Genomic DNA, 53,483 nt, shown 5'->3' on the forward strand with positions numbered 1-53,483 from the left:
CGCGACCGGCTCCGCCGTGGGGCAGCGCCCCGGCCCCGCACCGCGAACTGCCGCCGCAGGCACGGCCGTCGGCGACCGGACGCCGAACGCCTCGGCCCGCCGCGCGCCCGCCGCGACCGGCTCCGCCGTGGGGCAGCGCCCCGGCCCCGCACCGCGAACTGCCGCCGCAGGCACGGCCGTCGGCGACCGGACGCCGAACGCCTCGGCCCACCGCACGCCCGCCACGGTCGACGACCGGACGCCGAACGCCGCGACCTGCCGCGCGTCCGCCACCCACCGGCCCACCGCCCCCACAACCGGCTCCGCCACTCCCCGGCCCCTCGGCCTCGCACCGCGAGCGGCCGCCGCAGGCACCGCCGTCGGCGACCGCCCAGGCCCGGCCCGGGCCGCCACTCGCCGCGCGCCCGCCACTGTCGCCGCCGTGTTCGCTCTGCTGGGCGCCCTCGGCGCCCTGCTCGGCCCGGGCGCCGGGTCCGCGCACGCGGCGGACTACCGGTACTGGTCGTTCTGGAAGGGCGGCGCGGACGGCTGGGCGTTCCAGCAGGTCGGGCCGACCGGGAACGTGCCCGCGGACGGCGCGGTGGACGGCTGGCGGTTCGTGCTCAGCCCGGACGGCGGTCAGGACGCGCCCCGGCCGTCGCCGCCCGCCGACTTCGCCGCGATCTGTGCGAACACCGCGCCCAGCGGCGGCCACAAGCGGGTCGCCGTGGTGCTCGACTTCGGCACCGCGAAGGACGCCCCGAACGGTGAACAGCCCGCCGAGGCACGTTCGGTGTGCGCCTCGGTGCCGAGCGCCGCGAACTCGGCGGAGGTGCTGGCCGCGGTGGCCGCGCCGCTGCGCTACGACTCCGCCGGGCTGCTGTGCGCGATCGCCGGCTACCCGCGCGCGGGCTGCGGCGAGCAGGTCGCGGCGGGCTCCGGCTCCGGTGCCGGTTCGGGCGGTTCGGCCTCGTCCGACAAGGGCGACGGCGGCCCGGCCGTGGGTGTGATCGCCGGGGTCGGCGCGGTGGTCCTGCTGGGCGCCGGCGCGGTCTGGCAGGCCCGTCGCCGCCGCACCCGCTGACCATGTCCGTCGACCGTCTGCGCCGCACCGCTCCGACCGCCCCCGGGTCCGCGAACCCGGGGGCGGTACACAGCCGTTCGCTGCCCCGGCAGCTGCACCCGGGCGCCTGGTGGCTGTGGGCGCTGGGCCTCGCGGCGGCGGCCAGCCGGACCACCAATCCGCTGCTCCTGCTGCTGATCCTGGCGGTGGCGGGCTTCGTCGTGGCGGCCCGGCGCGGCGACGCGCCGTGGGCCCGCTCGTACGCGGCGTTCCTGCGCCTCGGCCTGCTGGTGCTGGCCGCCCGGGTGGTGTTCGCGGTTCTGCTTGGCTCCCCCGTCGGCGGCACCCATGTCCTGTTCACGCTCCCCCAACTTCCGCTCCCCGCCTGGGCGCAGGGTGTCCGGCTGGGCGGTTCGGTGAGCCTGGAGGGCGTGCTGTTCGCGCTGTACGAGGGTCTGCGGCTGGCGGTGCTGCTGGCCTGTGTGGGCGCGGCGAACGCGCTGGCCTCCCCGTCGCGGCTGCTGCGTTCGCTGCCGGGCGCGCTGTACGAGGCGGGCGTGGCGGCCGTGGTGGCGATGACGTTCGCGCCGAACCTGGTGGCGGACGTCCGGCGGCTGCGGGCGGCGCGCCGGCTGCGCGGCCGGACCGACCGGGGCGTGCGGGCGGTGCTGTCGGTCGGACTGCCGGTGCTGGAGGGCGCGTTGGAGCGTTCGGTGGCGCTGGCGGCGGCGATGGACACCCGCGGCTTCGGCCGCACCGCCCGGGTGCCGCGCCAACTGGTGCGCACCGGTGGGGTGTTGACGCTTGCCGGGCTGCTCGGCGTGTGCAGCGCCACCTACGGGCTGCTCACCGCGGGCAGCCACGCCTGGGCGCTGCCCGTGCTGCTGGCCGGCGTCGCCGCGTCCGCCGCCGGGCTGGCCCTGGGCAGTCGGCGTTCCGTCAGAACCCGCTACCGGCCCGATCCGTGGGCGCTCCCGGAGTGGCTGACCGCTCTGTCGGGCGCGCTGGTCGCGACCGCCCTGATCTGGTACGCGGGCCGCTGGCCGGAGGCCCTGACGCCGTCGGTGGTCCCGCCGACCGCGCCGCGGCTGCCGCTGCTGCCCGCCGCGGCCGTGCTGATCGGCCTGCTGCCCGCCTTCGTCACCCCCGAGCCGCCCCGGAGCACCCGGTGATCACTTTCGAGCAGGTCGGCGTGCGGTATGCCGACGCCGCCGAACCCGCCCTTCGCGGCGTCGACCTGACCATTCCCGAGGGCGAACTGTGCCTGCTGGTCGGCCCGTCCGGCGCCGGCAAGTCCACCCTGCTGGGCACCGTCTCCGGGCTGGTGCCGCACTTCACCGGCGGCGTCCTGGAGGGCCGGGTCACCGTCGCCGGCCGCGACACCCGCACCCACCGGCCGCGCGACCTCGCCGACGTGGTCGGCACCGTCGGCCAGGACCCGGCCGGGCACTTCGTCACCGACACCGTCGAGGAGGAACTCGCTTACGGCATGGAGTCGTTGGGCCTTCCCCCGGCCGTGATGCGCCGCCGGGTCGAGGAGACGCTCGACCTGCTCGGCCTCGCCGACCTGCGCGGCCGCGCGCTCTCCGCGCTCTCCGGCGGCCAGCGCCAGCGGGTGGCGATCGGCTCGGTGCTGACCGTCCACCCCAAGGTGCTGGTCCTGGACGAGCCCACCTCGGCGCTCGACCCGGGCGCCGCCGAGGAGGTGCTGGCCGTCCTGCAGCGGCTGGTGCACGACCTCGGCACCACCGTCCTGCTCTCCGAACACCGCCTGGAACGCGTCGTCCAGTACGCCGACCAGGTCCTGCTGCTCCCCGGCCCCGGCGAGCCGCCCGCACTCGGCGACCCCGCCACCCTGATGGCCCGCTCCCCCGTCCGGCCCCCGGTGGTCGACCTCGGCCGGCTGGCCGGCTGGAGCCCGCTGCCGCTCACCGTCCGCGACGCCCGGCGGCGCGCGGCGACCCTGCGCGAACGCCTGCCCGCGCCCGCCGCTGCTCCTTCGGTGACTCCGTCGGCCCCCGCGATCGCCACGGTCTCCCGGCTGGTGGTCTCCCGCGGCCCCGTCCCCGCCCTCCGCGGCGTCGAACTCGCCCTGTTCCCGGGCCAGATCACCGCGCTGATGGGACGCAACGGCGCCGGCAAGTCCACCCTGCTGGGCAGCCTGGTCGGCCTGCACGCCCCCGATTCCGGCACCGTCCGGGTCAACGGCCGCACGCCGCACAAAACCCGCCCGAAGGACCTGATCCGCTCCGTCGGACTCGTCCCGCAGGACCCGCGCGACCTGCTGTACGCCGAGACCGTCGCGGCCGAGTGCGCCTCCGCCGACCAGGACGCCGGCGCCGAACCCGGCACCTGCCGGACCATTCTGGCCACCCTGCTCCCCGGCATCGACGACCACTGCCACCCCCGCGACCTCTCCGAGGGCCAGCGCCTCACCCTCGCCCTCGCCGTCGTGCTCGCCGCCCGCCCCCCGGTGCTCCTGCTCGACGAACCCACCCGCGGCCTCGACTACGCCGCCAAGGCCCGCCTCGTCGACATCCTGCGCACGCTCGCCACCGAGGGCCACACCGTCCTGCTCGCCACCCACGACGTCGAGCTCGCCGCCGAACTCGCCCACCGCACCGCGGTCCTCGCCGAGGGCGAGATCGTCGCCGACGGCCCCACCCCCGAAGTCGTCCTCGCCTCCCCGACCTTCGCCCCGCAGACCGCGAAGATCCTCCCCCCGTACCTCACCGTCCCCGAAGTCGCCGCCGCGCTCAGGGAGTTGCCGTGACCTCCCGGGAACTCGCCCGCCCCGTCCCGCTCGGGCGGCGCTCGATCGTCGCGCTCGCCCTGGTCTCCGCCGTCGGCGTCGCCGCGTTCGGCTGGCCGCTGCTCGCCGCCCGCGACTCCGACCTGGTCGGCCACTCCACCGACGCGCCGTGGCTGTTCGCCCTGCTGCTGCCGCTGCTGCTCGCCGTGCTGGTCGCCCAGCTCTCCGAGGGCCGCAACGCCACCGGCGCACCCGGCCTGGACGCCAAGGCCGTCGCCATGCTCGGCGTCCTCGCCGCCGCCGGCGCGGCCCTGCGCCCGCTCGGGGCCGGCACCGCCGGACTGGAGCCGATGTTCTTCCTGATGGTGCTCTCCGGACGCGCCCTCGGCCCCGGCTTCGGCTTCGTCCTCGGCGCGCTCTCCATGTTCGCCTCCGGCCTGCTCACCGGCGGCGTCGGACCCTGGCTGCCGTTCCAGATGCTCGCCATGGGCTGGGTCTGCCTCGGCGCCGGACTCCTCCCCGGCGCCGCCCGCCTGCGCGGCCGGCCCGAACTCCTGCTCCTCGCTCTCTACGGCGTCCTCTCCGCCATCGGCTACGGCGTGGTGATGAACCTCCAGGGCTGGCCCTACATCGGCGGCCTGGCCACCTCGATCTCCTTCGTCCCCGGCGACCCCCTCCCCGCCAACCTCACCCGCTTCGCCCTCTACTGCCTCACCACCTCCCTCGGCTGGGACCTCCCCCGCGCCGCCCTCACCGCCGTCCTCTGCCTCACCGTCGGCGGCCCCCTCCTGCGCACCCTCCGCCGCGCCACCCGCCGCGCGGCCTTTCACTGATTCGTGCAGGTCACGTCCTTGGCGGGCAGCCGGCCCGTGGTCAGGTAGCGGGTGAAGGCGCCGTCCGCGCAGGACGGGCCGGCCACCACCACGCCGTGGCCCTCGCCACCGGCGACCGTGACCATCCGGGAGCCGTGCAGGGCCCGCCGCATGCCCTGGGCCATGGCGAGCGTCGCCTGCGGGTCCCACTGGTTCTGCACGATCAGCGCGTCGACCTCGTTGTTGACCACGGTCGCCGGCTCGACGGCCGCCGACTTCCAGAACGCGCACGGCTGGACGTTCGCCCCGAAATCACCCGCCAGCGGGTACCTGGCCCGGTCGGCGATCGCGTCGCGGCGGTACTGCTCGGGGTCGCGCGGCCAACTCCGGGTGTCGCCGCAGAACACCGCCCAGGTGACGGCCGTCATGTTGTCGTCCACGACGACCGGCGGGACGCCCGGCACGGCCGGCCCGCCCGCGGCCGCGGCCTTCAGCGCGACGATCCACGGGGTGACGGCCTCGACCTGCACGAACGCGCGGTACCCCGAACGGATCGCGGCGCCGTCCAGCCCCTTCCCGTCGTCGGTCGGAACGGGCGTCCGGTCGGCACGCTCCACCAGCTCCCAGTACGTCTTCCGCACCTCCGCGGCCGAGGCCCCCAGCCCGTACGTGGCGTCACGCTCGGCGGCCCACTCCGTCCACCGGGTGAACGCGAGTTCGGCCGCCGCCGACCAGCCCCGGAACGAATCCCGCCAGGCGAGCTTCGGATCGAGCGCGCTGTCGAGCACGATCCGGTCCGACCGCTGCGGGAACATCTGCGTGTAGACGGCGCCCAGGTACGTCCCGTACGAGTACCCGAAGTAGGAGATCCGCCGCTCGCCCAGCACCGCCCGGACGATGTCCATGTCCCGCGCCGTGTTGCGGGTGGTGATGTGCGGCAGCACGTCCCCCGCCTTCGCCCAGCACTTGTCGGCCACCGACCGGGCCCGCTCCACATCCTTCCCGAACGTGGCCGCGCTGTACGGGTGTTGGATGTTCCGCTCGTCCTCCGTCAGATCGCAGCCGATCGGCGAACTCCGCCCGACCCCGCGCGGATCGAACCCGACCAGGTCGAACCGCGCCCGCACCTCCGCCGGCAGCATCGGCTCGAACTCCACCGGCATCGTCAGCCCCTGACTGCCCGGCCCCCCGGGGTTCATCAGCAGCACCCCGTGCCGCTCCTTCGCACTGGCCGCCTTGACCCGCGATATCGCGATCTCGATCGTCCGGCCCGCGGGCTTCCCGTAGTCCAGCGGCACCTTCACCTTCGCGCACTCGAACGACGGCAACCCGTCCACCTCGCAACGCTCCCAGCGGAGTTCCTGCTGCGCGTACCGCTGAAGCGGATCCCCCGCCGCGAACGCCGTCGCCGGAGTGAGCGCCGCCAGCACGGCCGTCAGCAGCAGAATCGTTCGCCCGTTTCGCAGAACCATGCCAGCCCTCTGTGCGGAATCAGTACCTCGAATTGCCTCCAGTCTCCGATCCGCCACCCCCGCCCCACGTACGGCCGCAGGATGGACTCGGCCTCCAACCTGCGGCGTACAACCCGGCACTGACGTCACGCCACACTCCCACCCGCGATCATCCGCTTGCCTCTCCCCCAGGGGCAGAGTGCACAGTGGCCCCGTGCAAGAGGAACTGATCACCATCGGGGAACTCGCGGCCAGAACCAGGCTCAGCCTCAAGGCCCTACGGCTCTACGGCGACCGCGGCCTCCTGCCACCCGCCGAGGTCGATCCGCGGACCGGCTTCCGCCGCTACGGCCTCGCCCAGGTCGAACGCGCCCGCCGCATCGCCCTGTTGCGCGCCACCGGCATGCCACTGGCCCTCATCGCGACCGTCCTCGACTCCCGCGGCCCGGAGCCCGCCGCACTGCTCGCCGCGTACTGGCGCGAACAGGAATCCGCCCACCTGGCCCGCCGGGACGCGGTGGGCTACGCCCGAGAAGTCCTCACCGGAAGGAACCCGACCATGGACGAGATCGCCGAACGCGAAGTCGCAGAGCAGAAAGTCCTGTTCACCCGGCGCCACGTCACCGCCGCAGACCTCCCCGACTTCCTCGCCTCATCGACCGAACTGCTCCTCACCCACCTCCGCGAGACCGGAGCATGCCTGTCCGGACCGATCTTCGCGGTCTACGACGGCCTGGTCAGCGAGGACTCCGACGGCCCCGTCGAACTCTGCGCCCCCACCCAGAACGCCGTCGAACCCACCCCGCAGATCGGCATCCGCATCGAACCCGCCCACCGCGAGGCCTACCTCACCCGCACCAAGAACCAGGCAGGCTTCGCAGCCATGGCCGCCGCCCACGACGCCCTCGGCACCTGGCTCACCGAACACGGCCACACCCGCAGCGCCGCCAACCGCGAGATCTACTACCCGAACTGGCCCACCGCCGCCCCGGACGACCACGTGGCGGACATCGCCATCCCGTTCACGTAGGCCGGCCTCCCCCGATGACCGGCCCCGCTTCCCTACCTACGCCTTCGGCCCGGCCGACTGCACCACCTCGAACGACCACACCGTGGACCCCGTCGCCGCCGGCTTCGGCCGGTCGCCGCCCCCGCCCTGGTGCGCAGCCTTCATCGGACCCTCCATCCACGCCTGGAACGACTCCTCGTCCCGCCACCGCGTGTACACCAGGTACTGGTCCGTCCCCTCCACCGGCCGCAGCAGCTCGAACCACTCGAACCCGTCCGCACCCTCCACGGCCCCGGCCCGCGACCCGAACCGCTGCTCCAACACCTCCCGCTGCTCAGCAGGAACAGTCAGCACATTGATCTTCACAACGCTGCCCACACGACACCCCTTGAGTTGCACGGTCAGCCGGAACGGCGACCTCACCTTGATCACGCGCGAGCAGCCCTCGTACGAACGACAGCGCAAGCAACGTGAGGACGACTCCAAGGCATCGCCCGAGACCCAGCGTACGAATACTGAGGCGCCTACGTACTCCCGGGGCCTGGTGGGCCGGTCACGGGCGGCTCTCGCGGTAGGTGGCCCACAACTCTCCGCTACCGTCGGACAGCCGGTCATGCCCGAAGCGCTCGGACTCACCCAGGACGCGAAGCACTTCAAGGTGCAAGTCACCATCCATGGGCACTACCCGGAACCTGAGCTCTACGCCGCCGGCCACCTGCGACACCCGCACCTGCTCGCCCGTCAGAGCTACGAACTGAGCAGCCGCGTCCCAGGCACGATCAAGAGCACCCGTCACCGCGCCAAGGCCGTACGCTCCGGCGGGGCCAGATCCTCAAGTGAGGTAACACCCTCCCGCCCGTCCCACAGGTGGCGGACGAACACCCCGCAGTCATGGACGGCCATCACCCGCACGTCTCCGCCCGAGCCCCGGTCGTGGGCCGATTGCCCTTCCCGGGGCTCCCACTGATCAGTGGTCACACGCTCCACTCCCCTGCGACGACGTACACCCCGTCGCTCGGCAGCGCCGGCCTCACCCCGTGGTCGGCAAGTACACGGGCCACGAATCGCTGGGATCGGCCGTCGATGAGTCGGCCCGTCAGCCTGGCGTACTCCGTCAGCACGTCGGCGAGCGCGCGAGCTGTGGCGGCGCTGCACCCCCCAAGGGAGACGTGAGCGCCGACGCTCAGGCCACGCCCACTCGTTACCGGCATCACGTTGGGCTCTGCCGGCAGTCCCGCGAGTCGCCACGCCGTCTCCACGGCGTCCGCTGCTTCCTCCGCCTCCGCGCGATAGGCACATCTCCGCGCCGTGTCGCTCTCCACCGCTGCCATCATTGCTCCAAGTCACGTAGTGCTCGACTTTCCGTGACCAGCGTCGGCATTGCTCGGTAACCTGGACAGAGTTGACGGCACAGCAACTGCGCTGCTGAAACAGGGATATGACGTATGGCCAGTCCGAAGGATCTCGACCCGTCCGCCTCCCCGAGCGCGTTCTACGGAGCGGAGGTTCGACGACTCCGCGAGGCAAAGGGGCTGTCCCAGAGCGGGCTGGGCGAACTGGTCTACTGCTCCGGTGCGTACATCGGCCAGATCGAAAGTGCGGTCAGAAGGCCGCAGGAAGATCTCTCGGAACGGCTCGATGCAGCCCTGGGCACCGGAGGCCACTTCGCGCGCCTCTTCCCCATGGTGACCCGCACACGGCATGCCGCCCACTTCACTCCGGTTGCCGAGCTTGAGTCGCAGGCCAAGACGATCTCCGAGTACGCCCCAACGCTGGTGCCAGGGCTGCTGCAGACAGCTGCCTATGCGCGCGCCGTTGTCCGAGCGGCCAAGCCGTTCGCGCCAGCCGTCGCAGTGGATGACGCAGTGGCGGCCAGGCTTGAGCGGGCCCGTGTCCTGGCCGATCCAACAGCACCTCTGTTGTGGGTGATCCTCCACGAATCAGTGATCCGGACGCCTGTCGGTGGTGGACATGTGATGGCCGAACAACTGCGCCACCTCTTGACGCTGGCCGGGGTGGGCAAACTCCTGGTTCAGGTGCTGCCGTTCAGCGCGGGAGCACACGCCATGGTGGCGGGCTCGGTCTTCCTCATGACGTTCACAGAGGCTCCGCCTGTGGCGTACGTCGAAGGCTTGCACTCAGGACAGTTGCTCGACGATCCGGCCGTGGTCGCTCGTTGCGAGAGGTCATACGATCTCGCCAGGGCCGTCGCGCTGTCGCCGGCGGCGTCCCTGGCCCTGATCGAGTCGGCGGTGGAGGAACATACACATGAGCAAAGCACCTGACCTCAGCGCCTCCAAGTGGCGCAAGTCGTCCTACAGCGATGGCGACGGCGGGAACTGCATCGAAGTGGACGATGCCAACCCGGGAATGGTCCGGGACTCCAAGGACCCTGACGGCCCCCGCCTGACATTCTCCGCTGAGGTGTGGCAAGCGTTCGTCGCCAAGGTCAAGGCCGGACAGTTCCCCACCCCCTGACAGCTGCACGGGCTCGACACAGCTCCGGACCGGGCAACCTCCGGAGCTGATTTCCTGTACGGGTGGCTTGACACGCCGAAACAACTGCGACGAGAACGCCCCGCCGGCAACAGGGAAACCAGCGAGGCGAACCGCAGACGCGCCGACCTACAGAACGCCCTCGCCCGGCTTGTCGAGCCAGCCGGCCGTGGTCACGGTGCCGGTCAGACGCTTCTCCCCGGCAGCCGCGAAAACGTCTCCACCGGCCGCCGACACACGATGCTCCTCGTGGCCGATCCACGCCTTCGCGGCGCCCGGGGCCCCGGCCTGGACGGCCTGGGACGGAACACCGTCGGACGACTTCACGCCCGCGTCGGCGAGCGCCGCACTGGCGCCGAGACTGAACAGCGCAGCTGCCGCCGCGACAACTACTGCACGCTTGATCACGATGGTTCTCCGGGACCTCGAAGGAGTCAGTGCTCCGAGCAGACCGGCCCAAGATGGACGTTTGATCGACGCCCGACCCGCGGCCGGGAAGGTCGTCCTTGATTGAGGTTCCCGGGTTCGTCACCCCCTGCGGATGCGCTCGATCAGCCGACGACCAGCTCCCACCTGACCTCCCCGTCCTCCCACTTGTCGGTGGGCACGAGTCCGGCCGCAATCGCGACGGCGGCCGACGCCGCGTGCTCGGGGTGGATGTGGGCCACGACCGTGCGCACCGGGAGCTCCCGGATCCGGGCGACGAGGCCCCGGGCCGCTTCGGCGGCAATGCCGCGCCGCTGCCAGGCCGTTCCCACCACCCAGGCGATCTCCGCCGCCGCGCCGCGCTCGTCGGTGGTGACCGTCGCCTGGACCGTCCCCACCAGACAATCCTCATCCCGGAGCCGGATCACCCAGTTGCACCAGGACTCCGCAGGGTCGGGCGAACCGGCCACCCACCGCTCGTAGCGCGCTCGCAGAGCCTCCGCGCTGTCCGGCGCACCACCGATGAACGCGTGCAGACCGGGATCGCCCAGCACGGCGGCCATCTCCTCGGCATGCTCGACCCGCAGCGGCAGCAGGTCCAGTCGGTCGGTGCGGATCTCTTCGGGCTCGAACTGGCTCACGCTGCCTCCGGGTTGGGATGTCCGACGAGTATCCGACTGACCGCCCGCCCCCGAACAATGGGGGCTCCAACAGCACGGCAACGTCATCGCCCTCCCCACGGACTCCGCACTCACCAGCCGCTGCACAGGTTCGGCCCGTTCCTGCTCGTCGAACGCCCAGTGCGGCAGGGCCTCGTTCCCGTAGTGGGTGGTGCAGCCCACGACCCCGGCCGTTTCGTGCTCCAGCGATCGACACGCCGGTGTGGCCCCGGCGCCTTGTCGCATGGCGCCGGGGCCTCCGTCAGGGGCGGGCCGGGTCAGGCCTGGTCGGACGGAACCTGCTTGATCTCGTTGACGACGGCGCGCTTCGTGACGGCGGCGGTGACGAGGACCGTGCCGGGCTTGAATTGGATCTGGTCCGGGCCCGGCTTGCCGACCTGGACGGTGCGCTCGCCGAGGAAGGCGAACGTCGACTTGTCGAAGATCCACTCGGAGCGCTGGCCGTTGGACTCCTTGGTCCGGGCCACCGCGACCCCGTGGCGACCGATGGCGTCGACCGCGTCGTCCACCACGACCACGCCGGGGATCTCGGCGGCGGCCTTGTAGAGCGCGGACATGACCGGGGCCGGGAGGTAGGTGTCGCGGAGGAGCGTGCCGATGGCGATGAACGCCTCCGCGTCCGGGCCACCCTGGCCTTCGTACGCGATCTCCTCGCGGATCTTCTTCAGCAGGGCGTCGGGGTCGGTGGGGAGGGAGGCCAGGTACTCGTAGGCCGGCCATTCGAGACGTCCGATTCGCAGCAGCTCCAGCTCGGCGTCCACGTGCTGCTGGGGCTCGGACAGCCAACCCCGGTGGTTGTCCGACGTCCACATCCGACGGGTGTGAAGGGGGGTGTCGAACGGGGTGGGCTTCCCGTCGACGTCCTTCACGTTGACGCCGGCGACCTGCGACTCGAGGTAGACGTACTGACCCGGACGCACCGTCGGGCTCGGGGCCTCCGCGGCGGCCAGCGAGATCCGGTTGAGCAGCTGGACGGCTCCCTTCTGGTCGCCGTTGCCGATGTCGCCGGTCAGGGCCGGGCCGGCGGCGGGCCGGTCCGCGTGGTCCTGCGGGATCAGGACCGCTCCGGCCGCCACGGCGCCCGCGAGGGCGAACCCCGCCGCGGGCAGCAGGATCGCGCGGCGCAGGAACGGGTTCCGTCGTACGGGGGCGAAAACGGCGTTGTTGAGGTCTTCGTGGATCTGGGCCATCAGTTGCTCCTTGTGGAACTGGTGGCGGCCCGCCGGCAGATTCCGCTCCGCGGTCGGCCGGAGGCCGTCGGTCTCCGGCCGGTCAGCCGGGTGCGGCTGGGAGGGGCTGGCGTTCATCGGTGTCCTTCCGGTACGGGCCGGACCGCGATTGCGCGGTCCCTCTCTGTCTGTCGGGTGCGGCGGGCGAGTTCCCGTCTTTCTGTCGCCAGTTCCGCGTGGGCGAGCTTGCGCAGTTTGGTGCGGGCGCGGGAGAGGCGGGAGCGGACGGTCCCGACGGGCACGCCGAGCGCCTCGGCGGCCTCGGCGTACTCCAGGCCTTCCCACAGGCACAGGATCAGCACCTCCCGCTCGGCCCGCCGCAACGCCCCGATCGCGGTGACGGTGGCGGCGATCCGCCGCCGGTCGTCCACCTGCCCGACCACTTCCTCGGCGTGGTCGGGCATCTCCACCACCGAGGGCCCGGTCGCGGCAAGCGCGGCGGCCGCAGCGCGGTAACGCCGGTTGCTGCGACAGTGGTTACGCGCGAGGTTCGTCGCGATGCCCAGCAGCCACGGCCGCAGCGACCCGCCCTCCTCGGCCACCCTGTCCCGTAACCGCCACGCCTCCATGAACGTCGCCGACATGACGTCCTCGGCGACCGACCAGTCCGCGGTCAGCCGGAACGCATGGTTGTAGACACTCCGGGCATACCGGTCGAACAGCTCCCCGAAGACGTCCGGGTCCCCGGCCCGCACCCGGGTTCGCATATCTGTGATCACTCCCATGGTCTGTCCGGCACCCGCCCACGGGTTCCCGTGACGCCCGTCTCGCCCGCCCCTCCGGACGAATATTCGCGAATCAGCGTCCTGGCCCGCCGGATGCCCGGGCATTCTGAGGCCGACCATCCACGGGAGAGGAGCAGACACATGACCCGTCGACTGCGCTACATCGGCAGCAACTCCAGAAGCGACGGCTGCCCGACACTGTACGAGGACGAGGAGACCGGGCAGGTGATCGTGCAGGGCGACCTCGTCACGGATCCTGCGGAGGTGGCCCAGCTGCGGAACATCAAGCCCGGCGAGGGATTTGTGACCGTACCCCGCGTCCTGCTCGCGGACTTCGCCCCACGTGCCGCCGAGCGCGAGCCGGTGATGATCAGCTACGACGAGTTCGAGTCGATGTTCCACACCTTCCAGCACACGGCCTTCCGGTTGGAGACCCGCCGCCAGTACCGGTCCGACGAGGAGACCGAGACCTACCGCCGGTTCGTGGCCGGCGAGGACCCCGGCTGGGACATGGACAACGACTGGGCCCGCAACCGCAGTGCGCAGTCCGCGCAGGGCAAGCGGTTCGAACGGGTTCGGATCATGGACAACCCGCCGACCCTCGGCCAGCGTTACCTGCTCGACAACGCCGAACAGATCGGCACGGTGGGCGAGGACGTCCGCTACCTGTGGCGGGAGGATGCCGACCGGCTGGGCCTTCCCCTGGAGGACGCCTGGGTCTTCGACTCCCGGGTGATCGCGCTGCTGCACTTCGACGCCGACGATCTACTGACCGGGATCGAGGTGATCACCGACCCGGTCCGGGTCAACCGCGCCTGCCAGGAGCGGGACGCCGCCTGGCACTTCGCCGTGCCGCACCGCGAGTTCCGGGCTGGGGTACCGTCCGGCGAGTGACCACCGATTTCCAACAGGCCCGTTACGCCCTCGGTCTGCGGCTTCGTGAGCTGCGGACCGAGGGCGGTCTCACAGGTCGCCAACTGGCCGAACAGCTCGGATGGACGCAGTCCAAGGTCAGCAAGCTGGAGACCGGCCGCCAGACGGCCACCCACGAGGACCTCCGGGCCTGGGCGGACGGCGTCGGGCAGCCCGAGGCAGCGGCCGAGCTGTCGGCCAGGCTTCGCGCCTTCGAGACGCAATCCCGTTCCTGGCGACGGCAGTTGGCCGCCGGTCATCGACCGGTTCAGGACCGGCTGACGGTCGAGTACGAGCGTTCGTCCACCACAAGAGCCTGGCAGAACGCGATGATCGTCGGCCTGCTCCAGACCCCCGACTACGCACGCCACATCTTCGAGGCCTACACCGCCCTCCACCGCTCCCCCCGCGACATCGACGAGGCAGTGCAAGCCCGAATCCGCCGCCAGGAGTTGCTGTACCGGCGCGGCAAGCGCTTCCACATCGTCATGTGGGAGGCCGCGCTCCGGGCACGAATCTGCCCGCCGGGCGTGATGGCCGCCCAACTCGACCGTCTCAGCGGCGTGATCGGCCTCGACAACGTCACTCTCGGCATCGTGCCGTTCGACGCCCCGGTCGAACTGCCGCCCGCCAACGGGTTCTGGATCCACGACGAACGCCTGGTCATCGCCGAGGACTGGCACGCCGAACTCTGGCTGGACGCCCCCGACAGCGTGGCCCTCTACCTGCGCGTGTGGGAGTCGCTGAACCGCGCGGCCGTCCACGGCGCGGACGCCCAGCGGGTGATCGCCCGGTGCCGGCAAGCGCTGAACAGCAACTGAGCCCAAACCTGCGCCAATCCGCGAATCCCTCCCTCCCGCAGGGGAATTCCCGAGAATCAGGCACCCTCCGCCACGCTCCTGCCACCTAGCGTGAGCATCGGGACGAGCACCCATCCCACCACGCGAGAACAGAGGAGGCACCATGCCCACGTTCGACGGAAAGCACGGCGGCGGCAGCGGCGACGGATCCGGCGGCGGCCAGCAGGACGACAGCAGCAGCGGCAACAAGCACGGCGGCGGTGGCAGCGACGAAGGCGGCAACACCTCCGACGGCCAGGGCCCGGCGGCGGGGCGCTGACGTGGTGACGGCACGTCAAGCAGCGGAGGCCGGTCGCGATCGGCTGGCCTCCGCGCTCATCGCCAACGGCTCGCTGCAGCCCGACTGGTTCGCGGCCTACCACGCCGTTCCCCGGCACCTGTTCGTGCCGGACACGGTGTGGCCGGGAATGGCGGACGGGGTGCGGCAGGGCGACGCGGTGGATCGGCAGGAGGATCCGGCCGCGTGGTGGCGGGCGGTGTACGCGGACGTGCCGTTGACCACGCAGTGGGACGACGGGGCGCACCTCGGCAACTCAAAAGGAACCGCGCCGAGTTCGTCCAGTTCGATGCCCACCATGGTGTTCTCGATGCTCGCGGCGCTGGACGTCGCCGACGGCCACCGTGTGCTGGAGATAGGCACCGGAACGGGCTGGAACGCCGCGCTGCTCTCGCACCGCCTCGGCTCGGCGAACGTCACCACCGTCGAGGTCGACGGGAGCACGGCCACCGACGCCCGACGCCGCCTCGCCCGCTCGGGGTACGCCCCCGTCACCGTGGTGGGCGACGGCGCGGCCGGGCATCCGCCGACTGCGCCGTTCGACCGGGTGATCGCCACCTGCTCGGTGCGGGACGTGCCCCGCGCCTGGATCGAACAGTGCCGCCCGGGCGCGGTGATCGTCGCACCCTGGGGGCCGGAGTACGGCGGCGAGGCAGTCGTGAAACTGACGACCCAACCGGACGGCAGCGCCCGCGGCAGCTTCGTCCACTCGTCGGCGTTCATGCGGCTGCGCGCCCAGCGCGTGGCCCGCCCGAACAGTCTCGCCTACCTGTCCGCGCCGTGGCCCGCCGACGGGATCCGGTCCGCCACCACCCTCTCGCCCGACGAACTCGGCGACTGGGCCGCGATGTTCGCGATCGGCGTCCGGGTGCCGGGGGTGTTTCCGCTGACGGAGCGGTACCCGGACGGGACATACACGCTCTGGTTGCACGACACGGCCGTCACCTCGTGGGCGACGGCCGATTGGGAGCCGGGACGGGCGGAGTTCGAGGTAGTGCAGTCCGGCCCGCGCCGGCTGTGGGACGAGGTGGAGGCCGGGTGGCGGTGGTGGGATGCCCGGGGCCGCCCGGGGGTCGAACGGTTCGCGCTGACCGTCGCCCCGGACGGCGCACACGCCGTCCGGCTGAATCGGTGACGAGAGGTCAGGAGTTGCGCCCCGACAGGGCCAGCGCCCAGGTCAGGCAGGCGAAGGCGGCGGTGGAGGTGATGGCGCGGACGACGTTCCAGCGGACCCAGACGTCTTCGAAGGCGGCGCGGACGGCGGCTGGGTCGGTGAGCTTGTCGGGGGCGCCGGCGGCGGCCAGCTTGTCGTTGAGGGGGACGTTGACGGCGCTGGTGATGACGAACATGGCGAGGTAGAGGACGGCGGCGGCGCCGATCCACAGCAGGACGGTACGGTTGCCGCCGCGCCACTGGAGGACGCCCGCAGCGACGATGAGCACCAGCGCGCCGAGGAAGCTGATCATGAACCAGCCGTTCAGGATGGCGACGTTGATGCGCTGCATGGTGTCGACGAAGGCCCGGTCCTCGACCTTGGCCAGGCCGGGCATCACCGAGCAGGCGTAGGAGTAGAACAGGCCCGCGCTGAGCCCTGCGGTGATGGTCGCGCCGATCAGCGTCACCGTGCGAAGAACTGCCATGCCGTGGGCCCCCGTTCGTGTGGTCATGCCCTCAAGTCAACCGGCGGGGAGACTCAAGATCCATGGCCCAGAAGCTCGTTGACATACGTGAGCGTCCACCCGGCCGCGCACCTGGCGTCTACGCTGACGGCCATGGACGCGCTCACCGCACTGCTGACCGGCCCCCGGGCCCAAGGGGCGTTCCTGCTGCGGTCGGTGTTCGACCCGCCGTGGGCGATCCGGATCGAGGACCGGGCGCCGCTGACGGTGCTGACCACGGTGCGCGGCGACGGCTGGATCGTCCCGGACGACGGCCCGCCGGTGCCGCTGCGGACCGGGGACCTGGCGATCGTCCGCGGGCCGGAGCCGTACACCGTCGCCGACCGGCCGGAGACCGCGCCGCAGGTGGTGATCCATCCGGGGCAGGTGTCGACCACCGTCGACGGCGAGCGGATGTGCGAGGAACTCGACCAGGGCGTCCGGACCTGGGGCACCGCCAGGGACGCGGCGACGGTACTGCTCAGCGGCACCTACCAGCTGCACGGCGAGGTCAGCGGACGGCTGCTGCGCGCACTGCCGCCGGTGCTGCGGCTGGCCGCCGAGGAGTGGAGCTCACCGCTGGTGGCCTTGCTGGAGGCGGAGATCGGACGGGACGAGCCGGGCCAGGAGGTGGTGCTGGACCGACTGCTCGACCTGCTGCTGATCTCCGCCCTGCGCTGCTGGTTCTCCCGCGACGCCACCCACGCCCCGGCCTGGTACCGGGCCCACACCGACGCGGTGGTGGGCCGCGCGCTGGTCCTGCTGCACACCGACCCGGCGCGCGCCTGGACGGTGCACGAGCTGGCCGCCGAGACGGGCATCTCGCGGGCCGCGCTGGCCAGGCGCTTCACGGACCTGGTGGGCGAGCCCCCGATGGCGTACCTCACCAACTGGCGGCTCGCCCAGGCCGCCGACCTGCTGGCCGAACCGGACGCCACCCTCACGTCGGTCGCCCGCCGGGTCGGCTACGGCAGCGGCTTCGCGCTCAGCGCCGCGTTCAAGCGGGTCCGCGGGCTCAGCCCGCAGCAGTTCCGCGAACAGGCGGGCGCCGCCGCCGGCTGACCGGCACCGGCGGCCCGTCGCCTCGGCCGGGGCGCACCCCGGCCCGGCCGTCCCTGTTGCCCCGTGGGATGGTCCTGCATAATCACTGCGTTCGTTTCCGACCCGAGGAGGACCGGCCGATGCCGGCAGACCGCTGCCCCAGCTGCGGCACCGTAGGGCCGGCAGGCAGCTGCGCGTGTCACGCCTTCTCTCCGGCCGAGCAGACCGCGGTCCTCCCGCCGCTGGACGGCCCGCACCTGGTGCGCCCGTACGTCGCCGACACCCCGGTGCTGATGGAGCCCGGCCACCCGGCCGCCGACCCGTTCGGTACCCAGGCCGGCCCGCCGCCGGTGCAGCCGATCACCACCCAGGCCGGCCCACCGCCCGTACAGCCGATCACCACCCAGGCCGGCCCACCGCCCGTGCAACCGATCACCACCCAGGCCGGCCCACCGCCCGTGCAGCCGATCACCACGCAGACGGTGCCGTTCGTCCCGCCGCAGCCGTCCGCTCCCGGAGCCGTCCCGCCACCGCCGCCCGGCCGGGCGCCGCACGTTCCGCAGGCCGCCAGCCCGTTCGCGCCGCCGGCAGCTCAGTCGGACGCCGCCGCTACGCAGCTGCTGCCGCCCGTCCACACACAGGGCTCGCCCGCCCCGTTCCAGCTCGGCCGGGTGGTCCCGCCGCCGCCCCAGCCCGAGCCGCCGACCGCGCTGATCCCGCCGATACCCACCGACCCGGGGACGGCGGCCACCGCGCTGATCCCCCCGATACCCGCCGGCCCCGACCCGGCCACCACGCTGCTCCCTCCGGTCCCGGACGGCCCGAAGCCTCCGCCGGCCGCCGACCTGGGCCTGTTCGGCTTCCACGAGGACGAGTCGGCCGCGCCGGTCAGCCGGACGGAACGCCGTTCGCAGCGGCGGCGCAGCGCCGACCGCAAGCGGCTGGTGATCGCGGGCGGCGCGGTGGGCGTGACGGCGCTGGCCGTGAGCATGGCGATGCTGCTGTCCTCCTCGCCGGACAGCGTCGACCACGCGCTGCCGGCGCCGACCGGCCCGGCGGTGGCCTCGTCCGCCCCGAGCGCCCCGAGCGAGTCGCCGAGTGGCGAGGCCTCCCCGGACGCGTCCGCGAGCCCGTCGCCGACCCGTACGTCCGCCCGGCCGACCCAAGCCGTCACCACCAAGCCGGCGGCCGCCCCGACGACCGCCCCGGCCGAGCCGACGTCCGCGCCCCCGACCACCCAGCCGCCCTCGCCCACCCCTAGCCGGACGCTGCGGCGGGACGACACCGGTCCGGACGTGGTGCAGCTCCAGCGCCTCCTGACCAAGGCCAGTTGCCTCCCCGCCGGCTGGCTCGACCAGGACCGGACCAAGACCGGCCAGCTGGGGTTCGGCCCCCTCACGCAGAACACGCTGACCTACTTCCAGAAGCAGAACCGCAACCAGCTGAAGGGCGTCACCCCGGGCGTCTACGACCCGCAGACCCAGGCCGTCCTGGAAGCCGCAGCGCAGAACCCGAGCTGCTGAAGCCGCGTACGGGGCAGGCCGTCAGCCGGTGATCGCCTTGAACAGGCTGAACCCGGCCAGTGCGATCATCGCCAGCGCGGCGATCCGCACGATGACCTTCATCGGCACGTGCCGCAGCAGCTTCTGCCCGCCGACGATGGCGATGCCGCCGACCGCGCACAGCGCCAGCCAGGAACCCAGGCCGACGGCCAGCGGATCGGCGTACTTGGCGGCCAGGTTGGCGGTCATGATCTGGGTGAGGTCGCCGAACTCGGCGACGGCGACGATCACGAAGCTGGTACCGGCGACCTTCCAGAACGAGTTGTTCGCGGGTTCCTTGGCCTCGCCCTCCTCGTCCTCGTCCTCCTTGTGCCAGAGCAGCATGCCCGCGCCGACCAGGAACAGGACCCCGGACACGCCTTCCACCCAGCGCTGCGGCAGCAGGGCCAGCAGGCTGCCGGCGACCAGGGCGAGCGCGACCTGCAGGGCGAACGCGGCGGCGATGCCCGCGAACACGTAGCTCGCCCGGTACTTGGTGCCGAGGACCAGGCTGGCCAGGGCGGTCTTGTCCGGCAGTTCGGAGAGGAAGATGATGCCGAACGTGAGCGCGGCGATGGTCAGGCTGTTCATCGGATGCGGGGGTCTTTCGGTCTCGTTGCCGCCGGCCCCGGGCACCCGTGGAAGGGGACGCCTCGGCCCGGCAGCACTGGTTCATGGTCACAGCGCTGCGGCCGAAGGTCTCGCCGACACCCCGTGAGGTGCCCCGGGCGCCGGGCTCGTCCGCGGGGGGACGGGCCGGTATGTCGACGGTCCGGTGGAGGGCTACTCCCCTTCAACAACCCGGCGAGTTTACCGGCTGCCGCCCGGGCCGCCGACCAGTCCCCGGCCGACCAGTTCCAGCACGGCGGTGACCGCGACCGCCTCCACCGCCAACAGCGCGACCAGCACGAACAGTTGCACCGCACCGGCCTGGACGGGCGTCGCGCCGCCGAGCAGCATGCCGACGAACGCGCCGGGCAGGGTGACCAGTCCGACGGTGCGGGTCTGGTCGAGGGCGGGCACCAGCGAGGTCGCGGCGGCGGTCCGGCAGATCTCCAGCCGGGCATCGCGCTCCTCGAAGCCGAGGGCCAGCGCGGCCTCCACCTCGCCGTGCCGGAGCCGCAGTTCGTCCAGCGCCCGCCGCCCGGCCAGCGACGTCGCGGTGAGCGCCCCGCCGATCAGGATGCCCGCCACCGGGATCACGCTCAGGCCCTTCGGCGGCAGCAGCCCGGTGACGGCCAGCAGGAGCAGCACCGGCAGCACCCCGGCGGCGATCGGCACCGCCGCCCACGCCCACTCCCACCGCCCGCCGCGCCCGTCCCGGCCCTCGCCCATCCGTCGGCCCGCGGTGCGCACGGCGACGGTGAACATCAGCAGCACGAACAGCGCGGACGCCCACAGCGAGCGCACCACCCAGGCGATCACCAGCGCGACGGCCGCCAGCTGCACGGCCGCCCGCACCCCGGCGCGCAGCACCGCCCGCCCGTGCCCGAGCCCGCCCCGTCCGGCGACCAGCGCGGCCACCGCGAGCAGCACCGCGCACGCCACACCGAGCGGCCAGGTGACCGGCAGCAACTGCGAACCCCCGCCTGCGGAAAGCAACTTCACCTCAGATCCAACTGGTGAACCACATCCGCGCACGCCACTCGGACATCGGGATCACCTCCGCCGTGTACAGCGGATAGAAGTACGCGAAACAGCCGACGATCGCCAACACGATCAGCCCGGCCCCGGCCGCGCCCCACCGTCGCCGGCGTGGCGGACAGCCCTCCGGCCCGAGCATCGCTCCGAGCAACTGCGCCACGGCCAGGCAGAGGAACGGCACCAGCAGCACCATGTAAAAGGAGAAGGTCGTCCGCCGCTGGTACTGGAACCACGGCAGGTAGATCGCGGCGACGCCGGCCAGGATCGCGCCGGAGCGCCAGTCCCGCCGGAAGAACCACCGGTACAGCGCGTACGCCAGCGCGAAGCACGCCGTCCACCACAGGAACGGGGTGCCGAGCGCCAGGATCTGGCTCGCGCAGCCCTCGGCGGAGTGGCAGCCGTGCTGCCCGTCCGGCACCTGCTGCCAGTACATGGACACCGGTCGGCCCTGCACCAGCCAGCTCCACGGGTTCGACTGGTAGGTGTGCGGGGACGACAGGCCGGTATTGAAGTCGTACATCTGCGCGTGGTAGTGCCACAGGCTGCGCAGCGGCGCCGGCACCCAGCTCATCGACACCTGCGGCAACGGGATGTCCACCAGCGGCGTCCGCGCCGGGGACAGCCCGGCCCGGCCGTCCGCCCACTGCCGGCCGTAACCGCCCGTGGTCGCCAGCCAGCCGCTCCACGCCACGACGTACACCACCAGCGCACTGCCCACCATGGACAGCGCGGCCGGCCACAGATCGCGCCGCAGCATCGCCCGCCACGCCCGGTGCGCACCGGCCGCCCGCCGCCCCGCCTGGTCCCACAGCAGGGCGAGGACGGTGAACACCGCCAGGATCTGCAAGCCGTTCCACTTCACCGCGGACGCCGCCCCCAGCAGCACCCCGGCACCCACCCGCCACGGCCGCACCCCCAGCCGCACCTCGTCCCCGGCCCGCCCGCCCTCCGCCCACGCCGCCCGCAACAGCCCGCGGACGCGGTCACGGTCGATCAGCAGGCACCCGAACGCGGCGAGCACGAAGAACGCGGAGATGCCGTCCAGCAGACCGACCCGGCTCATCACGAACTGCAGCCCGTCCACACCCATCAACAGCGCCGCGACGCACCCCAACAGCGTCGAGCGGAACAACCGCCGCCCGATCCTGGCCAGCATCAGCACACTCACCGAGCCCAGCACGGCCACCATGATCCGCCAGCCGAAGGGATGCAGACCCCAGAAGTGCTCCCCCACCGCGATCACCCACTTGCCGAGCGGCGGATGCGCGACGAACGCCGGCGCCTGGCTCAGCGGGATCACCTGCGGCACCCCGAGAATCAGCTGATTCGCGTTGTCCGGCCAGACCGCCTCGTAGCCCTGCTGCAGCAGCGACCACGCGTCCTTCGGGTAGTACGTCTCGTCGAACACGAACGCATTCGGATACCGCAGCCCCCACAACCGCAGCACCCCCGCAAACACCGCCACCCCCAGCGGCCCCCACCACCGGAACCGGTCCCGGTCCCGCCCCACCGCGACCCCCACGACCGCCCGCCGCGACTCGACCGCCAGCGCCATACCCGCCCCGTCCGCAAGTTGACGACATGTCCGCAATGTCGCAAATCCTAGCCTGCGAGGGCGCGAAAACAGGGGCGCGGGAAACTGCGCGAAGGGGAACGCACCCGTCGGAAAGATCGCGAATCCCGACAATGACCTGCACGTGCGGGCGACCCCAGCTGCGCGCCCACCACCAGGAGCCTCCCGGCTACCGTTTGACCCTCGACCAGGTCGAGGCATGAGTGTCTACCGCGTGGAGAACAGAATGCGCAGCATCGGCGAACTGGCCCGCGCCAGCGGCCTGAGTGTCAGCGCCCTGCGGTTCTACGACGGCGCGGGCATCTTCGTCCCGGCCGCCGTGGACCCGCACTCGGGGTACCGCTGGTACGCGGACGAGCAGCTTCCGGACGCCCGCCTCCTGGCGCGCCTCCGCCGCGTGGGCATGCCGCTGGCCGGCATCACCCGGGTGCTGACCGGCACCCCGGCCGAGGCCCGCGCCGAGCTGGACGCGCACTTGCGCCGGCTGGAGGACGGCCTGTCCGATGCCCGCCGTGAGCTCTCCACTGTCCGTGCCTTGCTCGACTCGAGGGAGTTCCCCATGCCGCAGACCCGACTGACCGTCCCCGCCGCCCGCCTCGCCGCCGCGCTGGACGCGGTCCGTTTCGCCGCGCCGACGACTGCCGAGCTGCCCGCCGTCGCGGGGATCTTCCTGGACGCGGAGGACGGCGTCCTGCACCTGGTCGCCACCGACCGCTACCGGCTGGCGGTCGCCGACTGCCCGGCCACGCTGGATGGCCCGGCCGCCTCCGCTCTCCTGCCGACGGCTCTCGCGGATGCCGCCCGGGCCCTGCTCGCCGACGCCGACGAAGCCGAACTCGTGCTGGACGGAGCACAGTTCACCGTCCGCGCGGCCGGCCGCGAGCTCTCCGGCGAGCGCGCCGACCACGACTTCCCGGACTACCGCCGCCTGCTGCGCCTGGAGCCCACCCACCGCCTTGCCCTGACGGCCGACCAGCTGCACAGCATGCTCGCCACCGCCGAGCCGTCCACCGAGACCCGTTCCCAGGACGGCGTCGACTTCCCGGTCACCGCCGTCACCGCCACCGCGAACGACGCCCTCCCGGACACCGCCCCGGCCGAGCTGCTGGTCCACGTCAACCGCGACTTCCTGCTGGAAGCGGTCGGCGGCGCCGACCAGCTGGTCCTCGAACTGACCGGCCCCATCGCCCCGTTGGCGATCCGCTTCCCATCCCGCGAGGACACTTTCTCGCTCCTGATGCCCGTCCGCCGCTGACCCTCGCCGCCCGCAGAAGCCCGGCCGGGAAATCCCCTCCAGGCCGGGCCACCGCACGCGTTACGGTCTGCACCATGACCACCGTCGACTGGCCCGCCGTCCGCGCCCGCCTGGACGCCTTCCTCTCGGGCCCCGGACAGCCCCGCACCGCTCCGCCGCTCACGGAACAGCAGGTCGCCGAGGCGGAGTCCGAGTTCGGGGTGACGTTCCCGCCCGAGTACCGGGACTACCTGCTCCAGGTCAGCGCGGGCGGCTGGTTCGTCTTCGAGCTGCGCCGGACCGCCGAGGGCTGGCGCTGGGACGGCCACGGCACCGACTACGACCGGTTGCACCTGCCGTTCCCGGACCACGACACGGCGCTGGCGCTCTCCGACGAGCTGTACGACGGACGCCCGCAGCCGGAGGACTTCGCCGACCCCGCGGAGTACGGCCGGGCCGAGCAGGCCAGTGAACTGCTGATCGAGGAGGCCGAATGCGCCCGGACGGCGGGCCTGGTGAAGCTGACGGACGACGGCTGCGGCTTCTCGACCGGGCTGGTCCTCGGCGGCCCGCACCGCGGCACCGTCTGGTTCGACGGCCGCGCCACCTGCGACCGGCTGAACCCTCTGCTGAACGACGCCGACAAGCCGGCCGGCTTCGCCGAGTGGTTCGTCGACTGGCTGGACCACGTGGCACCGCTCGCCGGGTACGACGAGTACCGCGCGGCCAACTCCCGCTGGCACCGGGGCCAGGACACCCCGATCGCCCGACGCTGGTTCGACAACTGGCGCGACGCCTGCCGACCCGCGCCGTGAACAGAGCGGCCGCCCGCCCGGGAGATCCCCGAGTGGGCGGCCGGCGGCACGTCAGGCCACCGCCTCCAGCTCCCGCAGCTCGCGCTGCGGCACGTTCAGCACCCGGACGTTGTCCTGCGCGGGCGTCAGGAAGCCGCGCAGGCGGACCGCCAGGGCGACGATCAGCAAGGTGCAGAGGGCCATCGAGGCCAGGTAGAGCGGCCAGGTGCCGGAGCCGACCAGCAGGACGCCGACGGCGGGGCCGACCGCGACGGCGGTCTGCTTCACCAGGGCGTAGCCGGAGTTGTAGGTACCGAGCAGCCGGGCCGGGGCGAGGTCCGCGACGATCGGGCCCATGGTGGGGGCGAGCAGGGACTCGCCCACGCCGAACAGGGCGTAGATCGCGACGATGGCGACGGTCGCGGCCATCGCGTCCTCGCGGATCAGGCCGGCCACCAGGGCCATGCCCCAGGCGGCGAGCCAGACCACGCCGGCGGCGGCCATCGCGGTGGTGCGGCGGCGGCGCTCGGTGATCCGGACCACGAACATCTGGAGCAGCACGATGGTCAGCGCGTTGGCGCCGATCGCCAGGCCCAGGGTGGAGGGCGGGGTGCCGACGGTGTCGGTGGCGAACGCGGCGACGCCGGACTCGAACTGGCCGTAGCAGGTGAAGAAGATCAGCCCGGCGAGCAGGCACAGCCGCAGCATCGCCTTGTCGGCGACCAGCGTCCGCAGTCCGCCGCCCTTGCCGACAACCGCACCGGCCGGCGCGACCTCCTCAGCAGGCATTTTCGCGGTGCCGGTGACGGCAGCCAGGCCGAGGAACGTCAGCGCCTCGATGGTGAACAGCCTGGTCAGGCTGGCCGGGTCGGCGGTGTCGACGACCTGGCCGCCCACCAGCGCGCCGATGCCCATGCCGAGGTTGACCAGCGTGAACTGGAGCGCGAAGGCGCGGGAGCGCTCGGCCTTGCCGGTGCAGCGGACGATCATCGTGGCGAGCGCGGGCTGGCAGGTGGTGACACCGGCGCCGAACAGGAAGGAGGAGATCAGCAGCGTGGGCGTGCTCGCGGCCTGACCGAAGGCGAACGCACCGGCGGCGGCCATCGCCGTACCGGCCAGCAGCACCGGCCGCGGGCCGTACCGGTCGATGCCGCGACCGCTGAACGGCAGCACGGCCAGCGCGGCGAGCGCGAACACGGTGAACACCGCGCCGGCCGCCGCGGAGCCGAGGCCGCGCACCTCGCTCACGTACACGAACATGTACGGAAGCGTGAAGCCGCTGCCGAACGCGCTGAGCGCGTTGCCGATCTGGACGCGACGCAGGCGGCCGCCCCACTCCTTCACTTGACACCCCTCGAAGACTCCGAAAGCCGGCCCCTTGGCCGTCACTTCAACCCGTAAGATTTCAGAGCTAAAGTCTACGCATAGAAACCTTAACGCGTCAAAGGCTTAACAGCTGCACGATGCGTGGAACAATGACCCCATGAGCGCACGCAGAGCGGAGCCCGACTCCGCCACCGAACTCGGCATCGCCGAACAGGTGGCCCTCTACCAGCGGGAGTTCCCGACCGTGGACCCGCAGGTGGAGACCATCGTCTCCACCCTCTCCCGGCTCAACCGCCGGATGAACGTGGCCTACAGCCGCCAGCTGGCCACCCTCGGCATCACCAACGCCGAGTGGGAGGTGCTCAAGGCGCTGGTGTTCAGCGGCAGCCCGTACCGGCTCGGCCCGGGCGAGCTCGCCAAGCGGCTCGGCCTGACCCCGGCCGCGATGACCCACCGGATCGACCGGATGGTCAACGACGGCCTGGTCACCCGCGAGCGCGACGAGGCCAACCGGGTCCGGGTGATCATCGAGCTCACCCCGCTCGGCCGCGACAGGTGGATCGAACTGATGCGGATGGCCGCCGTCTTCGAGGCCGACGCGCTCCAGGACGTCCCCGTCGAGGCCCGCCCCGAACTGGCCGCCACGCTGACCAGGATGCTGCGCCGGATCGAGGAGTCCCAGCCGGACGCCCTCGGCCGCACCGAGGACCTGAACTGCTGACAGCAGGGTGCCCCGCACAACGCAACGAGGGGCGCAGGGAGAGTGATCTCCCTGCGCCCCTCGTTCGTCGAGAGGGCTACTTACCGGTCAGCGGTCGGTCAGCACGGGCCGTTGTCGGTCCAGGTGCCCCACTGGCCACTCAGGCTCGGGTCCTCGTTGGTGGTCCACCACTTGTTGGTGTAGTAGTGACCCTTCCAGGAGACCTTGGTGGCCGTGGCGTACACGGTGGCCGCGTTCCAGCTCGGGGCGGCGGAGCAGGCACCGGTGGTCGGCGACTGCGACGGCGAGGCCGAGGCGGAGGTGGACGGCGAGGCCGAGGTCGACGGCGAGGCCGAGGCGGAGGTGGACGGCGACGGGCTGGCCGACTGCGAGGTCGACGGCGACGGGGCGGCCGGGCAGTTCGCGGCGGAGCCGTTGGTCGCGCTCACCATCTTGTCGAACAGCGCGGTCTGGGTGCCCAGGTCGTACATCGAGAAGGCGAACGAGCCACCGAGGCCGTTGCAGTGCGCGTAGTCCAGCTTGGCCTGGATCGACTGGGCGTTCTCGCCCGACCAGAAGGTGGTGCCGTCGTAGAAGTACGCGGCCTTCGCGGCGTCGTCCCAGTAGGTGTAGGCCGGGTTGTCGACGAAGCCGTTGAGCTCCTTGTACATCTTGATGCCGTTGACGTTGCCCGAGTAGCTGCCGCCGGCCGCCGGGCCGGTCGCCGGCTGGAACAGGCCGTGGCTGTTGCCGGCGGTGACGCCGGTCCAGCCGCGGTAGTAGAACGGGACGCCGACGTTGATCTTCTTCGCCGGGAAGCCGCCGGGGATGCCGTACTGCGAGTCACCCACGGTGTACGCCTTGATGGCGTTGTCCAGCGAGTACTTCCCGTCGCCGCCCGGGACCGGGTTCATCGGGTCGTTCGGGTTGGTGTAGATCGGGGCCTGGTGGTTGGTCGGGCCCTGGGCCTCCCAACCGCCGTGCATGTCGTACGTCATGATGTCGAGGAAGGTCAGGTACTGACCGATCTTGTCGGTCTCGACGTACTTGATCTTGTCCTGACCGGCGCCGACCGCCGCCGCGAGGCTGTAGGTCTTGCCGTCCGTCTTGCCCTGGGCGTCCAGCTGGCTGCGGAACTCGGCGAGCAGCGAGGTGAAGTTCTGCTTGTCGGCCGGGGAGGAGTGGTTGCCGGTGTGGCCGTTGCCGCCCGGGTACTCCCAGTCGATGTCGATGCCGTCGAAGATGCCGGCGCCGGTGCCCGGACCGCCGTAGCCGCCCTGCACGGGCAGGTTGCCCTTGATGTACAGGTCCATGCAGGAGGACACGAACTTCTTGCGGGACGCGTCGGTGGCCGCGGCGTCGGAGAAGTACTTCGAGTAGGTCCAGCCGCCGATGGAGAGCAGGACCTTGAGGTTCGGGTTCTTCGCCTTCAGCTTCTTCAGCTGGTTGAAGTTGCCGACGATCGGCTGGTTCCAGGTGTCGGCCACACCGTCGACCGAGGTCGTGGTGTCGAAGGTCTTCTGGTAGTCGGCGAAGGAGTCGCCCGCACCGTCACCCGCGTTCGGGTTGTTCTCGTCCTGCGAGGCGGCCTTGTTGGCCTCGAAACAGGTGAGGTTGGTGGGGTCGATGTTCCCGAAGTCGTAGATCAGGTAGTCGAGCTTCCCGGCGGCGCCGGTGTCGTTCATGGTCTTCAGGTAGTAGCCGTTGGTGTAGATCGACCACTGGTCGAAGTAGGCCACCTTGATGCCACCGCTGGTGGCCGGCGCACCGGTCGAGTTGGTGGGGGCCGCCTGGGCGGTGCCGCCGGTCAGGGCCAGGGTGCCGCCGAGCAGCAGGGAGGCCGCCGTGCCGGCCGCGAGCGCGGCCCAGCTCTTGGGGCGCCGCCGCGTGGGCGACTGGGGGGAAACGGAACGAAGCATGGCTGCGAGACTCCTGGTTGTGGGGGTCCTGACAAACCCGGATGCGAACCGTGCGAGGTGGGGCCGCACAGCCAGGGGCATGACAGGGGGAATCGAGCGTTGGCCTGCACAAACGCCAGGGCCGGGATAAGCCGAACCGGCGCCGGTGGTCTGAACCACCGGCGCCGGCCCAGGGGCTCCCTGCACCTGCCAAGTAAAATGGACTAGACCAACTCGACCGTCAAGAGCGAGATCTGACGCTTACGCCACGCTTAAGGTTCGGTGTCCGATCAGTACCGCAGCGCATTCGCCACCACAGGCGTCACGGGAGCGTTCAGCGAACGGTTGCTGTGTGCCGTGGCCTGCGCGGTCGCCCCGGGCGCCACGTCCGGGACGTTCACCACGGTCGCGTCGAGCAGGTTTCCCGACGCGTCGTCGAAGTTGACCTGAATCGTGTACTTGCCCGCCTGGGAACCGTGGTTGGTGACCGTCACCGGCACCGACAGCTTCCCGTCCGACCCGGTGGTCGCCGCCCCGAGCGCCACGTCGCCCTTCACGTTCAGCCCGCCCTTGACGCTCGCCAGCGCGGACGACGCCGCGGCCTGCGCGGAGGCGCCCAGCGAAGCCGCCGCCGAACCGAGCGCGGCGGTGGCCGAGGCCAGCGCCGACTCCGCGGCCGAACCCACCGCCGAGGTCGCCGCCCCGGACGTCTTGCCGCTCGACGTGCAGCCCGCCAGCGCCGCCGAACCCAGTAGGACCGCCGCCAAGCCCGCGGCCACCCGGATCTGTCGCTTCATCAGTGATTCTCCCTGTCTCGTCGCGGCGCTCAGGAGAGCCCGGTGCCGTTCTCGCGGGCCGCCTCGTCCGCGGCCCTGGCCTCCCGCCTGCCCACCACGTCCTGGCGGCGCTTCACCACCGCGACGGCGCCCAGCGCGCTCGCCCCGAACGCCAGCACGCCCAGCCACGGGCGGCCCAGCGCGTGCCCGGAGGCGGCGTCCAGCGAGTAGCAGCCCGGGCCGGTGATCGCCAGCGCCAGCCCGCAGGCACCCAGCAGCGCCGGGTACTCGTAGCCGCCGCCGTGCGCGAAGAACCCCGCCGGGGCGTGCACCGCGATCGCGCCCGCCATCGTCCCGGCGACCACCGGCCCCGCCACCGGGGTGGCCAGGCCCACCGCGAGCAGCGCACCGCCACCCGCCTCGCCCAGGCCCGCCGCCAGCGCGTTGCGCTCGCCCGGCTCGAAGCCCATCTGCTCCATGGCGGCGGCGGTGCCCTCCAGCCCACCGCCGCCGAACCAACCGAACAGCTTCTGCGCGCCGTGCGCGAACAGGACACCGCCGACGACCGCGCGAAGTGCCAACAGACCGAGATCCTTGCGGTGCAGACTGGTCATGGTGTTGCCCCTGGTGTGGAAGAGAAGTCCGTAGGGCCCATCCCAGCGTGCGCACCGCCCCCGCTCGACCCGGCGAACCCATCCGGGCGACCCGCCCCACCCCGCAGGGAGACTCCCGATGCCCATCGCACCGCAGCCACCCGAGTACGTCCTGCACGGCGACCGGGTCACCGACGAAAAGACCTTCTGGGCCGAACTCGGCCACGCCGTGCACGCCCACAACGGCTACTACGGCAGCAACCTCGACGCCCTCGCCGACGTCCTGCGCGGCGGCTTCACCCCCGAGCCGCCGTTCGTGCTGATCTGGCGCGACGCCCTGGTCTCCGCCCAGGCCCTCACCCGCCGGGTCACCGGCCCCGACGAGGAGGAACGCTCCTACTTCGACGCCATCCTCGACGTACTGCGCCAGGGTGGCGTCACCGTCCGCCTGCGCTGACCGCCCATCATGGGCGCATGTCGGCGATCAACCTGAGCACCGTCTTCGTCACCTTCTTCGCCGTGATCGGCCCGCCCAAGGTCCTGCTGGCCTTCGCCCAGCTCAGCCAGACCCGCACCCCGGCCGAACTGCGCAAACTCACCCTGGTGTCCTCGGCGGTCGCCGCCGTGGTCGGCCTGGTGCTGGCGTACAGCGCGGACGTCATGGCGGCGCTGTTCCACATCTCCGACCAGTCGCTGCAGATCGCCGGCGGGGTGATCTTCTTCATCTACGCCGTCGCGCTCGTGCTCGGCATCCACCTCGGCGGCGGCAGCAACGAGGGCCACCTCGACAACCCCCTCGCCGACGGCATCCGCCAGCTGCTGCTGCCGTACGTGGCCAGCCCGCTGGCGATCACCGCGCTGCTGGTCGAGTCGCTCACCCGGGACACCATCGGCTGGCACTCCACCGTCGCCGCCATGTACGTCGCGGTGATCGCCGTGGACTGCGTGTCCGTCCTGCTGCTCGCCCCGCTGCTGCGCGCCAGCCGGCGCACCTCGCTGGAGGTGCTGTCCCGGCTGCTCGGGCTGCTGCTGGCGGCCGTCGGCGTGGAGATGTTCCTGTACGGGCTGGAGAGCCTCGGGGTGCACCTGGCTCCCGCGAAGAACGAGTACTGACAGGCCCTCTCAGGACGCCTGGATCGGCCGCCACGGCACGGGGCTGGACAGGATCATCGAGCTGGTCGGCTGCCCGTAGCTGCCCAGCCTGTCGGTCAGCCGCTCGAAGGCCGGCATGTCGGGGACGCCGACCAGCAGGACGCAGCACGCGCCGCCGGTCACCCGGTGCAGCTGGAACACCTCCGGCCAGTGCGCCACCTCCGGGTCGCGCAGCACGCAGCGCGGGCCGTAGCAGCGCACCGTCACCAGGGCCATCACCGCCGCACCGGCCTTCGCCGGGTCCAGGTGTGCGTGGTAGCCGGTGATCACACCGTCCGCCTCGAGCCGGCGCACCCGCTCGGCGACGGCCGGCGCGGACAGGTTCACCCGGCGGGACAGCTCGTTGTACGAGAGCCGCGCGTCGGCCTGGAGTTCGGCCAGCAGCAGCCGGTCCACCGCGTCCATCGTCGGCTCCTTTGCGTTCGTCAGGCGATCGGGGCGCAGCACCTTGCGAACGGCAGGCCATTGCCGCCAACCGGGCTACGACGCCCATTCAAGAGCAGGCCGCCGCGCCGCACAATGGTGGCGCCCGCCGTACCCCGGAGCGGGCGGAACCAGGAGGTACCGGCCATGACCGGCCAGACCCACCGCCCCCACCTGCGGTACGGCAACGACCAGGAACCCGGCACGTCCACCCCGTACTCCCGGTACGTCCGCCTGACCGAGCTGCACTCGCTCCAGCAGCCCCGCAGCACCGAGCCGTCGGAGTACACGTTCATCGTCACCACCCAGGTGATGGAGCTGCTGTTCGGGCAGCTGCACCGCGAGTGGACCGCCGCCCGCGCCGCGCTGCGCGAGGACGACCTGAGTGCCGCGGGCGACGCGCTGCGCCGCGGCCACCACGTGCAGGACGTGCTGGTCTCCTCCTGGGACCTGCTGGCCACCATGACGCCGGCCGAGTTCAACGCGTTCCGGCCGCTGCTCGGCGAGGCGTCCGGCTTCCAGTCCTCGGCGTACCTGCTGCTGGAGTTCCTGCTCGGCAACAAGAGCGAGCGCCTGCTGACCATGTACCAGGACTCCCCCGGCGAGTACGACGCGTTGTTCGCCGAACTGCGCACCCCCAGCCTGTACGACGAGGCGCTGGCCGTGCTGGCCAGGCGCGGCCTGGAGATACCCCCGGCCCCGAGCACCGCCCACCACGGCCACGACGACACCGTCGAGGCCGCCTGGCGGACCGTCTACACCGACCCGGCGCTGGCCGACCTGGCCCGGCTCGGTGAGGCGCTGCTCGACACCGCCGAGCGGGTCACCCGCTGGCGCCAGCGCCACTACTCCACCGTCAAGCGCACCATGGGCGGCAAGCCCGGCACGGCCGGCTCCAGTGGTCTGAGCTGGCTCAAGCACGCCGCCGACCAGGACGTCTTCCCCGAACTGTGGTCCGTCAGGAACGAACTGTGACAACTCGCACGATGTCTCCCACCCGCGACGAGTGCGTCGTCCGCGACGCCGCCGACCCGCTGCACCCGATGCGCGAGCACTTCGAGCTGCCCGAGGGCGTGCTCTACCTGGACGGCAACTCGCTCGGCGCGCTGCCCCGCCGCACCCCCGGCCACCTGGCGAAGGTGGTCGCCGAGGAGTGGGGCACCGGCCTGATCCGGTCCTGGAACGACGCCGGGTGGTTCCACCAGCCCGGGCGTCTCGGCGACCGGCTCGGCGCGCACCTGCTGGGTGCGGCGGCCGGGCAGGTGGTGGTCTGCGACTCGACCTCCGTCAACCTGTTCAAGGTACTCGGCACGGCGCTGCGGCTGCGCCCCGGGCGCGGCGCGCTGGTCGCCGAACGGCACGCCTTCCCCACCGACCTGTACATCGCGGACGGGCTGACCGGGCTGTACCCGGGCACCCGGCCGGTGCTGGTGGACTCGGCGGCGCAGCTGGACGCGGTGCTCGACGCGGACACCGCGGTGGTGCTGCTGTCGCACGTCGACTACCGCACCGGTGAGCTGCTGGACATGGCGGCCGTCACCGAGCGGATCCACGCGGCCGGGGCACTCGCCGTCTGGGACCTGTGCCACACCGCCGGGGCGCTGCCGATCCGGCTGGACGCGGCCGGTGTGGACTTCGCGGTCGGCTGCGGCTACAAGTACCTGAACGGCGGTCCGGGCGCGCCCGCGTTCCTGTACGCGGCGGAGCGCCACCACGCGGCCGCCCGGCAGCCGCTGACCGGCTGGTTCGGCCACGCCCGGCAGTTCGACTTCGAGCCCGGCTTCCGGCCCGCCGAGGGGATCACCCAGTTCCTCACCGGGACGCCGCCGGTGCTGGGCCTGGCCGCGCTGGAGGCCTCGCTCGACGTGTGGGAGCTGGCCGATCCGGCGGCGGTGCGCGCCAAGAGCCTGGAGCTCTCCGACCTGTTCCTGGAGCTGACGGCGGACCTGGACGTCGAGTCGGTGACGCCGCGCCGGCACGAGCTGCGCGGCAGCCAGGTGGCGCTGCGGCACCCGGAGGGCTACCGGATCGTCCAGGCGCTGATCGCCCGCGGGGTGATCGGCGACTTCCGGGCGCCCGACCTGATGCGTTTCGGCTTCACCCCGCTGTACCTGTCCCGGGCGGACGTGTACGACGCGGCGGCGGCGCTGCGCGAGGTGCTGGCCTCCGGGGAGTGGCGCGAGGAGCGGTTCGCCCGGCGCGGCGACGTCACCTGACCCGGGCTCTGGCCCCGGACAGGCCGAACGGCCGGGCCCCGACGGGGGCTCCGGCCGTTCTTCGGGTCGGGCGCGGGGCGTCAGTGGCGACGGCCGCGGCTCCGGCGTGCCAGCATCGTCACCGCCGTGCCGAGGCCCAGCAGCACGGCCGCCGCGCCGGCGATCGGGCCGGCCGGGCCGCTGCCGGTGTCCGCCAGCGGGCCTTCGGGCTTGCGGCTGTGCTCGGGCACCGGTCGCTCGCCGTGGGTGGGCTCGACGCTCTCCGAGGGCTTCTCGCTCCTGGACGGCGACGGGTGCGGGCTCTTGGACTCGCTCTCCGAGGGCGACGGCGAGGGGCTCTCGGACTCGCTCGGCGAGGGCGAGGGCGAGGGGGTGGGGCTCTGGCCGCAGGTCGGCAGGTCGCCGTTGAACGGGTAGGCGTGCAGCTCCGTCCCGGCGGTGCCGCCCTGCACCAGGTTTCCGGCCAGGTAGACGCGGCCGTTGGTGCCCGGGTTGGACAGCGTGACGGTGCCCGCCGGGTTGCCGGCCATCACCGAGCCCTGGAACTGGGCGCCGCCGGTGATGGTCGCGTCGGTGGAGACGGGGAAGTTCCACATCAGCAGCGGCTGCATGTCGGTGAGCTGGTCGCCGGGGATGCCGCTGCCGGTGTTGGTGCGGATCAGCACCGGGTCCGGGCCGACCATGTTGACGATCACCGTGGCACCGGCCGGGATGCCGGCGAACACCAGGTCGGCGGCGGCCGTGGCACTGCCGATGTTCCGGTTCACGTTGAAGACCTGGCGCGTGCTGTGGCCGTCACCGGTGAAGGTGTACAGGTTGCCGTTGACGGTCAGTTCGCCGGTCGCGGTCTGCTCGGCCATGCACGCCGAGTGGTCCTCGACGACGGTGGTGAGGCCGCGGAACGGGTCGATCGCCGCCGGGTCCCGGCGGGCCGCGCCGGGGCCGGAGAACTCCAGGGTGCCGCTCTCGGTGGTGCCGTAGGCCAGGTTGCCCCAGCGGGCCGGGTTGCCGCCGCCGAGCTGCACCCGGTTGCCGGTGACGACGTCCACCGCGCCGCCGACCGTCACGTGGTCGGTGCCGGGCGGCGGCGCGACCTGCGAGCCGACGCCGACCACGCCCATGTTGAACAGGCCGCCGCCGTTCTTGTCGACCGTGAGGTCCTTGACCGTGACGACCTTCCCCTCGGCCTCGGCGGAGCGGCCCTCCACCCGGTAGTTGCCGCCGACGAAGATGTTGATCGTGTCGTCGGTGCCGGCGGCGGGACCGTTGTGGACCGGCGGGAACGGGTTCGGACAGTCGCCGACGCACGGGCCGAGCGGCGGGGCGAGTTGGTCCGCCTGGCCGACCGACGCGAGAGTGACCAGCGGGGCGGCGGCGAGCGCCGTCACCGCCGCATACCGGATCAGCCGGTTCTTGGGACGAGCGCCGTGTCGCACGGGCACCCCTTTCGTTGACGGTGGGGTCAGCAGGCAGCAGACCGCCGCCAGCCAAGTGGTGGCGCCGAACGAAAATCGGCCACCCGACAACCGACACCCCGAAAGATCGCTCGAACGGACTAAGTTGCTGGTGCACCGATGACAGCGCCCGCCCGGACAAGGAGACCTGTGTCGAACCACCCGCTCGCCCTGCTCGCCACCACGGCCGACGTCCTCGCCCGGCCGGACGCCGACGAACGGCTGCTCAACGACGTCGAACGCGAACGCGCCGACCGCTTCCGCCGCCAGGCCGACCGCGACGACTTCCTCGCCGCCCACCTGCTGGTCCGGTTCTGCGCCGCCACGCACCTCGGCATCGACCCCGCCGACGTCGCCTTCGGCCAGCACTGCCCCGGCTGCGACCGCACCGGCCACGGCCGGCCACTGCTCACCGACCGCCCCGGCACCCACCTGAGCCTGTCCCACACCGGCGGGATCATCGCCGCCGCGGCCGGCCCCGTCCCGATCGGCGTGGACGTCGAACACCTCGGCCCGCGCACCAACGACCCGGCCTCCCTGAGCCACGTCCTCAGCCCCGCCGAGGCCGAACTCGTCGCCACGCACCCCGACCCGACCCGGGCCTTCCTCCGCCAGTGGGTGCGCAAGGAGGCGCTGATCAAGCTCGGCCTGGCCACCCTCGACAGCCTGCCCGGCCTCGACCTGTCCGCCCTTCCCCTCGACCCGCCCCTCCAGCACCGGCACGGCGACCTGCACTACCTCGAAGTCACCACCGACCAGGTGGTGTTCACCGCCGCCGCCACCCTCCAGCCGACCCTGGGCACGCTCTGACCCAGCGGTCACACCTGCCGCAGCACGTCCAGGAGTCCGGCGTGCACGCCGGGCGGCTCGCCGCGGCGGGCGAGGCGCTGGCCCGGCACCCGCAGGTGCACGGGGTGCTGGCCACCGGCGGGCCGACGAATCCGATGTGCGCGGTGTTCTGCCCGGACCACGCGGCGCTGTACCGCTTCCACACCGAGGTGCTGGGCCCGCTCGGGGTGCGCCGCGCCGGGACGGCGATCGTGGCGCGGGCCGTCAAACGGGCCGGGGTGCGCCTGCGACCGCTCCCCGGCCGAGTGTCGGTGGGTCGGAGCAGACTGGAGGCATGTGCCGAAGCATCAAGACGCTCCGCCCGCCGATGACGCCCGACGCCACTCCCGAGGACGTGCACGCGGCGGCGCTCCAGTACGTCCGGAAGATCTCCGGGTTCCGTGCTCCCGCCGCGCACAACCGGGAGGTGTTCGACGCGGCGGTGGCCGCCGTCGCGGCCGCCACCGCCGAACTGCTGGCCGGTCTCGAGGTGCGCGGCGTCACGCCCCGTTCGTCGACCCCGGCCGGATGACCATCAGCACCAGGACGACCATCCACAGCAGGTTGAACAGGCCCGCGGTCATCGGGAGCATCTTCAGCATGCCGGTGGCCCGGGTGGTCTCCGCCTCCTGGTTCTCGGTCGCGTCCAGCGCGTCCACGGTGGCCTGCTGACCGGGCAGCACGAACAGCAGCAGCACACCCGCGGCGACGGCCGTCAGCACGATCGAAGCGATCAGCCAAGCGTTGCCCAGCACGCCCATGGCCTGCGCCGTACCAACGCCCAGCAGGGGCACCGCGATTCCGATCAGCGCGTACACGTTGCTGATCCGGTGCAGCAGCCGCACCGAGGCCTGCGCGTTCACCTGCTCCGGGCCCGCCGCCAGCGCCGCCTTCGCCTTCCGCGGGAACATGCTCACCGCCACCGCGACCGGACCGACGGCCAGCACGGCGACTATCAGATGCAGACTCAGCAGGAACTTGGCCATCGCCGGCGCAACCCTTCAACCCACGGAACGAGATCGTCCGCCACGCTAGCAGCGCTTATCCGGGGCCCTTCCGGGCCCCGGACCGGAATCACGCGCCGGTGGGGAGCGACGGGATCCGGGCGAGGATCGCCGCCGTGTCGACGCCGGTGGGCAGGGTGCCGTAGGCCAGGCCGGAGTGGCCGGCGAGGCGGGTGGTGGTGAAGGCCTCCGCCACCGCGGGGTCGCCGTGGCGGAGCAGCGCGGAGGCCTGGAGGGTGAGGGCTAGGCGTTCGACCAGGTGGCGGGTGCGGTACTCGAGGTGCTCGGGGTCGGCGAGGTCCTTGCGGAGGTCGGCGACGGCGGTGTCGAAGTGCGGGTCGAGTCCGCTCGCGGCGTCGAGCTCGTCGAACACGGCGGCCACCGATTCGGGCTGGCGGGCCATCGCGCGCAGCGCGTCGAGGGCGGCGACATTGCCGGAGCCCTCCCAGATCGACACCAGCGGGGCCTCGCGGTAGAGCCGGGGCATGCCGGACTCCTCGACGTAGCCGTTGCCGCCCAGGCATTCCAGGGCCTCGGCGGCGTGCCCGGGGCCGCGCTTGCACACCCAGTACTTGGCGACGGCCAGGCCGAGGCGGCGGAACCGGGCCTCCTGCTGGTCGCCGGCCAGGGCGCGGTCGGTGGCCTCGGCGAGGCGCATGGCGATCGCGGTGGCGGCCTCCGACTCGACGACCAGGTCGGCGAGGACGTTGCGCATCAGCGGCTGCTCGACCAGCGGCTTGCCGAACGCGTGCCGGTGGCTCGCGTGGTGCAGGGCGCGCAGCGCGCCGTAGCGCATCGCGGAGGCGGCGCCGATGGTGCAGTCCAGCCGGGTCATGTTGACCATCTCGATGATGGTCCGCACGCCGCGGCCCTCCTCGCCGACCAGCCAGCCCACCGCGTCCTCGTACTCGATCTCGGAGGAGGCGTTGGACTTGTTGCCGAGCTTGTCCTTGAGCCGCTGCAGGCGCAGCGCGTTGCGGCTGCCGTCGGGCAGGACGCGCGGCAGCACGAAGCAGGAGAGTCCGCCGGGGGCCTGGGCGAGCGTCAGGAACAGGTCGGACATCGGGGCGGAGGTGAACCACTTGTGGCCGACCAGCCGGTACGTGCCGTCGCCGACGGGGACGGCGCGGGTGGTGTTGGTCCGGACGTCGGAGCCGCCCTGCTTCTCGGTCATCGACATGCCGGCGATCAGCCCCCGCTTGCCGTGCGGCTCGCGCAGCCCGAAGTCGTACTCGCGGGCGGCCAGCAACGGCTCGTAGGCGGCGGCGAGTCCGGGGCTGGTGCGCAGGGCGGGGACGGAGGCGTACGTCATCGAGATCGGGCAGGTGTGTCCGGCCTCGACCTGGCCCCAGACGTAGAACTTGGCGGCGCGGGCGGTGTGCGCGCCGGGCCGCTCGTCCTGCCAGGGCGCGGCGTGCAGGCCGTGCTCGACCGCGGTGCGCATCAACTCGTGCCAGTACGGGTGGAATTCGACCTCGTCGATGCGGTGGCCGTAGCGGTCGTGGGTGCGCAGCACCGGCGGGTTGTCGTTGGCGAGCCGGGCCCAGTCGGCGGCCTGCTCGGTGCCGGCCAGGCGGCCGAGGGCATGCAGTTCGCCGGTGGCCCAGCCGGCGCCGGCCCGGTGCAGGGCGGCCAGCAGGGTGGGGTCCTCGGCGACGTCGTGGCCGAACGGGTCGGGGACCTGGTTGGTGACCTCGTGAGTGCTTGCCATCAGTGCCCTCCCAGGGCGCGCAGGGTGAAGGTGACGAGCTCGGGCAGTACGGTCTCCGGCGGCTGTCCGTCGGTGAGCGGGCCGACCAGTGCCTCGCCGACCGCGCCGACGATCGCGGCGGCGGTCAGTTCGGCGCGCTGGGCGGGGAGTTGACCGTTCGCCACGGCCTGATCAATGCGTCCGGCGATCAGGTCCCGGAACGCCCGCCGGAACACCAGGCGTTCGGCCTCGACCATCCGGTCCGCGGGTTCGGCGAGCAGCGCGTACGCCAGCCGGGGCGACTTCAGAGCACGGGCGGCGAAGGTGGCGACCACCGCGGCGACACCGTCCAGCGGGTCGTCGGCCCGTTCGGCGGCCTCGGTGACGGCGGCGATCTCCCGGCCGCAGACGGTGCGGAACAGGGTGACGGCGAGGTCGGCCTTGCCGTCGAAGTGCTGGTACATGCTGCCGGTCGCGATGCCGGCCCGATCGGCGACGGCCGCCATCGAACACCCGGCGTACCCGCGTTCGGCGAGCAGCGCGACTGCGGCCCGCAGGACGGCCTCGCGCTGACCGTCGAGCCGGGCCTGGACGGCGGCGGTGCGTCGGTAGGCCACGCAAAGAATTGAAGCACCGATTCAGTGCTTCAGGAAGGACTCGGGCGGGACCCCGACGTTTTGAACGCGTTCACTTTTCGCTACGCTCGCCCCATCAGCAGCAATAGGATGATCAACGAGGCGCTGGGCGTTCCGCCGTTTCCGGTCCCCGCTTTTCACCGACCCCCGACCGCACGTAGCGCGAACGGCAGCAACCGATCCGCCGTGGCCTGCGCAGTCGCAGCATCCACCTGATCGGGCCGCGGCATCAGCAGAAAGCGGCTCATCAACGGACCGACCACCACCGCCCCGAGCAGGTCCACCTCCGCGACAGCCGCGATCTCACCGCGCTCCACAGCCCGCCGAACCGCCTCGACAACCCGCCGGTGCACCGGCTCCAGGAACGCGGTGGTGAGCGCGTCCGCCAACGCGACGTTCTGCGCCGCCTCGCCCACCAGCGCCTGCATCAGGCGCCCGGCCTCGCCGGTGAGCGCCGCGGCCTTGTCGCGCAGCAGGACCCGCAGGTCACCCTCCAGCGTGCCGGTGTCGGGCTGGGCGTGGATGTCCTCGACGTGGGTCGCGGCGGCGGCGATCACCAACTCGTCCTTGGAGGACCAGCGCCGGTAGAGCGTGGCAGTGGAGACCCCCGCGCGGGCGGCCACCGCGGCGGTGGTCAGCGCGCCGTAGCCGTTCTCGGCGAGGACGGCCAGGGTGGCGTCCAGGATGGCCCGGTCGCGTGCGGCGTCGCGGGGGCGGCCCCGGCGCGGGCCGTCCTGGGTGGCGGGGGGTGCGATGCGGGTCATGCGCCCCAGCCTACGGGTGAACCCAAAACGAAACGAAAACACTTCGTTTCGTTTATGCTCGGCAACATGAACGCTCCCACCGGCGTTTCCACGCCCACCGACACCGCCCAGCAGGCCGACGCGGCAGCGACCGTCTCCCGCCTGAACGCCACTTTCGCCACCGGCCGGACCAGGCCGCTCGCCTGGCGCAAGGCCCAACTCCGGGCGCTGCGCGACCTGTTGGTCGAGCAGGAGGAGACGTTCGCGGCCGCTCTCAAGGCCGATCTCGGCAAGAGCCCGACCGAGGCGTACGTCACCGAGATCGGGTTCACCGTCAAGGAGATCGACCACACCCTGCGCCATCTCGGCCGCTGGCTGCGCCCGCGCCGGGTCGCGGTGCCGCTCGCGCTGGCGCCCGCCCGGGCCCGGACGGTGCGCGAGCCGCTGGGTACGGTGCTGGTGATCAGCCCGTGGAACTACCCGCTGCAGCTGGCTCTGGCCCCGCTGGTCGGCGCGATCGCGGCGGGCAACTGCGTGGTGGTCAAGCCCTCCGAGCTCGCCCCGGCGACCTCCGCGGCGCTCGCGCACTGGCTGCCGCAGGTCCTCGACCCGCAGGCCGTGGCCGTGGTCGAGGGCGGCGTACCGGAGACGACCGCTCTGCTGGAGCGGCGCTTCGACCACATCTTCTACACCGGCAACGGCGCGGTCGGCCGGATCGTGATGGCCGCCGCCGCCCGCCATCTCACCCCGGTCACGCTGGAGTTGGGCGGCAAGAGCCCGGCGGTCGTCGAGCCCGGCGCCGATCTGGCCGCGGCGGCCCGCCGGATCGCCTGGGGCAAGTTCATGAACGCCGGCCAGACCTGCGTCGCCCCCGACTACGTCCTCGCGATCGGCGACGCCGCGCCCGCGCTGGAGACCGAACTGGCCGCCGCCGTGACGGAGATGTACGGCGAGGACCCGGCCGGCAGCGCGGACTACGGACGGATCGTCAACGAGCGCCACTTCGAGCGGCTGACGGCGCTGCTGGCCGACGGCCGGACCGTCACCGGCGGCGAGCACGACCGCGCCACCCGCTACCTCGCCCCGACCGTGCTGGCCGACGTCGACCCGGACGCGCCGGTGATGCGTGAGGAGATCTTCGGCCCCGTCCTGCCGATCGTCCGGGTGCCCGACCTGGACGCCGCGATCGCGTTCATCACCGCCCGGGACAAGCCGCTGGCGCTGTACGCCTTCACCGCCTCCGCGCACACCCGGCGCCGGCTGACCGCCGAAACGTCCTCGGGGGCGCTGGCCTTCGGCGTCCCGAACGCCCATCTGTCCGTCCCCGGGCTGCCGTTCGGCGGCGTCGGCGAGAGCGGCCAGGGCGGGTACCACGGCCGGTACTCGATGGAGACGTTCAGCCACACCAAGGCGGTGCTGTCCAAGCCGCTGGCGCTGGACACCCTGCGGCTCGCCTACCCGCCGTTCACCGCCGCGAAGTCCCGGCTGCTGCGCCGCTTCCTGTAGAACGCGGCGGAACGCGCGCAGCCACCCGCGGAGGGGACCGGGGTGGCTGCGCGCGTTCGGGCCCGGCTACGGGCGGGGCAGCACGCAGCCTGCCCGGGTCAGGTCGAGCACGTTGCCCGGGGCGAAGCAGTTCGGGATGGTGTAGGTCTCCTGGGCGTAGCCGATGCCGGGGTGTATGGTCACCGCGCCGTTCTGGTCCACCTCGCACGGGTTGTTGAGCGTGCAGGTCTGGCCGTCCTCGTTGCTGGTGTTGTTCACCCCGACGACCTGGCCGGTGTTGACGTCGACCACCGGGGAACCGGAGGTGCCGCCGATGATGTTGCAGCCGGAGGTGTAGCGCAGCGAGTCCTGGAAGGTCCAGCTGCTCTCCTTGAGGCGGTAGGCGAAGCCGTCCACGTTGCAGGAGTAGATGGTCTTCCAGTAGCCGGAGGGCACCTTGATCGCGCTTCCTGCCACCGGATGGGTGTTGGACATGGTCAGCGGCGAGATCCCGTAGGTGTTCTTGATGCTCGCGTAACTGGTGGTCAGCCGGTAGATGGTGACGTCGGTGTCGGTCATCGTCGAGTAGACGACCCGGTTGGCGCGCACCGTGCCGAGGCTGCTGCCGCTGCCGCTGAGCAAGGTGAAGCTGCGGGTGGACGCCTTGTTGGTGACCACCTGGCCGGGGGCCGGCATGCCGGATTCCAGGCAGTGGCCGTTGGTCAGGATCAGTCCGGGGTCGGTGTCCACGGAGTTGGGCATCCGGATCAGCGAGCCGGAGCAGTTGCTGAGCGCGACCGTCCCGGCCAGGTTGACGGTGACGGCGGACGCGGGGGTGGCGGTGACCAGGGCGGTCCCGGCGAGCAGAACGGTGCCGAGCGCGCCGATGAGCGGCTTCTTCATGGGGGTTGCCTCTCAGGGATGCGGGGTCCCACTGGGGTTCCCTTAAATTGGCGCGCCCATGACACTATGTCAAGAGTGACCGCACCCCCGGATTTCCCTCAAGACGGCGCCAACCCGCCGTCAACTCACCTTCAACTCGCCTTCCAATGACGGCTTCCCAGCGTGATCAGCCGCAACTGGGTGCGCACCGTGTCCGCGATCGCGACCCGCTCGGCGGGATCGGCCTCGACCAGCGCCAGCGCCGTGCCGACCATCCGGTCCACGTACAGCTCGGCCAGCATCCGGCGCTCACTCGGCGACCAGTCCGCGAGCTCCGGCCGCGGCGCCAGCAGCTCGGCCAACTCCTCCGCGAAGTGCCTCAGTTCGGCACCGACCGCGTCCCGCACCGGCTTCACCCCGCCGTGCCGCTCGCGGGCCAGGAAGCGAATGTACGCGGCATGCTCGGCCACGTGCGCGTCGATCACCTCGACCGAACGGTCGATCAACTGCTCCGGATCGCCACTGCCCACGAACACCGCGCGGACCATCTCGTGCAGGTTGGCCAGCGACTCCCGCACCAGCACCACGCCCAGTTCGGCCAGGTCGGCGAAGTGCCGGTAGAAGCCCGCCGGGGAGAGCCCGGCCGCCCGCGTCACCTCGCGCACGCCGAGGCCGCTCAGGTTCTGCCCCTCCAGCAGGGCGAGGGCCGCATCCAGCAGGGCGCGGCGGCTGGCCTGCTTCTGGGCCTGACGGACGCCGGGGGCGGGGGTCGTGGTCACGGCGCTCAGTAAACAACTGTTTGCCGAAAATCTCCAGCCCCGCTACAGTGCTGACGGGGTTTCAGCGAACAGTTGTTAGCCGAAACGCCGCATCGTCGCATCGCCGCATCGCCGCATCGCCGCATCGTCGCGGTGTCGATGCACCGAATCACCCGAACCGGAGAGGCCGCCATGCTGCTCCTCGCCCTGCTCGCCCTCGGCCTGCTCGCCGGGGCCGCCGCCCACCTGCCCGGGCCGGTCGCCCTCGCCGCGGCCGGCGCCGTCGCCACCTGGCTGCTGCTGTTCGGCGCCCGCGAGCAGCTCACCCGCACCCGCCGCCACTGACCCCGGAGCGCCCGCCATGTCCGCCCAGCACATCACCCGCCCCGCCGCCCCGGAAGCCGACCAACTGGCCGTCGCCTCGTTCGTGCTCGGCCTGCTCGGACTGCTGCTGTTCAACCTGGCCCTCGGCCCGATCGCCGTCACCCTCGCCGCCCTCGCCCTCCACCGCGGCACCGCCCGCCCCCGCCGGGCCCGCCTCGGCCTGGTCCTCGGCCTCGCCGACCTGGCCGTCCTCGCCGCCACCCTGGCCACCGGCCACGGCACCCTGTTCCGCCTGGGCTGAGCAGCGCAGCGGGGGTGTCCGTTTTTCACCACGGCCTGTCGGCCCGGTACCTCGCCGACCGGCAACGGCCCGCCGTACGGTCGAGAAGCAGACCGAAAACGGCAACGAGGAGACACCCCCATGAGCACCATCACCCTGTACGGCGCCACCGGCACCATCGGCTCCCGCGTACTGGCCGAGGCGCTGCGCCGCGGCCACACCGTCACCGCCGTGGTCCGCGACCCGGCAAAGCTGACGGTCACCCACCCAGCGCTGACGGTGGCGACCGGAGACGTGCTGGACCCGGCCTCGGTCGCCGAGCACGCCAAGGGGTCGGCCGTGGTGGTCAGCGCGGTCGGCGGCGGCGACGGGCCGGGCCACCAGGCCCTGATCGCCCCGTCCGCCGAATCCCTGGTGGCGGGCCTGCGCACGCTGGGCACCGACACCCCGCGACTGATCGCGGTGGGCGGCGCCGGCTCGCTCCGCACCCCCGACGGCAAGCAGGTCTGGGACACCCAGGGCCTGCCCGAGTTCCTGCTCCAGATCATGCACGCCCACGGCGACGCGCTGGACTTCCTCCGCACCGTCACCGACCTGCGCTGGACCAGCCTCTCCCCCGCCGCCACCATCGCCCCCGGCGAGCGCACCGGCACCTACCGCGAGGGCCTGGAGGACCTGCTGATCGGCACCGACGGCGAGAGCCGCATCTCCACCGAGGACTACGCGGTGGCCCTGGTGGACGAGATCGAGCGGCCGAAGCACATCGGCGAGCGCTTCACCGTCGCGTACTGAGGGTGGCAAACCGGGGGCGCTGGGGGTACCCCCAGCGAAGCGAGGGGGCGGAACTGCGCGAAACGGAAGGGCCCGACCGCAAGATCGCGACGCAGGACAATGACCTGCACTTGATCGCGACCTTGCGGACGGGCCGGCGCTTGTCGCGCAGCTCTCCCTCAGCTCACTCCGGGATCACCAGCGCCGGAGTGTCACGCGTAAGCACCTCGCCGCGGAAGAACGCGGGGCTGCGCCGCGTCATCACGGCCATCACGACCAGGCCGAGCGCCAGCAGGCCCGCGCCGACCACGAAGACGCTGCCGATGCCGAACACCGAGCTGCCGCTGCCGTAGGACGGGTCGATCATGTCGACCAGCGACTTGCTGAAGATCGCGGCCAGGGTGAGGCCACCGATCAGCGGGAAGACCACCTTGAGCACCGCGTCGCGGACCGAGTTGCGGAAGTCGCCACGGAAGTACCAGGCGCAGGCGAACGCGGTCAGCGAGTAGTAGAAGCAGATCATCAGCGTCAGCGCAGCGATGGTGTCGGCCAGCACGTGCGAGCTGACCATGGTCATCACGGTGTAGAACGCGCCGGTGCCGACACCGGCGGTGATGATCGCCCGGCCCGGCGTCTTGTAGCGCTCGTTGACCTCGGTGAAGGAGGACGGCAGCGCCTCGTACACGCTCATCGCCAGCACGGTGCGGCTGACCGGGATGAAGGTGGTCTGCAGGCTGGCGGAGGCGGAGGCCAGCACGGCGACGAACAGCATCACGCCGAGGGCCGGGCCCATCACCGGGCCGGCCAGCACGGCGAGCACGTTGGAGGAGGTCTCCGGGTTGCCGAGGCCGGTGCCGGTGGTGCCGACGCCCGCGTACATCTGCACCGCGACGGCGGTGAACAGGTAGGAGCCGACCAGGACCACCATGGCGAGCATCGCGGCCCGGCCGGGGGTCTTCTCGCTGCCGCCGGTCTCCTCGTTGGCGCTCAGCGAGGCGTCCCAGCCCCAGTACATGAACAGCGAGAGCGACAGACCGGCCACGAACGCGGTGAAGGAGCTGGCCTCGAACGGATTGAACCAGCTCCAGGAGAAGTGCAGCGACCCGGCATCGCCGTTGCCGGTGGCCTTGACGATCGCCATCACGCCGAACACGGCGAGGACGACCAGTTGAAGACCCACCAGGGCGTATTGGACGCCCTTGGTGGCGGTCATGCCGCGGTAGCTGATCATGGTCGCGATCGCGATCAGCCCCAGGCAGGTGACCACGTGCACCAGCTTGTTGTCGTTGAGCGCGGCGACCGAGTCGCTGCGGGTGATCTCACCGAGCAGCAGGTACAGGTACTCGGTGGCGACGCCCGCGAGGTTGGACAGCACGATGATCGTGGCGATCACCAGGCCCCAGCCGCACATCCAGCCGACCTTCGGGCCGAACGCCTTCACCGTCCAGGTGAAGGAGGTGCCACTGTCGGGGATCGCCTTGTTCAGCTCCCGGTAGGCGAAGGCCACCAGCAGCATCGGCAGGAAGCCGGCCAGGAAGAGCGCCGGCATCTGCAGGCCGACGGCGGCCACGGTGGTGCCCAGCGTCGTCGTCAGGCAGTACACCGGGGCGACCGTGGAGACGCCGATCACGGCGTTGCCGAGCAGACCTATCGAGTTGCTGTTGAGGCCCTTGGAGCGGACGCCGCCAGGGGCGTCCGAGCCGGTGGCGACGTCGGCGCCGGCTCCCGGGCGATTGTCGAGCTGAACCATGCGGGAACCGTAACCCCCACTGTTTCCGCAGCAGACCACGGCAGAAGCCCGCCGTTCACCTGCGTTTCGTCAGCTGGTAGGCTCAATTTTCGTCGATTGCATGATCCTTTAGTGGCTAACGCCTTCGTTTCACTCCTATGAACGGCGTATTAACCCGGGACGAAAACCGCAGCTCACCACCTTTCGACCCTTTCGGGCATCGGTATGAGAAACGACACATACCTGCCCGGGATCGGAACCGGCCGCCCGGACGACGCGTCAGCGACCGTTCGGACACCTCTGGTTTCCCCCACCCGCAGGCCCCTATGGTTCCCCCGTCACTCCAGGGAGGGGACCGGTATGACCGGCACGCCGACGTCCGACGCCGAAATCCGCACCGTCCGGGCCGGCCGCCCCGGACCCGGGCCCGTCCGCTGCTCCGTCGGCGACCTGCTGCTCGCCGACCTCCCCGTCTCCGTGGTCCTCTTCCACGACCGTCCGCTCGACGCCGACGCCCTCGCCGACGGCCTCGCCCGCGCCCTCGCCCGGCTCCCCGAATTCGCCGGCCGCCTGCGCACCACCGCCGACGGCGACCTCTGCATCGACACCGACGACACCGGCGTCCCCTTCACCGTCGCCGACTCCCCCCACACCCTCACCGAGGCCCTCGACCGGATGGCGCTGCCCGCGAACGGCCTGGTCGACCACGTCCGCGCTACCGAAGCCCGCCGGACCCCCCTGCCGCTGCTCACCGTCCGACTCACCCGCCTCGCCGACGGCACCGGCGCCCTCGGCATCTCCTGGCACCACGCCGTCGGCGACATGCACACCTTCGCCCTGCTGCTGCGCACCTGGTCCGCCTGCACCGAAGGCACCGAGCCGCCCGCACTCTCCCCCACCGCCGACCGCGAACTCCAGCTCGATGCCCACCTCCCCGCCGAGGACAGCGGAGTCCCCTCCCTCCGGCTGCCCGGCCCCGCCGAGGCCGCCGAACTGCAACGCACCATCGCCGCCGCCGGCCTCGCCAACCGCACCGTGCAGATCTGGTTCGCCCCCGCCGAGCTCCAGCGCCTGCGCGCCGCACTCACCGCCGAGGCCGGCCGCCCGCTCTCCACCAACGACGCGCTCTGCGCCCACCTGCTGCACGTCCTGCGCGAACTCGACGGACACCAGGACGCCGAACAGACCCTCACCCTCCCCGTCAACCTGCGCCGCCCCCTCGGCCTCCCCGACGGCGCCCTCGGCAACCTGCTCGGCGAGATCCGGCTGCCCTGGCGGCCCGGCACCACCCCCGCCCGCTACGCCACCGAGCTGCGCACCGCCGTCGAGGACTTCACCACCCGGCACCTCTCCCTGCGGAGCAACCAGCGCTTCCTCCAGCACATCGGCCGCGACCGGATCACCGACTGCGTCCCCGCCGGCTTCGACCCCGCCCGCCGCACCCTCACCATCTCCAGCTGGTGCCGCCTCGGCCTGCACGACCTCCCCCTGGCCGGCCACCGCCCGATCGCGTTCAGCCCCGCCGCCACCCTCCAGCTCCCCTGGAGTTCCTGGCTGGTCGAGGGCCCCGGCGGCGAGGGCCTGCTCTGGACACTCGTGCTGCCGGCCCGCCTCGCGGCGAAGCTGCGCGGCGCGTCCGCCCTGCTGCACCCCTACCGCGACGCCTCCGATCCCCTTCCTTCGGTCGGCCCGCGCAAACTGCTCTGACTCGCGTCACTCCCTCACCGCGCCGTGCGGGACGGGCAGACCGCCCGGGTCAAGAAGCGCAAGCTGCTCCGACTCGCGTCAGCCCCTCGCCCTGGCGACGGCGTCCGTGTACAGCTCGGTGGTCAGCTCCGCGTCCGCGACCCCGAGCCGGCGCAGCGCACGGCGGACGGCCGCCAGCGCGGACGGCAGCTCCGCCGCGTCCGCCGCCGGGGTCTCCACCTCCAGGAACACCCCGGCCAGCTCCGGCACCTCCACCACGGTGGCCAGCAGCGGGCGGCCGTCCTCGGTCAGCTCCCAGTTCCGGCACCGCTTCTCGAAGGCGATCGTCTCCACCAGCCCGCTGCCGCGCAGGATCGCCCGCAACGCCACCGGATCGGCCACCAGCGTCTCGGTCTCCGGCTTCGAGCCCGACCCCGCGTCCAGCGCCGCACCCTTGTACGTCAGCACCGTCCGCATCCCGGCCGGGCCCGTCACCGTTCGCACCCGCAGCTCGGCACCGGCCGCCCCCAACTCCCCACCGGGCCGATCGAAGTACACGTCCCGGTACACCTCCACCCGCCCGGCCGCCCCGGCCGCCGCTGTCAGCCGCGCCACCAACTCCGCCGGCTCCCGCACCCGGGCCTTCAGCTCCGCCTCGATCGTCATCGGCCGATCAGCTCCAGCAGACACGCCAGCGCCTCAGCCGGATCGGTCGTCTCCAGCACCGTCTCCGCCCCCTGCCGCGCCGGCGCGGCCAGGACCCGGTAGCCGCCCTGCCAGGCAGCGACGGCCGGGAACGAGTCCTTCCCGAAGTCACGGAAGTCCTGGCTGGTCGACAGGTGCAGCTCGTTCATCCCCGTCCACGGCCAGAACTCGGCCAGCCTCGGCTCGGCGAGAGCCAGCCGCAGCAGCTCTCCCATCGAGGTCCCGATCCAGCCGTGGTCCCTCGCCGGACCCCAGCACTCCGCCAGGGCCGTCCACGCCGCACGGCGTTCCTCCTTCTCCTCCATCAGTCGCTGCTTTCCTGCCCGCCCAGCACCCGCTCCACCGCCCGCAGCGCGGCGTCCCACGGGAACGGGAGGGCGTCGCCGGTGCCCGGCTCGTTCGGGACGAAACCGTCCTCGCCGAGCAGGACGTGCACGCCCGCCTCGCGCAGCGTCGCCACGCTGCGGGCGAACTGGGGGTGCGCGGCGAGCGCGGTGTTCACGCACGGCATGACCAGCACCGGGATGCCCTTGCCGAGCGCCTCCGCCGCGTAACCGACCACCCAGGACGTGGTGAGCCCGAGCGCCAGGCTGTTGAAGGAGTTGAACGTCGCCGGGGCGAACAGCACCACGTCCGGCACCGGCAGCACATCCGGCTGGCCCGGCCATCGGTACGCCGACTTCACCGGGTACCCCGTCAACTCCTCCAGCCCCGGCACCCGCGCCTCCAGCCACCCCCGCGCCGTCGGCGTCAGCCCGACCGCCACCTCCCAGCCCCGCCCCCGCGCCTCCCGAGCCACCTCCGGTAGCCCGAACACCGCCCCCGCCGCCGCCCCGAACAGATACACCACCGGCCGCCCGGCCTCACCAGTCTCCATCCCCCCATGCAACCGGCCCACCACCCACCGGCGCCAGGGCCCGTCCTCAAACTCGCGCCGTCCGGCCGGGACCTACCCGCGGAGGCCGAGCTGACCGACGCTGACCAGCTCGGCGCGCGGTGCTGGACGACGGCGGTCCGCCGGCCGAGCTGCCCCTTGGTCCACGTGGCTGCCGATCCGGCGGGCGGACCGCACTGGACCGAGCAGCCAGGGTCGGTCGGTCCGTACTTCCGGGGTGCACGGCGTCGTCGTTGAAGATTGAACGTGACGTCTGAATACCGCCGGATCCGCAAGGCGTTCCGATCTTGGATTGAGCGTGTCCAAGACCGGAACAGGGAGCTTTACGGAGATGACGATGAACGGTGTGACGGCGCTCGACGGCAAGGTGGCGCTGGTGACGGGCGGCAGCCGGGGGATCGGGGCGGCGGTCGCGCTGCGGCTGGCCGAGGACGGCGCAGACGTGGCGCTGACCTACCAGGGCTCGGCCGAGTTGGCCGAGGAGGTGGTCGCCAAGATCACCGCGATGGGGCGGAGCGGCTGGGCCGTCCGCGCGGACAGCGCAGACCCGGAGGCGGTGTACGGCGCGGTGGCGGCGGTCGCCGAGCGGTTCACGCGGCTGGACATCCTGGTGAACAACGCGGGTGTCGGCGCCGTCGGACCGATCGAGGCGGTGACATGCGACCAGATCGACCGGGTGCTGGCAGTGAACGTTCGCGCGCCCTACCTCTATGCCCAGGCGGCGCTGCAGTACCTGGTGGAGGGCGGACGGATCGTGAGCATCGGCAGCTGCATCGCCCAGCGGGTGGCCTTCCCCGGAAGCGCGCTCTACGCGACCAGCAAGGCCGCTCTGATCGGCTTCACCAAGGGCATGGCCCGGGAACTCGGCCCGCACGGGATCACCGTCAATCTGGTCCACCCGGGCCCGATCGACACCGACATGAACCCGGGCGACGGCGACTCCGCCGACTTCCAGCGTGGCTTCACCGCGCTCGGCCGCTACGGCACGGCGGCGGAGGTCGCGGACGCCGTCTCATACCTGGCCGGCGAGAGCGCCCGATACGTCACAGGCGCGGAGCTGGCGGTGGACGGTGGCTTCGCAGTCTGAGCCCGCACGGTCCGACGCAGGCCAGGTAGTCCTTGGCGCTCAGTCCGTCACGGCGTCGACCCGTGATCTCGGGCAGTGGATCACGGCTCGCCGAACCCTGACTGGACGGTCGACTCACTGGCCGAACTCGCCGACCTGATCATCCGTCAGCGCGACTGACTCGTGGCGGTCCGTCATATCCGGAATCAGCGAACGACCGGGAACCGCCCCGACCGCCAGTCCGACAGGCGCTTGCGGATGCTGGCCACCATCGGCAGGCTGTCGGTCTGCTCGGACGTGAACCAGGCCACCTCGAACGACTCGGCGGAGACTCGGAGTTGACCTCCGGTCGGCCGTCCGAGCAGGCAGATGCTGAACTCCTGGCGGACCTCGCCGTCGTCGTAGGCGAAGACGTGCCTGGGGTCGGTGTAGGTGCCGACGATCCCGGTGATCTCGATGTCGAGGCCGGTCTCCTCCCGGGTCTCCCGGATGCCGCACCCGGCCAGGGACTCTCCGACGTCCATCCGGCCGCCGGGGAGGGCCCACATGCCGTTGTCGGTGCGGCGCTGGAGCAGCACCCGGCCGTCCTCGCCGACGACCACGACGCTTGCCGCCGGGACGAGGCTGTTGGCCTTCGGTGCGTTCGGATCGTCCTCGTAGTCCCGCCTCGGCACGGGCCACCTCCGTCGTCGGGGTCGTCCACACGTTACGGCCGCGCGCCCGGAGTTCGTCGGGGTGTGCGGCGAATCGGCCGAAAACACCATGCCCCGGGGCCGCCGCCCGGCGAGAGCCTGTGCGGTCACGGCTCCCGGGGCAGGGTCCAGGCCGGGGAGTCGGCGGGCGGCGGCGGTGTGATCAGCCAGCTGCTGCGGTCGGGGTTCTCTTCCCAGTACGGCACCGTCCCGCCCTGGTCCAAGCCGTCGTGGTAATACATGCCGTGAGCCCAATATTCGGGCGACTCGTGGCACATCAGGTCGGGATAGGGATCGAACGTCTCGTGACCCCAGGAACGGTTCACCCGGGCCACGGCCTCGGCCCGGGAGATGCCGAAGGTCTGGAGCACGTCGGCGATCTGGGAGAAGAACTCCAGCATCTCCTCGTCCGCCCTCATGAGGAACTCACTCACCGTCCGCGCCCTCCTGGCAGGTCTGCCGAATGCGAAAGGCCCCTCCGCCGGCCGGCCGTCCAGTCTACGGTTCGGCCTGGCGGGAACCGCCCGAGCGGCGTCAGGCGTCGATCGGACGCAGCACCGCGTAGTACGCGAACGGCGGACCGTACAGCCGGGCGACCCGCAGCCCGGCACCCTCCGCCAGGCTGATCAGCGAGGACGGCCGGATCTGATGCCTGTCGAAGAACTCGCCGACCACCAGCCGCCCGAACGGCTTCAGCACCCGGCGCAGCTCGGCCAGCGTACGCGCCGGATCCGAGATCTCACCCAGCGCCGTCACCACGTAAGCCGCGTCGAACGAGCCATCCGCAAAAGGAAGTTCATGTGCGTCGGCGCAGTTCGGCACAATGTTGTCGACGCCCTGCTCCTTGGCCCGGCGGCCCACGTGGTCGAGCATCTCCTGCTGGATGTCCACGATGTCCAGCCGGCCGTTCGGGCCCAGCTGCGGCGCGACGTGCAGCGACTGCAGGCCGGTTCCGGGGCCTATCTCCAGGATCCTCTCGCCCTCCCGGGCCTGCAGCACGTGGTCCAAACGCTTCAGAGTCAGGAACGGCAGCGGCAGGTCGAGCAGCCAGCGCTGAGAGTACGGGTACGGCGCGGAGTCGGTGAACCACCAGGTGGCGACGGCGGCGGCAGCACCCGCGCCGATCAATGCCCGCGAATTCCTCATAATTCCTCCCCAAATATCCGATTGGACCCTCGGAGCATCCCCGATGGTCAATCAGTTGTGTTTGTGTGCAATCCGTTTGCGCCGGTGCCGAATCTGTCGGCAGTCGACCCGAGCGGGCCGGACGAACCGCCCGTGGACCGCCGTTGCGGCAGGCCGGGGCCTTCCCGGAACGGACCGGACCGCAAGCGCCGATCTCGTCACGAGCTCTTCCGCTCAGCGGCCCGGCCGAGGGAAGGTCCGGGTCGCGAGAACCGCGCAGGCCACCGCCAGCGGCAACTCGGCGAAGACCGCCATCAGCACCGCCAGCTTGAAGTCCGAACCCGGGGCAGCCGTCATGGTGTCGAACCAGGCGTCGACCAGCAGCAGGGCCGAGGTCGCGGCGGAGGTCAGGCAGGCCCGGCTGTCGCCGCGCCTGAGGAGCAGTCCTATGGAGAGCAGGCCGAGCGCCTCGAAGCTGTCCAGACCCGTCCACGTCCAGGCCCAGTGCGAGGCCTGAGCGGTGGCCGGCAGCCCGGTGTGCAGGAAGACCAGCCAGGGAATCATCGCCAGCCCGAGCACGGTGAGGACCGTGCCCGCCCGGCGAAGCAGCAGAGGGAACGGCGAAGCGGCCGCGGCCTTCGGCGTGATCCGCGGGACACCGGAGCCCGAACCGGCGTCCACCCGGACCGGACGGAGCGAATGAACGCCGGTCAGCTGAGTGCTCGCCATGACACCTGACTCCCTCCCGTGCCCGCCCCTCGGGCACAACACCAGCATGTCGTTCGCGCACACCCGAGGCAGTAGCGCTCCTATCCGACTTGATGGTGGCGCTAGGTACACCTTCCGCATCCGGCGACACTGCGAGGTGATCCGGTCTGCCCCGCCGGAATCAGTTCGAACGCTGGTCGTTTTCCCTCCATGAGCCCCGTGACGGCCAGCAGAAGCCGACCCACCGACCCGAGATGCTGTCCGCCGACAGGCCAGGATCAAGATCTACAGGTGGTACTAGGTTCACCATGAGATCGGGTACAGGCTTCATGGCGCCGTCCTCCTGCGGTGCCCTAGCGTCGTGCCATGACGATTCCAGCTGGACTGAGACGCACGGTCCTCCGGGCGCAGCGGGACACCGGTTTTCTTGCCGCCGGCGTGCTGCCGCACCTGGCGCTGGTGCCCGTGTGGGCCTGGGCGGCGACGACTACCGCCAGGACGGGGAACTGGCTCTTCACGGTTTCCGTGTCGACCGCCTTGGTCCTGCTCGGCACCCCGGTGCTGACGGCCGTTCAGCGGGTTCGCTACCGGGTGCTCATCGGTGTCAACGTCCCCCGGCTCACCCCCACCGCGCCGGAACGATGGACGTGGGCCTCGACCGCCCGGTGGCTCGCGGCGACGCGGCCTTGGCGCAAGATCGGCTACCACCTCGTGCTGGGCCCGCTGCTCGCGCTGCTGGAGCTGCTGGTGCTCATGGCGGCAGCAGCATGCCTGGCGGGCGCC

Annotated in this window: 61 protein-coding genes (1 of these 61 cut by a window edge); 30 read left to right on the forward strand and 31 right to left on the reverse strand. The window is 72.0% G+C overall.

Annotation, left to right across the window (positions count from 1 at the left end; all coding sequences use genetic code 11):
* The 4 genes from ACIHEI_RS10135 to ACIHEI_RS10150 all read left to right on the forward strand — a co-directional run.
* Window positions 1-1,063 (forward strand): SCO2322 family protein (locus ACIHEI_RS10135; RefSeq protein ID WP_396606295.1); only part of this gene is annotated, 1,063 nt, incomplete at its 5' end.
* 2 nt (window positions 1,064-1,065) lie between these two features.
* Window positions 1,066-2,214, forward strand: a complete 1,149-nt coding sequence (locus ACIHEI_RS10140; RefSeq protein ID WP_396606296.1) for a CbiQ family ECF transporter T component — start codon at window positions 1,066-1,068, stop codon at window positions 2,212-2,214.
* Window positions 2,211-3,815: an ABC transporter ATP-binding protein gene (locus ACIHEI_RS10145; RefSeq protein ID WP_396606297.1), complete on the forward strand. Its 1,605-nt coding sequence runs from the start codon at window positions 2,211-2,213 to the stop codon at window positions 3,813-3,815. Before ACIHEI_RS10140 ends, ACIHEI_RS10145 begins: the two co-directional genes overlap by 4 nt.
* Complete coding sequence (locus ACIHEI_RS10150) at window positions 3,812-4,627, forward strand: ECF transporter S component (RefSeq protein WP_387861361.1); 816 nt, start codon at window positions 3,812-3,814, stop codon at window positions 4,625-4,627. Before ACIHEI_RS10145 ends, ACIHEI_RS10150 begins: the two co-directional genes overlap by 4 nt.
* Here ACIHEI_RS10150 and ACIHEI_RS10155 read toward each other — a convergent pair.
* Entirely contained in the window at window positions 4,621-6,078 is a 1,458-nt protein-coding gene (locus ACIHEI_RS10155; RefSeq protein WP_396606298.1) for an alpha/beta hydrolase, read from the reverse strand. The two genes, ACIHEI_RS10150 and ACIHEI_RS10155, sit on opposite strands and share 7 nt — an antisense overlap.
* Window positions 6,079-6,271: 193 nt before the next feature.
* Between ACIHEI_RS10155 and ACIHEI_RS10160 the strand changes: the two genes are divergently transcribed.
* Window positions 6,272-7,087: a MerR family transcriptional regulator gene (locus ACIHEI_RS10160; protein WP_396606299.1), complete on the forward strand. Its 816-nt coding sequence runs from the start codon at window positions 6,272-6,274 to the stop codon at window positions 7,085-7,087.
* Window positions 7,088-7,123: 36 nt separating this feature from the next.
* Here the strand turns inward: ACIHEI_RS10160 and ACIHEI_RS10165 are convergent, their stop codons facing one another.
* Window positions 7,124-7,444 (reverse strand): antibiotic biosynthesis monooxygenase family protein, encoded by a 321-nt coding sequence (locus ACIHEI_RS10165; protein ID WP_396606300.1) that lies wholly within the window; start codon window positions 7,442-7,444, stop codon window positions 7,124-7,126.
* A 596-nt stretch (window positions 7,445-8,040) separates the two neighbouring features.
* Entirely contained in the window at window positions 8,041-8,388 is a 348-nt protein-coding gene (locus tag ACIHEI_RS10170) for a hypothetical protein (RefSeq protein ID WP_396606301.1), read from the reverse strand.
* A 123-nt stretch (window positions 8,389-8,511) separates the two neighbouring features.
* On the opposite strand from ACIHEI_RS10170, the gene ACIHEI_RS10175 reads away from it, so the two are divergent.
* Together ACIHEI_RS10175 and ACIHEI_RS10180 are read left to right on the forward strand one after the other, a co-directional pair.
* Window positions 8,512-9,351 carry a Scr1 family TA system antitoxin-like transcriptional regulator gene (locus tag ACIHEI_RS10175; protein ID WP_396606302.1) on the forward strand — a complete coding sequence of 280 codons (840 nt, stop codon included), beginning with the start codon at window positions 8,512-8,514 and terminating at the stop codon, window positions 9,349-9,351.
* Window positions 9,335-9,544 carry a DUF397 domain-containing protein gene (locus ACIHEI_RS10180; RefSeq protein ID WP_396606303.1) on the forward strand — a complete coding sequence of 70 codons (210 nt, stop codon included), beginning with the start codon at window positions 9,335-9,337 and terminating at the stop codon, window positions 9,542-9,544. The genes ACIHEI_RS10175 and ACIHEI_RS10180 overlap by 17 nt, the downstream gene beginning before the upstream one ends.
* A 147-nt stretch (window positions 9,545-9,691) precedes the next feature.
* Here ACIHEI_RS10180 and ACIHEI_RS10185 read toward each other — a convergent pair whose 3' ends face one another.
* The 4 genes from ACIHEI_RS10185 to ACIHEI_RS10200 all read right to left on the reverse strand — a co-directional run bounded on the left by ACIHEI_RS10185 (window position 9,692) and on the right by ACIHEI_RS10200 (window position 12,604).
* A complete protein-coding gene (locus ACIHEI_RS10185) occupies window positions 9,692-9,970 on the reverse strand; it encodes a hypothetical protein (protein WP_396606304.1) in 279 nt (92 codons plus the stop codon).
* Between the two features lie 143 nt (window positions 9,971-10,113).
* Window positions 10,114-10,629, reverse strand: coding sequence for a GNAT family N-acetyltransferase (locus ACIHEI_RS10190; RefSeq protein ID WP_396606305.1), 516 nt, complete (start codon window positions 10,627-10,629; stop codon window positions 10,114-10,116).
* 296 nt (window positions 10,630-10,925) lie between these two features.
* Complete coding sequence (locus ACIHEI_RS10195) at window positions 10,926-11,975, reverse strand: CU044_5270 family protein (protein ID WP_396606306.1); 1,050 nt, start codon at window positions 11,973-11,975, stop codon at window positions 10,926-10,928.
* Window positions 11,972-12,604, reverse strand: coding sequence for an RNA polymerase sigma factor (locus tag ACIHEI_RS10200; protein WP_392947627.1), 633 nt, complete (start codon window positions 12,602-12,604; stop codon window positions 11,972-11,974). Before ACIHEI_RS10200 ends, ACIHEI_RS10195 begins: the two co-directional genes overlap by 4 nt.
* 159 nt (window positions 12,605-12,763) lie before the next feature.
* Here ACIHEI_RS10200 and ACIHEI_RS10205 point away from each other — a divergent pair, with 159 nt between their 5' ends.
* From ACIHEI_RS10205 to ACIHEI_RS10220, 4 genes are all read left to right on the forward strand, one after another.
* Window positions 12,764-13,516: a DUF6879 family protein gene (locus tag ACIHEI_RS10205; protein WP_396606307.1), complete on the forward strand. Its 753-nt coding sequence runs from the start codon at window positions 12,764-12,766 to the stop codon at window positions 13,514-13,516.
* Window positions 13,513-14,355 (forward strand): helix-turn-helix domain-containing protein, encoded by an 843-nt coding sequence (locus ACIHEI_RS10210; RefSeq protein WP_396606308.1) that lies wholly within the window; start codon window positions 13,513-13,515, stop codon window positions 14,353-14,355. Before ACIHEI_RS10205 ends, ACIHEI_RS10210 begins: the two co-directional genes overlap by 4 nt.
* A 142-nt stretch (window positions 14,356-14,497) precedes the next feature.
* Window positions 14,498-14,653: a hypothetical protein gene (locus ACIHEI_RS10215; RefSeq protein WP_392947620.1), complete on the forward strand. Its 156-nt coding sequence runs from the start codon at window positions 14,498-14,500 to the stop codon at window positions 14,651-14,653.
* Window positions 14,654-14,657: 4 nt separating this feature from the next.
* On the forward strand, window positions 14,658-15,806 hold the full coding sequence (locus ACIHEI_RS10220) for a methyltransferase domain-containing protein (RefSeq protein ID WP_396606309.1): 1,149 nt from the start codon (window positions 14,658-14,660) through the stop codon (window positions 15,804-15,806).
* Between the two features lie 7 nt (window positions 15,807-15,813).
* Here the strand turns inward: ACIHEI_RS10220 and ACIHEI_RS10225 are convergent, their stop codons facing one another.
* A complete protein-coding gene (locus ACIHEI_RS10225; RefSeq protein ID WP_396606310.1) occupies window positions 15,814-16,338 on the reverse strand; it encodes a DUF1772 domain-containing protein in 525 nt (174 codons plus the stop codon).
* Between the two features lie 105 nt (window positions 16,339-16,443).
* Here ACIHEI_RS10225 and ACIHEI_RS10230 point away from each other — a divergent pair, with 105 nt between their 5' ends.
* A complete protein-coding gene (locus ACIHEI_RS10230) occupies window positions 16,444-17,391 on the forward strand; it encodes an AraC family transcriptional regulator (protein WP_396606311.1) in 948 nt (315 codons plus the stop codon).
* Between the two features lie 119 nt (window positions 17,392-17,510).
* Entirely contained in the window at window positions 17,511-18,893 is a 1,383-nt protein-coding gene (locus ACIHEI_RS10235; protein ID WP_396606312.1) for a hypothetical protein, read from the forward strand.
* Window positions 18,894-18,914: 21 nt separating this feature from the next.
* On the opposite strand, the gene ACIHEI_RS10240 is transcribed toward ACIHEI_RS10235, so the two are convergent.
* From ACIHEI_RS10240 to ACIHEI_RS10250, 3 genes are all read right to left on the reverse strand, one after another.
* The gene (locus ACIHEI_RS10240; RefSeq protein WP_387643300.1) at window positions 18,915-19,502 is read right to left on the reverse strand and encodes a TMEM165/GDT1 family protein; all 588 of its coding nucleotides are present in this window, start codon (window positions 19,500-19,502) and stop codon (window positions 18,915-18,917) included.
* Between the two features lie 219 nt (window positions 19,503-19,721).
* On the reverse strand, window positions 19,722-20,519 hold the full coding sequence (locus tag ACIHEI_RS10245; RefSeq protein WP_396606313.1) for an ABC transporter permease: 798 nt from the start codon (window positions 20,517-20,519) through the stop codon (window positions 19,722-19,724).
* 1 nt (window position 20,520) lies between these two features.
* On the reverse strand, window positions 20,521-22,110 hold the full coding sequence (locus ACIHEI_RS10250) for a dolichyl-phosphate-mannose--protein mannosyltransferase (protein WP_396606314.1): 1,590 nt from the start codon (window positions 22,108-22,110) through the stop codon (window positions 20,521-20,523).
* A gap of 244 nt (window positions 22,111-22,354) precedes the next feature.
* Here ACIHEI_RS10250 and ACIHEI_RS10255 point away from each other — a divergent pair, with 244 nt between their 5' ends.
* Together ACIHEI_RS10255 and ACIHEI_RS10260 are read left to right on the forward strand one after the other, a co-directional pair.
* Window positions 22,355-23,383, forward strand: a complete 1,029-nt coding sequence (locus ACIHEI_RS10255; protein WP_396606315.1) for a MerR family transcriptional regulator — start codon at window positions 22,355-22,357, stop codon at window positions 23,381-23,383.
* Between the two features lie 74 nt (window positions 23,384-23,457).
* Window positions 23,458-24,177 (forward strand): SMI1/KNR4 family protein, encoded by a 720-nt coding sequence (locus ACIHEI_RS10260; RefSeq protein WP_396606316.1) that lies wholly within the window; start codon window positions 23,458-23,460, stop codon window positions 24,175-24,177.
* A gap of 51 nt (window positions 24,178-24,228) precedes the next feature.
* On the opposite strand, the gene ACIHEI_RS10265 is transcribed toward ACIHEI_RS10260, so the two are convergent.
* On the reverse strand, window positions 24,229-25,500 hold the full coding sequence (locus ACIHEI_RS10265) for an MFS transporter (protein WP_396606317.1): 1,272 nt from the start codon (window positions 25,498-25,500) through the stop codon (window positions 24,229-24,231).
* A 139-nt stretch (window positions 25,501-25,639) separates the two neighbouring features.
* Here ACIHEI_RS10265 and ACIHEI_RS10270 point away from each other — a divergent pair, with 139 nt between their 5' ends.
* Window positions 25,640-26,203, forward strand: a complete 564-nt coding sequence (locus tag ACIHEI_RS10270) for a MarR family winged helix-turn-helix transcriptional regulator (protein WP_392947593.1) — start codon at window positions 25,640-25,642, stop codon at window positions 26,201-26,203.
* 98 nt (window positions 26,204-26,301) lie between these two features.
* On the opposite strand, the gene ACIHEI_RS10275 is transcribed toward ACIHEI_RS10270, so the two are convergent.
* From ACIHEI_RS10275 to ACIHEI_RS10285, 3 genes are all read right to left on the reverse strand, one after another.
* On the reverse strand, window positions 26,302-28,101 hold the full coding sequence (locus ACIHEI_RS10275; protein ID WP_396606318.1) for a glycosyl hydrolase family 18 protein: 1,800 nt from the start codon (window positions 28,099-28,101) through the stop codon (window positions 26,302-26,304).
* 269 nt (window positions 28,102-28,370) lie between these two features.
* Window positions 28,371-28,877, reverse strand: coding sequence for an FxLYD domain-containing protein (locus ACIHEI_RS10280; protein WP_396606319.1), 507 nt, complete (start codon window positions 28,875-28,877; stop codon window positions 28,371-28,373).
* 29 nt (window positions 28,878-28,906) lie between these two features.
* On the reverse strand, window positions 28,907-29,470 hold the full coding sequence (locus tag ACIHEI_RS10285) for a DoxX family protein (RefSeq protein WP_392947583.1): 564 nt from the start codon (window positions 29,468-29,470) through the stop codon (window positions 28,907-28,909).
* Between the two features lie 118 nt (window positions 29,471-29,588).
* On the opposite strand from ACIHEI_RS10285, the gene ACIHEI_RS10290 reads away from it, so the two are divergent.
* The gene (locus tag ACIHEI_RS10290) at window positions 29,589-29,906 is read left to right on the forward strand and encodes a barstar family protein (protein ID WP_396606320.1); all 318 of its coding nucleotides are present in this window, start codon (window positions 29,589-29,591) and stop codon (window positions 29,904-29,906) included.
* 17 nt (window positions 29,907-29,923) lie between these two features.
* The gene (locus tag ACIHEI_RS10295) at window positions 29,924-30,562 is read left to right on the forward strand and encodes a MarC family protein (RefSeq protein ID WP_396606321.1); all 639 of its coding nucleotides are present in this window, start codon (window positions 29,924-29,926) and stop codon (window positions 30,560-30,562) included.
* A 9-nt stretch (window positions 30,563-30,571) separates the two neighbouring features.
* Here ACIHEI_RS10295 and ACIHEI_RS10300 read toward each other — a convergent pair whose 3' ends face one another.
* Window positions 30,572-31,006 carry an Lrp/AsnC family transcriptional regulator gene (locus ACIHEI_RS10300; RefSeq protein ID WP_396606322.1) on the reverse strand — a complete coding sequence of 145 codons (435 nt, stop codon included), beginning with the start codon at window positions 31,004-31,006 and terminating at the stop codon, window positions 30,572-30,574.
* A 165-nt stretch (window positions 31,007-31,171) separates the two neighbouring features.
* Between ACIHEI_RS10300 and ACIHEI_RS10305 the strand changes: the two genes are divergently transcribed.
* Together ACIHEI_RS10305 and kynU are read left to right on the forward strand one after the other, a co-directional pair.
* Window positions 31,172-31,999 carry a tryptophan 2,3-dioxygenase gene (locus ACIHEI_RS10305; protein WP_396606323.1) on the forward strand — a complete coding sequence of 276 codons (828 nt, stop codon included), beginning with the start codon at window positions 31,172-31,174 and terminating at the stop codon, window positions 31,997-31,999.
* Between the two features lie 11 nt (window positions 32,000-32,010).
* Window positions 32,011-33,240 carry a kynureninase gene (kynU, locus tag ACIHEI_RS10310; RefSeq protein ID WP_396606324.1) on the forward strand — a complete coding sequence of 410 codons (1,230 nt, stop codon included), beginning with the start codon at window positions 32,011-32,013 and terminating at the stop codon, window positions 33,238-33,240.
* An 80-nt stretch (window positions 33,241-33,320) separates the two neighbouring features.
* Here kynU and ACIHEI_RS10315 read toward each other — a convergent pair whose 3' ends face one another.
* The gene (locus tag ACIHEI_RS10315) at window positions 33,321-34,676 is read right to left on the reverse strand and encodes a choice-of-anchor A family protein (RefSeq protein ID WP_396606325.1); all 1,356 of its coding nucleotides are present in this window, start codon (window positions 34,674-34,676) and stop codon (window positions 33,321-33,323) included.
* Between the two features lie 168 nt (window positions 34,677-34,844).
* Here ACIHEI_RS10315 and ACIHEI_RS10320 point away from each other — a divergent pair, with 168 nt between their 5' ends.
* The 3 genes from ACIHEI_RS10320 to ACIHEI_RS10330 are packed head-to-tail and all read left to right on the forward strand — an operon-like array spanning window position 34,845 to window position 36,054.
* A complete protein-coding gene (locus ACIHEI_RS10320; protein ID WP_396606326.1) occupies window positions 34,845-35,504 on the forward strand; it encodes a 4'-phosphopantetheinyl transferase family protein in 660 nt (219 codons plus the stop codon).
* Between the two features lie 41 nt (window positions 35,505-35,545).
* Window positions 35,546-35,854, forward strand: coding sequence for an Lrp/AsnC ligand binding domain-containing protein (locus tag ACIHEI_RS10325; protein WP_396606327.1), 309 nt, complete (start codon window positions 35,546-35,548; stop codon window positions 35,852-35,854).
* Window positions 35,818-36,054: a DUF2277 domain-containing protein gene (locus tag ACIHEI_RS10330; RefSeq protein WP_043913756.1), complete on the forward strand. Its 237-nt coding sequence runs from the start codon at window positions 35,818-35,820 to the stop codon at window positions 36,052-36,054. The genes ACIHEI_RS10325 and ACIHEI_RS10330 overlap by 37 nt, the downstream gene beginning before the upstream one ends.
* Here the strand turns inward: ACIHEI_RS10330 and ACIHEI_RS10335 are convergent.
* From ACIHEI_RS10335 to ACIHEI_RS10350, 4 genes are all read right to left on the reverse strand, one after another.
* Entirely contained in the window at window positions 36,023-36,508 is a 486-nt protein-coding gene (locus tag ACIHEI_RS10335) for a hypothetical protein (protein WP_387643269.1), read from the reverse strand. The genes ACIHEI_RS10330 and ACIHEI_RS10335 overlap by 32 nt on opposite strands.
* An 88-nt stretch (window positions 36,509-36,596) precedes the next feature.
* The gene (locus tag ACIHEI_RS10340) at window positions 36,597-38,237 is read right to left on the reverse strand and encodes an isovaleryl-CoA dehydrogenase (RefSeq protein ID WP_396606328.1); all 1,641 of its coding nucleotides are present in this window, start codon (window positions 38,235-38,237) and stop codon (window positions 36,597-36,599) included.
* The gene (locus tag ACIHEI_RS10345; protein WP_396606329.1) at window positions 38,237-38,833 is read right to left on the reverse strand and encodes a TetR/AcrR family transcriptional regulator; all 597 of its coding nucleotides are present in this window, start codon (window positions 38,831-38,833) and stop codon (window positions 38,237-38,239) included. Before ACIHEI_RS10345 ends, ACIHEI_RS10340 begins: the two co-directional genes overlap by 1 nt.
* Window positions 38,834-38,988: 155 nt before the next feature.
* Window positions 38,989-39,615, reverse strand: coding sequence for a TetR/AcrR family transcriptional regulator (locus ACIHEI_RS10350; protein ID WP_396606330.1), 627 nt, complete (start codon window positions 39,613-39,615; stop codon window positions 38,989-38,991).
* A gap of 66 nt (window positions 39,616-39,681) precedes the next feature.
* Between ACIHEI_RS10350 and ACIHEI_RS10355 the strand changes: the two genes are divergently transcribed.
* Window positions 39,682-41,100: an aldehyde dehydrogenase family protein gene (locus ACIHEI_RS10355; protein ID WP_396606331.1), complete on the forward strand. Its 1,419-nt coding sequence runs from the start codon at window positions 39,682-39,684 to the stop codon at window positions 41,098-41,100.
* A gap of 66 nt (window positions 41,101-41,166) precedes the next feature.
* Here ACIHEI_RS10355 and ACIHEI_RS10360 read toward each other — a convergent pair whose 3' ends face one another.
* Entirely contained in the window at window positions 41,167-41,982 is an 816-nt protein-coding gene (locus ACIHEI_RS10360) for a serine protease (RefSeq protein WP_396606332.1), read from the reverse strand.
* Between the two features lie 131 nt (window positions 41,983-42,113).
* The gene (locus ACIHEI_RS10365; protein WP_396606333.1) at window positions 42,114-42,740 is read right to left on the reverse strand and encodes a TetR family transcriptional regulator; all 627 of its coding nucleotides are present in this window, start codon (window positions 42,738-42,740) and stop codon (window positions 42,114-42,116) included.
* A gap of 171 nt (window positions 42,741-42,911) precedes the next feature.
* Between ACIHEI_RS10365 and ACIHEI_RS10370 the strand changes: the two genes are divergently transcribed.
* The 3 genes from ACIHEI_RS10370 (at window position 42,912) to ACIHEI_RS10380 (ending at window position 44,115) form a co-directional block, all read left to right on the forward strand.
* Window positions 42,912-43,064 carry a hypothetical protein gene (locus ACIHEI_RS10370; protein ID WP_387643258.1) on the forward strand — a complete coding sequence of 51 codons (153 nt, stop codon included), beginning with the start codon at window positions 42,912-42,914 and terminating at the stop codon, window positions 43,062-43,064.
* A 16-nt stretch (window positions 43,065-43,080) separates the two neighbouring features.
* Entirely contained in the window at window positions 43,081-43,344 is a 264-nt protein-coding gene (locus tag ACIHEI_RS10375) for a DUF4190 domain-containing protein (protein ID WP_396606334.1), read from the forward strand.
* A 120-nt stretch (window positions 43,345-43,464) separates the two neighbouring features.
* Window positions 43,465-44,115 carry an NAD(P)-dependent oxidoreductase gene (locus tag ACIHEI_RS10380; RefSeq protein WP_396606335.1) on the forward strand — a complete coding sequence of 217 codons (651 nt, stop codon included), beginning with the start codon at window positions 43,465-43,467 and terminating at the stop codon, window positions 44,113-44,115.
* A 163-nt stretch (window positions 44,116-44,278) separates the two neighbouring features.
* On the opposite strand, the gene ACIHEI_RS10385 is transcribed toward ACIHEI_RS10380, so the two are convergent.
* Window positions 44,279-45,844, reverse strand: a complete 1,566-nt coding sequence (locus tag ACIHEI_RS10385; RefSeq protein WP_392947536.1) for an APC family permease — start codon at window positions 45,842-45,844, stop codon at window positions 44,279-44,281.
* Between the two features lie 339 nt (window positions 45,845-46,183).
* Here ACIHEI_RS10385 and ACIHEI_RS10390 point away from each other — a divergent pair, with 339 nt between their 5' ends.
* Window positions 46,184-47,530, forward strand: coding sequence for an acyltransferase (locus ACIHEI_RS10390; RefSeq protein WP_396606336.1), 1,347 nt, complete (start codon window positions 46,184-46,186; stop codon window positions 47,528-47,530).
* 78 nt (window positions 47,531-47,608) lie between these two features.
* Here the strand turns inward: ACIHEI_RS10390 and ACIHEI_RS10395 are convergent, their stop codons facing one another.
* The 3 genes from ACIHEI_RS10395 to ACIHEI_RS10405 are packed head-to-tail and all read right to left on the reverse strand — an operon-like array spanning window position 47,609 to window position 49,091.
* Window positions 47,609-48,175 (reverse strand): class IV adenylate cyclase, encoded by a 567-nt coding sequence (locus ACIHEI_RS10395; protein WP_396606337.1) that lies wholly within the window; start codon window positions 48,173-48,175, stop codon window positions 47,609-47,611.
* Complete coding sequence (locus ACIHEI_RS10400; RefSeq protein ID WP_396606338.1) at window positions 48,172-48,519, reverse strand: DUF6193 family natural product biosynthesis protein; 348 nt, start codon at window positions 48,517-48,519, stop codon at window positions 48,172-48,174. The genes ACIHEI_RS10395 and ACIHEI_RS10400 overlap by 4 nt, the downstream gene beginning before the upstream one ends.
* On the reverse strand, window positions 48,519-49,091 hold the full coding sequence (locus tag ACIHEI_RS10405) for a flavoprotein (RefSeq protein ID WP_396606339.1): 573 nt from the start codon (window positions 49,089-49,091) through the stop codon (window positions 48,519-48,521). The genes ACIHEI_RS10400 and ACIHEI_RS10405 overlap by 1 nt, the downstream gene beginning before the upstream one ends.
* A 349-nt stretch (window positions 49,092-49,440) precedes the next feature.
* Here ACIHEI_RS10405 and ACIHEI_RS10410 point away from each other — a divergent pair, with 349 nt between their 5' ends.
* Window positions 49,441-50,196 carry an SDR family NAD(P)-dependent oxidoreductase gene (locus tag ACIHEI_RS10410; protein ID WP_392947524.1) on the forward strand — a complete coding sequence of 252 codons (756 nt, stop codon included), beginning with the start codon at window positions 49,441-49,443 and terminating at the stop codon, window positions 50,194-50,196.
* Between the two features lie 185 nt (window positions 50,197-50,381).
* On the opposite strand, the gene ACIHEI_RS10415 is transcribed toward ACIHEI_RS10410, so the two are convergent.
* The 4 genes from ACIHEI_RS10415 to ACIHEI_RS10430 all read right to left on the reverse strand — a co-directional run bounded on the left by ACIHEI_RS10415 (window position 50,382) and on the right by ACIHEI_RS10430 (window position 52,721).
* Window positions 50,382-50,849: an NUDIX hydrolase gene (locus ACIHEI_RS10415; RefSeq protein WP_396606340.1), complete on the reverse strand. Its 468-nt coding sequence runs from the start codon at window positions 50,847-50,849 to the stop codon at window positions 50,382-50,384.
* 125 nt (window positions 50,850-50,974) lie between these two features.
* The gene (locus ACIHEI_RS10420; RefSeq protein ID WP_396606341.1) at window positions 50,975-51,301 is read right to left on the reverse strand and encodes a hypothetical protein; all 327 of its coding nucleotides are present in this window, start codon (window positions 51,299-51,301) and stop codon (window positions 50,975-50,977) included.
* Window positions 51,302-51,401: 100 nt separating this feature from the next.
* Window positions 51,402-52,013, reverse strand: a complete 612-nt coding sequence (locus tag ACIHEI_RS10425; RefSeq protein WP_392947506.1) for a class I SAM-dependent methyltransferase — start codon at window positions 52,011-52,013, stop codon at window positions 51,402-51,404.
* Between the two features lie 213 nt (window positions 52,014-52,226).
* Window positions 52,227-52,721: a hypothetical protein gene (locus ACIHEI_RS10430; RefSeq protein ID WP_396606342.1), complete on the reverse strand. Its 495-nt coding sequence runs from the start codon at window positions 52,719-52,721 to the stop codon at window positions 52,227-52,229.
* Window positions 52,722-53,066: 345 nt separating this feature from the next.
* On the opposite strand from ACIHEI_RS10430, the gene ACIHEI_RS10435 reads away from it, so the two are divergent.
* Window positions 53,067-53,483 carry the start of a sensor histidine kinase gene (locus ACIHEI_RS10435; protein ID WP_396606343.1) on the forward strand. It continues 831 nt past the right edge of the window, so 417 of the gene's 1,248 nt are visible here — the first part of the coding sequence; its start codon is at window positions 53,067-53,069; its stop codon lies off the right edge, out of view.

This window comes from Kitasatospora sp. NPDC051984, from assembly GCF_044593455.1.
In the GTDB taxonomy this organism is placed as follows: Bacteria; Actinomycetota; Actinomycetes; order Streptomycetales; family Streptomycetaceae; genus Kitasatospora.

Excerpts from the sequence above, each read along its gene's own strand:
- ACIHEI_RS10140 (WP_396606296.1), top strand. The coding sequence starts at position 1,066 with ATGTCCGTCGACCGTCTGCGCCGCACCGCTCCGACCGCCCCCGGGTCC.
- ACIHEI_RS10155 (WP_396606298.1), bottom strand. The coding sequence starts at position 6,078 with ATGGTTCTGCGAAACGGGCGAACGATTCTGCTGCTGACGGCCGTGCTG.
- ACIHEI_RS10175 (WP_396606302.1), top strand. The coding sequence starts at position 8,512 with ATGGCCAGTCCGAAGGATCTCGACCCGTCCGCCTCCCCGAGCGCGTTC.
- ACIHEI_RS10180 (WP_396606303.1), top strand. The coding sequence starts at position 9,335 with ATGAGCAAAGCACCTGACCTCAGCGCCTCCAAGTGGCGCAAGTCGTCC.
- ACIHEI_RS10195 (WP_396606306.1), bottom strand. The coding sequence starts at position 11,975 with ATGAACGCCAGCCCCTCCCAGCCGCACCCGGCTGACCGGCCGGAGACC.
- ACIHEI_RS10200 (WP_392947627.1), bottom strand. The coding sequence starts at position 12,604 with ATGCGAACCCGGGTGCGGGCCGGGGACCCGGACGTCTTCGGGGAGCTG.
- ACIHEI_RS10205 (WP_396606307.1), top strand. The coding sequence starts at position 12,764 with ATGACCCGTCGACTGCGCTACATCGGCAGCAACTCCAGAAGCGACGGC.
- ACIHEI_RS10215 (WP_392947620.1), top strand. The coding sequence starts at position 14,498 with ATGCCCACGTTCGACGGAAAGCACGGCGGCGGCAGCGGCGACGGATCC.
- ACIHEI_RS10225 (WP_396606310.1), bottom strand. The coding sequence starts at position 16,338 with ATGACCACACGAACGGGGGCCCACGGCATGGCAGTTCTTCGCACGGTG.
- ACIHEI_RS10230 (WP_396606311.1), top strand. The coding sequence starts at position 16,444 with ATGGACGCGCTCACCGCACTGCTGACCGGCCCCCGGGCCCAAGGGGCG.
- ACIHEI_RS10235 (WP_396606312.1), top strand. The coding sequence starts at position 17,511 with ATGCCGGCAGACCGCTGCCCCAGCTGCGGCACCGTAGGGCCGGCAGGC.
- ACIHEI_RS10240 (WP_387643300.1), bottom strand. The coding sequence starts at position 19,502 with ATGAACAGCCTGACCATCGCCGCGCTCACGTTCGGCATCATCTTCCTC.
- ACIHEI_RS10250 (WP_396606314.1), bottom strand. The coding sequence starts at position 22,110 with ATGGCGCTGGCGGTCGAGTCGCGGCGGGCGGTCGTGGGGGTCGCGGTG.
- ACIHEI_RS10255 (WP_396606315.1), top strand. The coding sequence starts at position 22,355 with ATGCGCAGCATCGGCGAACTGGCCCGCGCCAGCGGCCTGAGTGTCAGC.
- ACIHEI_RS10260 (WP_396606316.1), top strand. The coding sequence starts at position 23,458 with ATGACCACCGTCGACTGGCCCGCCGTCCGCGCCCGCCTGGACGCCTTC.
- ACIHEI_RS10270 (WP_392947593.1), top strand. The coding sequence starts at position 25,640 with ATGAGCGCACGCAGAGCGGAGCCCGACTCCGCCACCGAACTCGGCATC.
- ACIHEI_RS10275 (WP_396606318.1), bottom strand. The coding sequence starts at position 28,101 with ATGCTTCGTTCCGTTTCCCCCCAGTCGCCCACGCGGCGGCGCCCCAAG.
- ACIHEI_RS10280 (WP_396606319.1), bottom strand. The coding sequence starts at position 28,877 with ATGAAGCGACAGATCCGGGTGGCCGCGGGCTTGGCGGCGGTCCTACTG.
- ACIHEI_RS10285 (WP_392947583.1), bottom strand. The coding sequence starts at position 29,470 with ATGACCAGTCTGCACCGCAAGGATCTCGGTCTGTTGGCACTTCGCGCG.
- ACIHEI_RS10290 (WP_396606320.1), top strand. The coding sequence starts at position 29,589 with ATGCCCATCGCACCGCAGCCACCCGAGTACGTCCTGCACGGCGACCGG.
- ACIHEI_RS10295 (WP_396606321.1), top strand. The coding sequence starts at position 29,924 with ATGTCGGCGATCAACCTGAGCACCGTCTTCGTCACCTTCTTCGCCGTG.
- ACIHEI_RS10300 (WP_396606322.1), bottom strand. The coding sequence starts at position 31,006 with ATGGACGCGGTGGACCGGCTGCTGCTGGCCGAACTCCAGGCCGACGCG.
- ACIHEI_RS10305 (WP_396606323.1), top strand. The coding sequence starts at position 31,172 with ATGACCGGCCAGACCCACCGCCCCCACCTGCGGTACGGCAACGACCAG.
- kynU (WP_396606324.1), top strand. The coding sequence starts at position 32,011 with ATGTCTCCCACCCGCGACGAGTGCGTCGTCCGCGACGCCGCCGACCCG.
- ACIHEI_RS10330 (WP_043913756.1), top strand. The coding sequence starts at position 35,818 with ATGTGCCGAAGCATCAAGACGCTCCGCCCGCCGATGACGCCCGACGCC.
- ACIHEI_RS10335 (WP_387643269.1), bottom strand. The coding sequence starts at position 36,508 with ATGGCCAAGTTCCTGCTGAGTCTGCATCTGATAGTCGCCGTGCTGGCC.
- ACIHEI_RS10340 (WP_396606328.1), bottom strand. The coding sequence starts at position 38,237 with ATGGCAAGCACTCACGAGGTCACCAACCAGGTCCCCGACCCGTTCGGC.
- ACIHEI_RS10350 (WP_396606330.1), bottom strand. The coding sequence starts at position 39,615 with ATGACCCGCATCGCACCCCCCGCCACCCAGGACGGCCCGCGCCGGGGC.
- ACIHEI_RS10355 (WP_396606331.1), top strand. The coding sequence starts at position 39,682 with ATGAACGCTCCCACCGGCGTTTCCACGCCCACCGACACCGCCCAGCAG.
- ACIHEI_RS10360 (WP_396606332.1), bottom strand. The coding sequence starts at position 41,982 with ATGAAGAAGCCGCTCATCGGCGCGCTCGGCACCGTTCTGCTCGCCGGG.
- ACIHEI_RS10370 (WP_387643258.1), top strand. The coding sequence starts at position 42,912 with ATGCTGCTCCTCGCCCTGCTCGCCCTCGGCCTGCTCGCCGGGGCCGCC.
- ACIHEI_RS10375 (WP_396606334.1), top strand. The coding sequence starts at position 43,081 with ATGTCCGCCCAGCACATCACCCGCCCCGCCGCCCCGGAAGCCGACCAA.
- ACIHEI_RS10380 (WP_396606335.1), top strand. The coding sequence starts at position 43,465 with ATGAGCACCATCACCCTGTACGGCGCCACCGGCACCATCGGCTCCCGC.
- ACIHEI_RS10385 (WP_392947536.1), bottom strand. The coding sequence starts at position 45,844 with ATGGTTCAGCTCGACAATCGCCCGGGAGCCGGCGCCGACGTCGCCACC.
- ACIHEI_RS10390 (WP_396606336.1), top strand. The coding sequence starts at position 46,184 with ATGACCGGCACGCCGACGTCCGACGCCGAAATCCGCACCGTCCGGGCC.
- ACIHEI_RS10395 (WP_396606337.1), bottom strand. The coding sequence starts at position 48,175 with ATGACGATCGAGGCGGAGCTGAAGGCCCGGGTGCGGGAGCCGGCGGAG.
- ACIHEI_RS10400 (WP_396606338.1), bottom strand. The coding sequence starts at position 48,519 with ATGGAGGAGAAGGAGGAACGCCGTGCGGCGTGGACGGCCCTGGCGGAG.
- ACIHEI_RS10405 (WP_396606339.1), bottom strand. The coding sequence starts at position 49,091 with ATGGAGACTGGTGAGGCCGGGCGGCCGGTGGTGTATCTGTTCGGGGCG.
- ACIHEI_RS10410 (WP_392947524.1), top strand. The coding sequence starts at position 49,441 with ATGACGATGAACGGTGTGACGGCGCTCGACGGCAAGGTGGCGCTGGTG.
- ACIHEI_RS10425 (WP_392947506.1), bottom strand. The coding sequence starts at position 52,013 with ATGAGGAATTCGCGGGCATTGATCGGCGCGGGTGCTGCCGCCGCCGTC.
- ACIHEI_RS10430 (WP_396606342.1), bottom strand. The coding sequence starts at position 52,721 with ATGGCGAGCACTCAGCTGACCGGCGTTCATTCGCTCCGTCCGGTCCGG.